This is a genomic window from Acinetobacter sp. P37 (genome assembly GCF_057480965.1).
This window is the reverse complement of the sequence record NZ_JBLIYY010000006.1, coordinates 1-57,671: the sequence shown is the minus strand read 5'-3', so window position 1 is coordinate 57,671 and position 57,671 is coordinate 1. Positions and strand designations below refer to the sequence as shown.

Genomic DNA, 57,671 nt, shown 5'->3' with positions numbered 1-57,671 from the left:
CAGAGCCGAAACCCTGTGAATCAGCAAACTATTAAGCTTGTTCGATGTCTTTCATGGTTAATTTGATACGACCGCGGTTGTCGACATCAGCAACTTGTACTTTGATCTCTTGACCTTCAGATAATACGTCTGAAACGTTCGCAATGCGTTCGTTAGAAATTTGAGAGATGTGAAGTAAGCCATCAGTACCTGGAAGGATGTTTACAAACGCACCAAATTCAACGATACGAATCACTTTACCAGTGTAGATTGTACCTGGTTCGATTTCAGCAGTAAGCGCTTGGATTTTCGCAACAGCAGCAGAAGCAGCCGCTTTAGTTTCACCAAATACGCGAACTGTACCGTTATCTTCGATATCGATTGCTGCTTTAGTTTCTTCAGTGATCGCACGAATCGTTGCGCCGCCTTTACCAATCACATCACGGATCTTATCAGGGTTGATGTTGATCACTTGGAATGTAGGCGCGTGCATAGAGATTTCAGGACGAGCGCGTGAAATCACTTGGTTCATTGCATTTAAGATGTGCATACGACCTGCATACGCTTGGTTCAATGCAACTTCCATGATCTCTTCAGTAATACCTTCGATCTTGATGTCCATTTGAAGTGCAGTAATACCGTTTGCAGAACCTGCTACTTTAAAGTCCATGTCGCCAAGGTGGTCTTCGTCACCCAAGATGTCAGAAAGCACTGCGAAACGCTCGCCTTCTTTGACTAGACCCATTGCGATACCCGCAACTGGCGCTTTAAGTGGAACACCTGCGTCCATAAGTGATAGAGAAGCACCACATACAGAAGCCATTGAAGATGAACCGTTAGATTCAGTGATGTCCGATACGATACGGATCACGTACGGGAAGCGGTCAGCTGCTGGAAGTACAGCTTGTACACCACGACGCGCTAAACGACCGTGACCGATTTCACGACGTTTAGGACCAGATTCACGACCAGTTTCACCTACAGAGTATGCAGGGAAGTTGTAGTGCAACATGAAGTTGTCAGTTTTCGTACCCGCTAATGTATCTACCATTAACGCATCACGTGTATTACCCAAAGTTGTTGTTACCAACGCCTGAGTTTCACCACGTGTGAATAATGCAGAACCGTGAGCACGGTCTAACACGCCAACTTGTACGTCAAGCGCACGAACTGTTTTCGTATCACGGCCATCAATACGTGGTTTACCTGACAAGATGTTGTCACGTACTGTACGGTATTTCAGGTCTTCGAATAATTCAGCTAAGTCGTCAGCGATACCGTCAACGTCTTCTTCTGGAACGAATTGAGCAACAGCTTCAGCTTGAAGCGCATCAAGTGCTGCATAACGATCGTGTTTAACAGCGATTGTGTATGCTTCAGAGATTTTCGCTTCAAACGCTTCTTTTAATTTTGCACGAAGGTCTTCGTTTTTCGCAGGTGCAGTCCAAGTAGACTCTGTTGCACCAGCAGCCGCAGCAAATTCTTTAATCGCTTGGATCGCGATTTGCATTTCGTCATGACCGAACAATACAGCGCCAAGCATTTGGTCTTCAGAAAGTTCTTTCGCTTCTGATTCAACCATCAATACTGCAGATTCTGTACCTGCAACCACAAGGTCAAGGTCAGATTCTTTAAGCTGTTCGTGGTTCGGGTTAAGGATGTATTCACCGTTGATTAAACCAACGCGCGCACCACCGATTGGACCACGGAAAGGCGTACCCGCAATTGCAAGTGCAGCAGATGTACCTAACATTGCAGCAATGTCAGCATCCATCGTTTTGTCAGAAGAAATCACAGTCGCAGTCACTTGGATTTCGTTGTAGTAACCTTCTGGGAACAACGGACGAATTGGACGGTCGATTAAGCGTGAAATAAGAGTTTCAGCTTCAGACGCGCGGCCTTCACGTTTACCGTAACCGCCCGGGATACGACCTGCAGCATATTGTTTTTCTTGGTAGTTAACAGTCAATGGGAAGAAGTCTTGACCTGCTTTAGCTGTTGGTTGAGCAACAACGGCAACAAGAACTTGTACACCCCCCATAGTGATGATCACAGTGTTCGCTTGACGCGCAACACGACCTGTTTCTAGGACAACTTGATGCTGACCATATTGGAATTCTTTACGAATAATATTAAACATCGACATGTTTTATTTTTTCCTGATTTTATTCTAGTGGAGACCCCTAAGGTTTGGCATTCACTCAACGCCCCAAACGCTGCAACATAAATGACAAAGCTTAGAAGCCGACCTCACTAGATATTAAAAACATTAATTAAAAATACTAATTTGAGACACAAAGAAGGAGCGAATCAACGCCCCTTCCCCATTATCCAACCAAGGTTGGATAGACTTTAGTTTTCAGTAATACAGCACTAAGCATGCAATAGTCCGAAAATAAAAGTTTAAATCGAATTAACGACGTAAACCTAAAGCAGCAATCAATGCGCTGTAACGAGTAGCGTCTTTACCTTTAAGGTAGTCAAGAAGCTTACGACGTTGGTTAACCATACGGATAAGACCGCGACGGCTATGGTGGTCGTGTTTGTGCTCTTTGAAGTGACCTTGTAAATCATTGATTTGAGCAGTTAAAAGAGCTACTTGAACTTCTGGTGAACCAGTGTCGTTTTCAGCGCGAGCGAATTTTGCAACGATCTCTGCGCGATCTGCGTTTGTTAAAGCCATTCGATTTCTCCGAGATGCTTATAAAGTTAACTTTTGATACGAATCAACTGATAAATCAGCTGACTGCCGTGCATCACTACAGCAAGTGCATTATATTAAGGGAAAATCGTCCCAATTGCAAAAAGAGATGGCCGACTTCGTCAGGTTTTCATGACGATAATAGCGCCTTTTTTTCACATCGATTCCATTATAAATTTTTTATATGTTTCGATACTTTATGCGACACAAAACCGCATATTTCTAACATATTGAATGCGATGTCATTGAATGAATTTTAAACTGATTTTTTGATATATTTTGCCACTCGATGTTTAGCATGCAAAACTCAAAGTGGAATGACTAAAAAAAAGCCCGAGCTAGGCTCGGGCTTTTTTGCGCTGTAGTTTCTTCTTTTTTAGTTATTGTTTTATTATTTATTGTTTTATGTGGCGCTTTTCCGCGTCCTTATGTCAAACATTCCATGTTTTAACTTGCACTTCCTTATGTGGTAGATTTTGCCACAACGGCTATTAGATAAAAGTCGTATTTTTCGTATCTATATGTAAGCTTTTTCGTACATCAGTTAAGCTCTATTTCTTTTCTGTTACAGCGTATAGGCATTTCTTATTTTCCAGACATAAAAAAGCCCTGTAGTCTCTCCCAAAACTACAAGGCTTAGCGGCTGTAAGTTTCCTATTTCCTTACTTCACTGTAAGTTCGCTGTCTTTTGACGTTATTCTTATACTTTTGCGATTTTACTCAACCATCCGTGTTGAGTTCTTTTTCTGTGAAGTCATCTTCTCAAAAAGCTCTAAAAAGCTCTATGCGCAAATCTCCTGAATCGATGTAAGCCATTTCTTACAAAATACGGTACATTTTGCCCAGGCTTTACAAAGATAGGTGATTGTTAATTTTTTCTAACAAACCACTAACTCGTGCTGTTCTTTTTATAAGCGCTTTTGCCAATGCATCTTTTGCAACAAGTAAACTCACCACTTTTTTTGCACGTGTGATAGCGGTATAAATCAGCTCTTTACTCATCATTTCGGTTGCATGATTTTCCAAAACTACCGCCGTATGGGTAAATTCAGAACCTTGAGACTTATGTATAGTCAATGCGTAGGAAGTTTCTATACTTTTAGGTAACCGTGTTGCCACAACCCATTTATCCAAACTGGGAAAATAAACCTCAAACTGCGACTTTTCCGTCATCGGTCGTTTTAAGCAAATCCCAATATCACCATTTGATAGTCCAAGTTGATAATCGTTATAGGTCATCATGACTGGACGCCCCACGTACCAATCCCCTTGTTTCAACACACCCAAGGCATTTAAGACCCGAAGTTCAATCTGCTGATTGAGCTCATGTAAGCCTAATTTTCCATGTCGAATGGCCGATAGAATCCGATAATCATCAAAATAGCGAATCAATTGGGCTAACCAATCTGCATATTCAGCGGGTTGCTCTGGCCATTGTTTTAACCATGCCACATAGGGCTGAAAACCATACATCAGTTGATCATAATATTTTGCCCAATGTGCCGCACTGTTCGTAGCGTCGGGGAGATATTGCAACTGAATCACATCGCTCATATTCGGTGTCAGTTGAATCGGTTGAAGTTCGGATGCAGACACTACTTGATGTTCGAATTTCGCCAGAACTTCTGTGGTTGCTTGCTGCTGTTCTTGTTGTTGAATAAAATCGGCAAACTCACCAATGGCTGCACCCTGTACAAAACGGCGGCTGGTCTGTAAATGGGTACGGTTGGCTTGTAAGGCATCCACTTCCTGAAGGTTGGCCAAAACTGCGCCAACATCGACCGAAGCCAACTGTTCTGCATCCCCCAATAGAATCAGCTTACTGTGCTGAGGGATTGCCGCGAATAGCATCTGCGCCAAACTTAAATCCAACATGGAGGCTTCATCGACCACAATGACGTCATAGGGTAAGCGTTGGCGCTCATTAAACCGCGGGATAGCGCGCGTCCCTAAACCCAATAGACGATGCAAAGTTACGGGTTTCAAATGTTTGTGAATAATCGAATAATGCTGCAATGCAGGATCTTTAAACGCTGCTTGTAAGGCTTCTTCCATTCGCTGCGCCGCTTTTCCTGTCGGCGCTGCCATCGCAATTCTTAAATTTGGATTTTGCTCATTCAACACGGCAATAATCCGAGCCAAGGTATAAGTTTTACCTGTCCCAGGCCCACCGGTAATGATATTAAAATTGTGCTGACACACCATGTGCAGTGCTTGGATCTGATGGGGATCGGTCAGTAAATCCTTTTCAATATTAAGCATCTGCGTTTGATTAAGATCGTGCTCTGTTTGCTGTTTTAAACGTGCAACTTGCTTGGCTAAAGCATTTTCTAGTGCCCAATAGCGATAGAGATACAGTCGCTGTGAATCAAATACAAAAGGCGCAACCGGCGTTTTTTCAGCTTGCTCAAGCTGAACCATCTGAGCCAAACATTGAATCTGCGCATCTTCGGCCAAAATACAACTGTCGCCTTTTTCCACGGCTTGCATCAATTGTTGAATTAACTGATTTGCAGCAGGATGACTGGCCTGATTGGGTAAATAATGTTGGATTAAATAGTCAATCCAATCCGGTAAAACCGCATCTAAATCAGCAGTTTCTTGGGGATTTTGGGTAACTAAAACCTGCGTTTCCACAGTATTTTCTTGTCCCGCATGCAAAGACTGTGCTGACAAGGCTTTTTGATCATTTTCCACACAGTTATCCTCAAACTTATCCACAATGCAACTTATTGTTTCAGCGTGAATATTTTTATCTTTTTCGTGCTTTTTCACGTTTTAGCCACAACCTTTTCGCTCAATATTGCATCGAGGTTTTGAATGAATGTATCCGCCGGCTTCCAGTGATATACCCCACGATCGGACTGTCCATCCATACCACGAAGATACAGATAACTCGCCCCACCCAAATGCTGCGTCATATCATAGTCTTTCATCACGGCTTTCAAATAACGATGCAGGGCCACCAAATATAATGCAGCCTGCAACCAGTAACTGGAATGACTCATACTTTCTCGAATATAGGCATGATCATAATGTGCGGTCTGATCGCCTAAGAAATTACTTTTATAATCGGCAATGTGATAGCGCTGACCATCAAAATACACCAAGTCAATCGACCCCGTCAGATAGCGTGCTGTAAACACATCATTCAAATCTTGTATTTGTAAATCTGGCTCTTTTAGGCTTTCAAATAGCATGCGTATTTTACGTATCGCCAATGCACGATCTGCCATACTCAAATGAAAATCCATTTCCGAACGATATTCGCCATCGTTTAACTGATGCAAGCTAAAACCATCATGCAATGGTGTATGAATAATTTGACTGTACCATTCCCGCATTTCTTCAATCAGTTCAGCTTCATCTTGCTCAGGGTTTGCCGTTTGCCCGAACTGTTTCATTAAGTTTTGCAACATTTGCGGCGAATCAAACTCAACATCACTATGAAAACGTGATGCGATGGCTTTGGCCAACTTCTCTTCTGGGGTGCTAAATCGAACTTTTTCCATCAATTTATGCAAGAAACTTCCGGGCTTGGTTCCCTTTGGAAAATGCCGTTTAATCCAACTAATTTTCTCTGCAGTTTCTGCTTCAATGATTTCAATTTGTTCCACTTCATCGGCAGCACTGTCTTCTGGCTCGGTCATGACCGCTGCCAGTTGGTCACGTTGTATATGTGCCTTATGCGTCGTGCGCGTGAGCGCGGTAAAACTGGTGGTTTCCCGTGGATAAAAATGGCTGTTGGGAATTTCTTCCGCGTCTAATACAACAGTTTCAACCTGAGTCTGAGTCAAAATTGGTGGTGCTGCACGCAAAACATCAGCATCCACACTTTCTGCATGTTGGAACAGATCAGGTTCGCTTCCACGCCAAAAAGTCAGTCCTGAACGCGCTTCTGCCATTTGTTTCTTTTCTACTTCATGATGACGTAGCACGGCATAGACACGATAACTGGCACGGGTCAACGCCACGTACCACAAGCGATGATGCTCTGCTTCATTGCGCGCATCATTTTGTTGAATATCATCTTCGGGTAAGTCCGAAGACTTCACGGCAATCACACGCTCTAACCCAAGGCTTTTTTGCTGATTGTCTTTAAGGGAAAAATTCAAATTGCCTTTTTCACTTAAGCCTGCATTTGCTCCCAATAAAAATACACAACCAAACTCTAAGCCTTTGGATGCATGAATCGTCATCAGTTGCACCCCCAATTGCCCAGTCAATTTTCGCTCTTGGGTACTTTCATTATTGATGCCTAAATTGATTTGGCGAATAAACCATTGATAAAGCTTATGTGCACCTGTGTAATGTTCACTTTGCTGACTTAATAATTCTGCGATATGGCGTAAATTCACCACTGTGCGTTCATTATCTCGACTTTGCCCAGCCACCAAACGCGTCCACACCTGAAAGACCGTCATGCAGCTATTCCACGCGCTGCGGAATCCTTGCTCATTCCAAATTTGTCGGATCTGTTCGAGTTTTTCAATAATTTCGCTCAGCCCATCTGCCTGCTGTTCGAGTGCGACCAGTTGTTTCAGATCAAAACCCAATAAACGGCTCAGCAGCGCACGTTTCACCTTGGCTTCTTGATAAGGATTTAAAATTGCGGTCAGCAAAGCGGCAACGTCTTGTGCGACGGAACTTTTATAGACGCTGTCCCGTGATGCTTTATAACAAGGAACACCCAGTTGCAATAAACATTGTTGCACTTGCTCTAAGTCGAAATGGTTTTGCCCTAAGACCGCAATATCGTTTGCTGTCAGTGCTCGCTGGGTATTGTTGTCTTGAAAATATAAATGTCCTTGCTGAGCTTGGTTGAGTAATGACTGAATCTGCCAAGCTACTTGTTCAGCTTCATTTAGCGTTTCATCCAAAGCCAACCAACGCAGCGGTTGTGGATTGACTTGATCATGATCAATCAACGGCGGATGCTCACGCTCACCTGCTTGAATCGGGGTGTATTCAACATGCTCACCAAAGTCCGTTTGCCGATGAAACAAGGCATCCACCACTTCAACCAAGTTTTTGACTGAACGATGGTTTTTGTTCAAGGTATAACAACGTCCACCCTTGGTTTGAATATCATGACGCGCTTTACGATAGGTCAGCATGTCACCGCCACGGAACCCATAAATCGCCTGTTTGGGGTCGCCGACCATAATCATACAACCCTGATGTAAGCGCTCCTTGACCCGCCAAATGCTAGACAGCATGTCATCTTGATCTTGGTTGGTGTCTTGAAATTCATCGACTAAAATCAGCGGATATCGTGCCAAAACATGGGCAGCAAAACTGTCTTTCCCTGCTGCTGAACTTTGCTGTAAGGCTTCCGATAAAGTCCGAATTTGTTGTGAAAAGGTGGTTTCCCCTGCGTGAGACAACACTTGAGGCAAACGTTTTTTAGCTTCCTGCGCCAAATAAAAATTCAGGTATTGTTCTGCTTGATTGATATGTTCATAAGCGCTGAGCACCGCTCGGAGTTGTTGAACAAAAGCATGTTGATAAAACGCTATTGAGACATCCGGCTGCTCTTCAACGACTTTGTCTTTAAAGACACGTGGCTTAAATTCAGTTTTATTCGGATCATAAAATAATGAACGGATGGCTTTCATCGTCGGCTGTAACACGTCGGACTGAGTCAAAACCCCTTGGCTACCCGCAGCTTCAAAGTGCTGTAATAACTCGGGAATGCGTGTGTTAAAGGTGACAAAGAATGCCCCTTTATTAAAACGTCGAGCGTCCACCAGGTTTTTATAATGACTTGCGGCATCAAAACACGCTGCAAGCTCTACACGAGCGGCAGGCAGCATTTGCGCAAGCTGATGACACATCGCTTCAAAATGCGCCAAGGCATTTTCGGGTAATTCAGGGACGCGTAAATCCACCGATGGGAAGTTTAGACTTTCCTTTACCACGCCCAGATAATATTCAGGGCCTTTCAACTGATGATTCAACATTAAATATTCAATCAAATGTGCCGGCTGCTGCTGAATCCAATCTCTTAATAAATCATGAATGATCCGTTCAATATGCAGGTCTTCATCATCACTGATTTGCACTTGTTCAATACGACCACTTTCAAAGGCAAATTCACGTAATAACTTTTGACTAAAGCTGTCTAAAGTTCCGACAAAGAGTTCTTCATATTGTTGTAAGACCACGTTCAGACGATTGTAGGCATAATCTAAATGATGCCCATGATCTTTCAGCACTTGCTGATACAAAGGGTCACTCAAACTTTGCTGAAGTTCGGCCAACTCACCTTGAGATGCCGCGAGCAGGCCATAAATAAAGTCACGGGTTTCTTCAATCCGCAGCCGAACCCGCGCTTTGAGTTCCGCTGTGGCTTTACGGGTGAAAGTGGTGGCAATGACCTGATTCGGCATATAGCGATCGAGAAAAATCCGCACCATCAGACTGGAAAGCGTATAGGTTTTTCCTGTACCCGCCGAGGCTTCAATCCAGTGCAGTCCGGTAAAGCTCATGTCTGCAATCGGGTTGGTGGATATTTTCATCGTTTGCTGTGGCATATTCATTTTTTCACCTCAGGCTTGATGACATTGAGTTTTTTTAGGCCGTCATCCGCCTCGGTATCCATCACATGATATAAACGTTCTGCATAATAACGACAGGACAATGCCAGAAGCTCATCTGCCGCTTGTTGCTGTAAAATAAAGCTCCAATCACGATGGTGGCTATTGGCTTCATTCGACTCCAACTCCACTCCACCAAAACTATGATTTTTCAGCCATTCCTCTTGAAGCTTTGCAAAATTATCTGGCATGAGCTGGCCTGTTTCATTCTCCACCCAAGTGCATTTTTCTTGGCGAATTAAGGCAGCAGGCAGCACCACAGGACGTTTTTGTGCATGTTTCCACATCGCCACCCATTCACTGAGCTGCAGCTTGGCTTGTGCAGAGCTTAATCCACAACAGACTATGCTTTTATCATTACAAATCACTTCACGACGATACGTCGCGCCCTCATCGCCTAAGTCTAAATAGCTCAACCACAGCAGATATTCGAGCCAGGTTTGCGTCTGACGCTTAGGCTTTGCCCCAGACGCCATACAGCTTAACCAATGCATACTCTGAGAGTCTTCAGGCACGGTGATACTCAGTATCAAATGCGGTTCAAGCTGTAAGTTTTGTAAGGTGGTCGCGGTTACACGGCGTCCATCTAAACGTGCTAACAATTGTGCCTGCTCTTGTAAACTGAGCTTCCAAGTCGCTATTTGACTATGTCCCACAGGCAGTACATCTTGGAACAAGGCCATATCCGGTTCAGTTGGAGTCGTAGAGTTCTGATCCTCAGCTTTATGGACACGAGAGGCAGGTTGCACATAATGCTTTTGCAATAAGTCACGGACATGATATTGCTGTAAACGGTCGAGCAATAAAGGCTCTTGCTGTGGTAATTGGTCACCGGTATAGACACTGGCCACGCCAAGCGTTTTCAAATATGCACGAGCTGGAAACACCACATCTTTAATCCATTCCTGACCATCCAAAACCCGTACTTCTTGTTCATCATGCACAGGATAATCACGGTTAATCCACGATTGGCGTTGACCAGACTGATCTAAAATATGTTCCGCCACAGCAAACCATTGATCTTTATATCGTAGGTTTTTCGACTGCTGAAAACCCATCGGGTCAAATGGCTGCAAAGGATAAATATGGTATAGCGGCTCGAGCTGCTGTGGAATGCGTAAGCCATCCAAATCCAGCATGGCATCATGTGGTTGGTTCAATTGCTGCGGCTGAATCATCCGTGCGAGGAATTGGCTAAATTCATAAATCACGGATGATGGCTCACGACTTTCACCATCATTGACATCAAAGCCATTATAGAAAATCCACAAGGACTGTCGGGCGAATAACAAGGCATCTAAAAATGCACCTTTATCATCTTCCAAACGTGAGCGATCACCCAATACCGGTTTAAACACATCCATCAAATCAAAAGGCACTTGCTGATCACGACGTGGAAACTTACCACTATCCATGTTCATCAACACCACCAATGAAAATGGGACTTGGCGGATTTTCCCCATGTCCGCAAAGGTCACGGATCCTGTCGGTTCGATCTGATCGGCAGAGCTATCGATGCCTTGTTGTATTTCTTTGAGCAGCAAAGATAATGGCAAATTAAAGCTATTGGGGAGCGACTCAACTTTATCACTTTGAGCATTGTGCAGACGTTGCGTCATCGCACGCATTACACTGCGAATGGTTTCAAATGCACGACCACTGGCCTCCACAAAAGGCTTCAAATCTGCGTCTAATTGTTGCAACCATGCTTTGACCGTCTGTGCGCTGAGATTTGGATTGAGCCAATCTCGACGCGCACTGATATCTCGGTAGATCTGAATTAAAGTTTGCACCAACTCAAAATCACTACTCAACACCCCTGCAAAACTTAACGTGTCCTCAAATACGGCATGTTGTGGAATCGCAATCCCTAAAGCCAAACGGTCTAATGCAAATTTAAAGGTATAACGATAATCTCGGTCTTGCTCGGACAAATAAGCCAACATGTGCTGTTCGTCTAAACCACGACGGAAACCGGCTTGAATCAGCAGTTCCATCATACGTTCCATTTGCACATGGTCGAGCTGATACAGTTCTTGCACCGCATTCAAATTCAGCCAATCATGAAAATCTTCTGCGGTAAAACGACCTTGACTAATTTCAATGCGTCCAACAAAGGCTTGCCATGCATTTTGAATATCTTGACTGACCACCCCTGCAATTTTGACTGGGATATAAGGTAAATCCACAGCACTGCGACCCATGCCTCGAGTCGTCGAAAAGACCGTCCGAATATGCGGTTCCAGTTCTTTTAAGTTTGGCACCAAGACCAAGATATCACTCGGATGGCGTGGCTCTTGTTCCGTGCCATCGGCCAACCAATGCACCAACTGTTCACGTAAAACCTCTAACTGACGCAGGCTAGAATGACAGACATGAAATTGAATCGATTCATCTGAACCCGCGAGTGCATATTGATGCTGCTTGGGTTCTTCTAAGGTCATGATGTCATATTGAATTTGAGCGAGCAGCGTTGTCGGCTCGGTGTCTGGAAAAATATCTTCCCAACCTTCGCCACCAGACATATTCACCAATAATGCAAAGTTATCCCGCGCACGTTTACCTAAACGCGTCAGTAATGAATGCTGAGATTCACGAAATTCGGCATTGGTCGTACTCAGATAGGCCTGAATTTGTGCCGTGCTGACATTGGGATTTCGCTCAATATAACGCTGTTGTAATTTCAAGTTATAACGATCTTTCCATACGGGATCGACCATGTCTGCCCAATACTCACGCGATGGGTTGAAATACAACAGATGCACTTCGGTATACGCTGCCAAGCGATATAAAAATTTCAGTTGTGCAGGGGGTAATTCTAAGGTCGTAAAGACGAAAATCTGTTCAGGCAAACCGTTATAGGTTTGGTGACGCTCATCATCATCGCGCTCATCATCCTCAGCATCCAAATCAAATTGCTGCTGCCGATTTTGCTCAGCATGCGCCAAGGCAAACCAAAATTTATTGTCTATTTCCTGACGGTCATTAAAGTCTTTTTGGAATACTTGATGCCACAGCCAACGCTGCCAATGCTCCAGTTGTCGAGCCTGAGTCGGTAGATATTCATCAGCTTGTTGAGGTTTCAGACCTGTAAGTTGCATAATATTTAACGGCTGGTTATAACTCCACGCTTTTAGCCAGTCAGTATCGCAATGTGGACAAACCCAGTGCTCAACACCTTCATCTGGGGTATGAATACAACTGCCACGAAAGGCCATGTAGTTGGTAAAAAGCCGAGTGACTTGAGCAGCGATCCAGTACAACATTTCTTGGCGCTTTTGCTCACGTTTTTTTCGATCTGAGAGCTGTGCTGTGCTGTCAAAAATACGCTGAACTAAGGGCTGAACATCTGTCGGAATCTGTGCTGCATCAAACTGATCAGCTGCAATAAAAACCGCTAAAGCATTATAAATACGCCATTGCATAATCAACGGCGGCATGTTGATACCTTTAATCCGCTCTCGGTCTTGTTTATTCGGCAAGGCCCAATCGTAGGCTTTCCACTGCAACCCTAAAATTTTACGATGATGCTTAATATTGGCACTAATACTGATTTTTTCAGCAACTTGTTTTTCTAACCATGCTGCAATGGCTTGATCGGGTACCACGATATGCCGTTCTTGCAAGACAGATAATGCATTAGTCGACTGATTTAATTTTAATTTTTTGATTAGACAATCCACCAAAACTTCGATTCTTTGACTCTGAATTACATGTATTGCCATGGATTACCTTTACAGCCTGAGTGACCAACTACTACAAAACAACAATGATTATTTACTATACATCTTGGGCTGTCTATGCGACTTTGACAAGAGAATAGATTGCAAAAAATGCTTTTAAACAAGTATCTTAATGATACTTTATGAGAAAAAAACCAATCCAGTATTAAGGGTATTTGCTTATGAAAATTGATAACATTCCTGATTCCATCGACCCTAACTTAAATCTGGACATTATTCGCGCTGAATGCTTAGAGCTCGTTAAAAAACGTGCTTATTTTTCAGCAGGTGCAGCCATTATTCCTGTGCCATTTTTAGATGTGGTGATTGACGTCGGAATTTTGTCACAGCTCATTCCAGAAATTAATGCGCGTTTTGGTTTAGCGCCAGATCAAATTAGTGTGTATGATCCAAAAACCAAACAAATTCATTGGACAGAACTGCGTAAACGTGGTGTCGAATTTTCTGGTTTAGTGGTTGCACGAACCGCGATGAAAAAATCACTAAATAACATTGCAGCAAAATATATTACCAAACAAGTCACTAAATTTATTCCATTAGGTGGACAATTGGTGGCAGCCAGTTTGGGTTATATTGTGATGAAAAAAGTCGCTGAAACCCATGTAGAAGAAAGCTACCAATTGGCGAAGCGTATTCAACAGAAATTTCCGAACCAACCTGTCCCAACGCCGAACAATGGTTAACGAAACGATGTATAGCGCATCAACAAGATTTAAGAATCAAAGTGATTTAAACCATAGATCTAAAGATTAAGTAAATCTGAAAATGAGCGAGTTTTGAAAATGAAGAAAAAAGCCACGAATTGCGTGGCTTTTTTCATAAAATCAATCTGCTTTCAACTGCGCTAAAATCGTTTTTAGCACTTGTAAACGAGCACTATGCTTATCATTGGTCGCAATCACATGCCACGGCGCATATTCTGTATTCGTGCGTTGCAACATATCTGCAGCAGCTTTGAGATAGTCATCCCAACGGTCACGATTCCTCCAGTCATCTGGAGTAATTTTAAAACGCTTATGTGCGGTTTCTTCTCGAGCTTTAAACCGCGCAGCTTGCTCATCCTTATCTATGGCTAACCAGAACTTGATGACAACCGTTTGACTGTTATATAGATCCTTTTCAAAGCGATTAATTTCATCGTATGCCCTCTGCCATTCAACGGTATTAGCAAATCCTTCAATCCGCTCAACCAAAACACGACCATACCAACTGCGATCAAAAATCGTGATTTTCTCTTCAGGGACAATTTTATTCCAAAAGCGCCATAAGTAAGGACGGCGTAGTTCATATTTTTCAGGTGCTGCTATGGTATGAATTTCATATTCGCGTGGGTCTAACTTTTTAACAATACGTTTAATTGCTCCGCCTTTCCCTGCGGCATCCATCCCTTCAAACACGATCACCACGTTGCGTGAATCAAAACGTAAAGCTTCAGCCACCTTACGGCTTAATTTTTTTAATTCTTTTTTATAATCGGCTTCATCAGCGACGGCTGTACTTGGCTCCAATAAAGCCTGTGGTGTTTTGGCTTGTTTCCAACGCCCTACCGCTTTAGTTTCATGTGTTGGACAATGTTTTAAAGTGCGTAAAATATACTGTGCAAATTGCTGATCACGGACTTGCTCATCTTCACAGTCGATAATGATCCAGTCATGACTAAAACGCTGACGTAAACGTTGCAAGTTGTCATATTGTTTTTTATTGCGCCAATCTAAACCATGCAATTTATGCCAACGCGCTTCACTCGGGTCCATTTCATCCAAACGTTTTTGTAAAGATTTCCAAGATAAATCGAACCAGACCTTAATCACATCGACATGATTATTTTTTAGGTCTCGTTCATAAGCCCGCATGTTCTCGACATATTCATCAAATAAGGTTTCATCCAAAGGCTTCGACACATGCATGGCGGTACTGAGCAAATCACTATACCAGTTTCCAAACATCACCATAATTTGCCCTTCGGCAGGAATAAACCGTGCATAAGACTGCCAAAAGGTTTGTTTTGGATTAAATATGATCGGGGCATCCGCTTTCACCCTTAAGTAACGTGGATCAACCCATTCGCGGAGCTGTTTGACGGCCTCCCCCTTACCCGCAAGCTCTATTCCGCTGACTAAAATCAACACGCTTTTGGCATTAGGCTGACGACTGGTATTTTTCAGTTGATATTGGGCTTCAATTAGCTCAACCGAGAGTTGTTCTTCATCCATCAATTGAAATTCTGTTTCTTTTAAGCTCATGGCGGACCCTTGGTTTTATTCTGTTTTGAGTATAACCATGCCGTTCATCACACAACAATGCTTTCATGTATATGCTGAAATGCAAAATATGACCATTTCTGCAACAAACTGACTCAGATTAACCTATAATTTCGTCACTTTGTCATAGCCCTAAGCTACAACACCCACTAAGATTCAAACATCTAAAAAATAATTGAGACACTCAATGTCCAAACTTGCAGTATTAGATGATTTACTTGAACTGTATTACCAGTTGAACTACCACAAAAAGCCAGAAATTTTACAGCGTTTACAAGATGTCCAGCAGTGGCAAAAACAGCGTATGCAACGCACTCATGCCGTACAATTTGCTGAAAAACACAATGTGCTGATGTCTGAATATTTTATTAATCGTTTATATGGCGGTCCTGATTTTGATGCATTAGCAGCACAAATTGCTCGTCTCACGCGCTATGCACACAAAGCTGAAAAATTGATTCCAGACAATGCTATAAAGACTGGTACTTCGGGCGTACAACTTGCCATTTTAGCCGTACAGCTTGATGAACAAGTGGCCATGCAATTATTAGAAGATTATCCATCCAATCTGCCCCTAACCGATGAAATGATGCGCCAGACTTATCTTAAGCTCGATCAGGGCAAGGACCGTATGTTACAGCTGCAACTATTGGACGATTTAGGTCGTAATTTAGATAAATATATGCGCTCATTTATGGTCTATACCGCCTTTAAGATGTGCAAAGGTGCAGCAATAAAATATAACTTCGAAGTGATGTATGACTTTATGCAAGATGGCTTTCTCGCAATGAAACCACTTAAGTCAGCAGAAAAATTTGTGCGTGAATTTACCACTGTAGAACGTCAAATCATTGACCGTGTACATGCTGGAGACCCGAACCCGTTTCAGCCTGCGGCCTAACAAAATTATCATCCCCATTCAGCCCACATTTGATATAAAACAAACAGGGCGCTCAAAGCTGAATTCAGATTTTTTATAGGGGTTTTGCAAAGCAATTACAGCAGCCCCTTATTTTTTCTGTATATTATTCACAACAAATGCAAATGACTGCTGTATAACAACAGAGAATCTGTCATCATGCTTACAAAGTAACATTAACCCTATTTATAAGTTAGGAGTGACTCTAATGTCTAACGAGAATCAAACGCCTGTCCCTACACCTGAGTCGGCACAAAATACAGACAAAGCGAGTCCATTCTTAACTGAACCTTTACCACAAGGGACAGCGCAAGGTCAGCAACAATCTTTAGAACAACGTCTGACCGACACACCTGTGACAGGTTCAGTACCCAAATATAATCTGCCACGTGGCGCGAACACAGGTAATGTTGGGCCAACTACACACTTTGGTTATCAGACCGTGAGCAGCGAAGACAAAGCACAAAAAGTCGCGGAAGTGTTCCACTCAGTGGCTGCGAAATACGACATCATGAATGATTTAATGTCATTTGGTATTCACCGTCTATGGAAACGTTTTGCCATTAACATGTCAGGTGTTCGTCGCGGTCAGCACGTACTGGATATTGCAGGCGGTACAGGTGACCTTGCTAAAGTGTTCAGTCGTGAAGTTGGTCCGACAGGTCATGTGGTGCTTTCAGACATTAACGAATCGATGCTCAATGTCGGTCGTGACCGCCTCATTGATGCTGGTTGTACCAATGTCGATTTCGTTTTGGCCAATGCTGAAACTTTAGAACCTTTTGCAGACAACAGTTTTGACCTATTAACCATTTCATTTGGTCTACGTAACGTGACTGACAAAGATGCTGCTCTTGCTGCAATGTACCGCGTTCTTAAGCCAGGTGGTCGTTTACTGATTTTAGAATTCTCTAAACCGGTATTTGAACCATTCTCAAAACTGTATGACTTATACTCATTCACTGCATTACCAATTATGGGAAAAATCGTAGCAAATGACTCTGAAAGTTATAAATACCTTGCAGAATCAATTCGTATGCACCCAGACCAACGTACTCTTAAAGGTATGATGGAAAATGCAGGCTTCCAAAACTGTGATTATCACAACTTAACGGGTGGTATCGTAGCCGTACATCGTGGTTTCAAACTTTAATACTGCAGGCTGAACTATGTGGTCGATTCTCGCACTTGGTGCAGTTGAACGCTTAATTCATCATGTCATTGATCTGGATGCTATTACTCGCATCCAACTGAATGAATTGCAAGGCAAAATGCTTCGTGTGGTGATCGATTCACCACAGTTGTCGGTGGATGTGTTTTTTGACGATCAGAAAGTTCGCTTAGAACCGACGCCAACAGGACACTCTGAAACCGCATCCATCTTTGAGCAACGCCCTTACGAGCAGCAGTCAAGTACGACCGAAGCAACGGCGACCCTGCATGTCAAAACGGTCGTCGAGCTCCTGAAACTGCTGTTGGCTGAAGATGTCGGTAATATCCCATTGCAAGGTGATTATCATTTATTGCAGGATATCCAACGCATTATGCAGCAAGCTGAGCCCGATTTAGCTTCGCATTTAAGCCCTTGGATAGGTCCAAGCCTTGCGCATGAAATTGGTAAGTTGCAACTTGCACCCAAATATCTCAAACGTACTTTACAAAGCCATTTATTCTTTGCTGAAGACGCGTTAAAAGAAGATTCTGGCTTGTTTGCCCCACGTTGGCAGATGGATGACCTGAATCAAGACACACGAATTTTGAATCAAAATCTGGACCGTGCAGAAGCAAAAATTCAGCAACTGCATAGCCAAATTGACTCATTACAAGACAACACTTAAGACTAGGTAATTGCACATATGATTCCGCACGTTTCACGTTTACTCGACCTTTGGCGCATCGCTGCGCACTATAGACTCGACACGTTGTTTCCTGCGGAAGAATTACCGGAAAAAGCCCGTCATATTCTTTCTCTCATTCGCATGCACCCTGCGGCATGGTCAAGCCGCGAGCGTAAAAATCCGCTCAAGCTCAAAGAAGCCATGGAAGAGATGGGCCCGCTGGCCATTAAAATGGGGCAATTACTGTCTACCCGTCGTGACTTGATTCCACCTGAAGTTTTACAGCAATTGGTACTACTACAAGACCGTGTAAAACCTTTTTCGAATGACGTTGCCAAAATGCGTATTCAGGAGTCACTCAAAGCGGATGTGAATACCTTATTTGCACGCTTTGACGAGCAGCCTTTAGCAGCAGCATCTATTGCACAAGTGCATACTGCAGCCCTGCATGATGGCCGTGAAGTCGTGGTAAAAGTGACTCGCCCAAATATTCGCAATCAAATTCTGGAAGATTTTGAAATATTAGAGTGGCTTGGTCAGTTCCTTGAAAAACGTCTAGAAGCCGCTCGTGCCCTGCATTTATCTGAAATTATTCAGGACTACCGTCAAATTATTCTCAATGAATTGGATTTGACTTTAGAAGCGGATAACACCCGTCGTATGCGTCATTACTTCACCGGTTCAAGCATGATGTACGTGCCTGAAGTCTACATGGACAGCCGTGATGTCATGGTCGAAGAACGTATTACCGGTGTACCTATTTCAGATATTGCGACTTTTGACTGTTTAGGCATGGATCGTAAAGATTTAGCCGAAAAAGGGCTCACCATTTTCTTTACCCAAGTGTTCCGCGACAACTTCTTCCATGCAGATATGCATCCGGGGAATGTCTTCGTCGAAACCATCAATCCTAGCAATCCACGCTTTATTGCCTTGGACTGCGCGATTATGGGTGAGCTTTCAAAGCACGACCAAATGACCGTAGCACGCATGCTACTTGCGGTTATGAACAGCGACTTTATGCAGCTGATTCAAATCGTGCATCAAGCGGGTTGGATTCCACCGGGTACAGATCAAGATGCCTTAGCACGTGAAATGCGTCGCACAGTTGGCCCAATGGTCTCTAAACCAATGCATGAATTGGACTTCGCCGGCATTCTGATTCAAGTGATGGATATTGCGCGTCGTTTCCATTTAGAGATTCCGCCACAACTGATGTTGCTGCTCAAAACCTTGGTCCATGTCGAAGGTTTAGGAACTGATCTCTATCCTGAATTGGATATTTGGAGTTTGGCAAAACCAATCCTCACCGATTGGATTAAAGCGCAAATGAATCCTCAGAAAAACTTAAAAGAACTCGGACAAAAAATTCCAGACTTACTTTTAGGTGCGCAAGATTTACCAACGCTGATGATCGACAGTCTGAATGGCTTAAAAAATCAGTCGGCTTGGCATGCAAAACAACTCAATGAACTGCAAAGCATGCGCTTGCAAATGGAACATCAGCAAAAGCGTAGTTGGGTCTTTGGCAGTGTTATGGCCATCTTCCTCTCCATAGCGATAATTGCGCCATGGTACGTTTCCATCGTATTAATTGCACTTTCAAGCTTACTTGCCATTTGGCGTGTGTTTAAATAATCTTTGTATTTAAATAATATGTTGTATCCATAGCTCGTTTAAGCCCTTTGACAATAAAGGGCTTAAAGCTATAAAAACAAAAAATTCAAAAAATTAAATAAGGCTGAACGCCATGTCATACAGTTATTTAGGGGTACTGTATGGTCGAAATCCACTCAGAGCGTGCGCCACTGCATTGCTATATAGTTTTTCGACCCTGCTTGATGTGTTGGTTCAATTAAATATACACATGCCGTTTCTAAACTGGCAACCGTCAGCCAACACCATCCTGTATCGGATGCAACATAGCGCTGCATTTTGGTGGATCATTCTCTTTAATGCACTTCCCTGTTTATTCCTACTTTGTTTGCCACAGAAAAAACTGATGGCCGGGTTAAATTATTGGTTATTAGCTGGGGCCGTGGTTTTTATCATTAATCTATTTGCTTGGGCGGTCTTTCCAATGGCGACATGGGCAATCGTCTGCCTCAGTTTGTTTCAATTGCATCGGCATAATGAACAATTATTACAGCATTCCTGAGTGATACCCTGATATGACTGAGAAGTCATTTGTCGGAAGTTTCAGCCATTGGGTCTGTGCAAAAACGCATTAGAATAATTCTACGACTGTATTTTAAGCGACTACCATGACTCAAATTTTGCAAAAAAGACCGCCTGCGCTCAATATCCGTGCTGGCCATTTAGCCCGCCAACTGATTGAACAAGAGGGTTTAAACGCTGCTCAAGTGGATATCCTGCCCGGTGCTGCGGGTGGTCCGAAAGGCATTGGTATTCAAGGTTTAGATCAGGCGATTTTTGCTGACTTTTTGCCACGCGCGCAACAAAAGCGTACTTTAATTGGTTCATCGATTGGCAGTTGGCGCTTTGCCAGTATTGCTGCTTGGGGAGCCATTGAAGGGACGAAACGCCTCTCTGAGCTGTATACCAATCTGAGCTTTCATAAAAAGATGAGCCGTCAAGAAGTCAGCGATGTGTGTCGTGGCATGCTGATCGATTTGATTCAAGGTCAAGAAGCTGCACTGGTTAATCACCCGGATTATCACCTCACTGTGCTTTCAGTCAAAGCTCAGCATATTTTCCAAAGTGATAAAGCCCTGCCGCTGTTAGCCTCTGTCGCAGGGATCGTGGGCACGACAGCGCTCGCACGTAAACACAGTCGTTATTTCATGCAGCGTGTGATTAGTCAGCCTGTGTCAGGTCATCAATTTACTGTGGCAGATGATGGCTTTACCACGCATTATCATGCATTGACTCAAAATAGTGTCATGCCGTGGCTTATGGCATCTGCATCTATTCCTGGTGTTATGGCCGCGATACGTGATATCCCTGATGCGCCACAAGGCAGTTACCGCGATGGCGGCCTGATTGACTATCATATTGACCTACCCTTCCAAAGTCAGGGCATCGTGCTGTATCCGCATTTCACGGATAGCATCACCCCAGGTTGGTTTGATAAATTATTTAAACGCCAAGCCAATCCTGAAAATCAGGCGCGTACCCTGTTGCTGTCACCTTCACAAGAATACCTTGCAAGCTTGCCGCTTGGCCGACTGCCTGATCGTAAAGACTTTACCCTCAAAGGCTTAGACAACCAACAACGGATTAAAATGTGGAACCAATGTGTGGCTGAAAGTCAGCGTATGGGCGATGAGTTTTTGGAAATGGTTGAGAAGCAACACTTTCCAGCAGTCATGCAAGCACTCTAAGCGTTACAGTAATCTCTTGCGAGGGACGCTATAATCCTGTTTCAGAATTTTGAGCTTATTTAGTATAGATTTATGCGGATATTTTTAACTGTTTTGCAGTATGCCTGCATCGCTTTTGCACTTTTCCTTGTTTATCAAGTGTCAACTGCCTTGATCAGCGGCCAATACGATTTAATGGAAGTGGTAGCAGATGTCGGTACCATTTTAATTTGTATCGATTTGGCGGTGTTTTTATTTACCAGTAATGCAAAACAAGGCATTAGCATCGAAGACTATGCGAAACAATTGGAACAAAAGCCGTCAAAATTGGTATATGTCACCCGTAAATTGGGACATTTCGGTATTTTGCTGATCATTACCAGTTGGATTGTACCGATGATTCGCTAATGTATTTTAGTTCAATAAAAAGGATCATCATGTGTTCATGATGATCCTTTTTTATGTCATCGGATTTTATTTATCCGAAGAAATTAACCCGTCCAGTTTTTACATCATACACTGCACCAACAATCGCCACTTTACCTTCTTGCACCAACTGCTGTAGCACTTCACTATTTTGCAAAATGTAGCGGATGTTGTAATGTACATTCATTTGCGTCACTTGCTCTAAAAATGCCGGACTCAGCGTTTGTGGTTGCATCAATTCGGCAACACGCGATACAGACTCATTGAGTGGCCCCAGCACATATTGAATATGCGGCATACGCGTCAGACTCTGAATCGATTGACCAGCTAAATGCAACTGACAAGCACTGCTAACCGCACCACAGTCCGTATGACCAAGCACCACGATCACTTTGGCACCTTTGGCTTCGCAGGCAAATTCCAATGATCCCAAAACTTTTTGCCCTGCGACATTCCCCGCTATACGTAAACTAAATAAATCGCCGATTCCGACATCAAAGATCATTTCAGTCGGCGCACGAGAATCCATACAACCTAACACTGCCGCAATCGGATGCTGCCCTTCTTCAGCGGTCACCCGCAGTTGACGATAGATATCTCGTTGCAAACGCTCATTTTGTACAAACCGCTCATTGCCTGCTTTAAGCAAAGCGAGCACGGCCTCTGGGGTCAAACGTTGCTGTAAAGCTGCGGTACTGATATCAATATCTAATGCCGCCTCCTGCGCATCGGCATAATGTGCCTTGAAACCAATCAACTGTACTTGCACTTTACGTTGCGCCGCCTTTTCCTGTTGGTACTCTTGAATGAGTTGGAAAATATCAGCATCCATATCACTCACATGTGTGGCATCAATCACCACTTGTTCGCCGCGATGGATATGTTCCAATGCCGAGATTAATGCCGAACGGTTGAGAAAACTGACTTGTGAAGGCAATTCAATCCGTGTAATCACCCCATGTAAATGATGCTCTTTATACACCTTCAGTCCCTTATTAAAATTGGCGTATAAAATAAAGGCCGCACTACTGGCTAAACCAATCAAGATCCCGACCAATAAGTCTGTGAATAAAATCGCCAGTAAGGTAATGATAAAAGGAATAAATTGTTTCCAACCTTTTAAATACAGCTGTTTAAACAATTTGGGATGTGTCAGTTTAAAACCTGTGAGGATTAAAATTGCAGCTAATGCTGAAAGCGGAATCATATTCATCAAGGGCACTAAACACAGCACGGCAAACAGGAGCAACACGCCATGAAAGATCGCAGAACATTTACTTTTAGCTCCAGCACTGGCATTGACCGAACTACGAACAATCACTGACGTCAGCGGCATCCCGCCTATAGCGCCCGAAACAACATTACCGATACCTTGCGCCCATAACTCTCGGTTGGGGGGTGACGAACGCTTATGCGGATCTAATTTATCTGCTGCTTCCAAATTCAATAAAGTTTCTAATGACGCCACAACCGCCAAAGTAATTGCACCCGTATAAATCAGAGGATTATTTAAAGCGGTCCAATCCGGAAAGATCATCACATTTTGTGGCTGATCCCAAAGGTTAGGAAGTTGGATGAGATTTGATGGATGAACTGCAAAAGACGAGCCACTAAGCACCAACACGGCATTACATAGTGCAGCGAGGACTACAGCAACCAAGGCTGAAGGCAAAACCCATTTTTTGCATGGGCTCTGCTCCCAAAGCAACATCAGTACAAGGCTACCGATACCGATCACAATGGCACCCACATCCCATTGCAAATTGAGCGGCTGTGACTGCCACAACACTGACCATGAAAATTGGTTCAAGCCAAACAGATAAGGCATTTGACTCCCAATCAAGATCAGCCCGATAGCTGCCAATAAACCCAATATGACATTGTTCGGAATAAAGTTGGCAAAGAAACCGAGCCTAAATATGCCAAATCCAATCTGTAAGATACCGGCAAAAACAATACACAATAAAAAGGCGGCATAGTTGCCGCCGAGTAGTTCAAGCTGTACTAAAATGACTGCTGTTAAACCTGCTGCAGGCCCTGCAACACTGATATGTGAGCCACTCAGTGCCCCAACTAAAATACCACCGACAATGCCGGCAATAATGCCAGAGAGAATCGGTGCGCCAGAAGCCAATGCAATGCCTAGACATAGTGGTAAAGCCACGAGAAATACCACTGTTCCAGATAAAAAGTCGTGAATATGAAATCGATGTCGTTCAATTTTAGATGTCATCATTTTACCGTTTATAATAAATATCAAATAATTAGATGTAAGTATGTAAAGCCTAAAGTTTGTGACCACTTTATGGCGTGACTTATATTGTCTGACAATCGAACGATTCTATAGTGTGTTTTGATACGTGATTTGTGTGATTTTTACACTTTATTGCGAAGTTTAAGATTCAGCTCATTTATCTTTGATAGGCCGTAAAAGAAAATAAAAAACCTCCCAAATGGGAGGTTTTTTTTAACAGTTCAAGATTACTTCGAACCTTTAATCCCTGCTTGTAATAACAACGCACCTAAACCACCAATTTTATTTTCTTGTGGTTTCGCTGCTTGAGGTTTTTTATGACCTTGTGGGCGGTCGCCTTGCGGACGAGCATGCTGTGGTCGTTTCGCATGTGGCTTACGCTCACCACGTTGTTCTTGCTGGGCATTGTCACGACGTGGTTGACGTTGTGGCTTAGCTGAAGCAGCACCTTCTGCACGCATGGATAAGTTCACGCGGTTACGTTCAACATCGACATTCAAGACACGAACTTGAACAATTTGACCTGGTTTCACCACTTTATGTGGATCTGCCACAAATTCATTTGCAAGCTCTGAAATATGAACTAAACCGTCTTGGTGAACACCTACATCAACAAATGCACCGAAGTTGGTTACATTCGTAACCACACCTTCAAGCTGTAAACCTTCAGTCAACTGCGCCACTTCAGTGATGTCTTCACGGAATTTAGCCGTGCGGAACTCTGGACGTGGGTCACGGCCTGGTTTTTCAAGTTCAGATAAAACGTCTTGAATTGTCGGTAGACCAAATTGGTCATTCACAAATTCTTCGGCGTTTACTTGGCGAATAATTTCAGTATTACCAATAATATCTTTGACTGTGGTTGCTTTCGCTGCCACAATTTTTTCTACTAAACCATAAGATTCAGGGTGAACTGCAGATGCATCCAATGGTTCAGAACCATCTTGAATACGTAAGAAACCTGCTGCTTGTTCAAAGGTACGTTCGCCTAAACGAGGAACTTTTTTCAAACTTTGGCGGTTGTCAAAACGACCATTTTCTTTACGGAAATCCACAATTTGCTGTGCAATTGATTTATTCAAACCCGCGATATAACCCAAAATTGCAGATGATGCTGTGTTGACATCGACACCTACTGAGTTCACACAGTCTTCAACTACTGCTTCTAGTGTTTTTGCTAAACCGGTTTGGTTCACGTCATGTTGGTATTGACCTACACCAATCGATTTCGGATCAATTTTCACAAGCTCCGCCAATGGATCTTGTAAACGACGAGCAATCGACACTGCACCGCGAATAGATACATCTAGCTCTGGCAATTCTTGAGATGCCAATTCAGATGCTGAATAAACAGATGCACCCGCTTCAGAGACAGACACACGAATCAAATTCAAATCCGTATTCGCAGCCATCATTTCAGCCACAACCGCTTCAGTTTCACGGCTTGCAGTACCATTACCAATCGCAATTAATTCAACATTGAATTCGCGGCAAAGGCGCGCAAGCTCTGCAATTGAACCAGCTTTATCTTCTTTCGGGGCAAACGGGTAAATAGTGCTGTGTGCAAGTACATCACCTGATGCATTCACAACGGCCAATTTCACACCCGTACGGATACCAGGGTCAACACCCAGAGTGGTACGCGCGCCTGCTGGTGCAGAAAGTAATAAATGACGTAGGTTTTCAGCAAATACATCCATCGCTTCAGCTTCGGCAGCCAAACGTTTTTCAGTCAATAATGAATGCTCAATAGCAGGACGTACTTTGCCCAACCAGAACAGTTTTGCTGTTTGTTTTAAAAAATCTGCACGCGCTTGTGGCTGAGCTGTTTCTATATTGTATTCAGTTTCAATACGAACCAATGGTGCTTCATCTTCACCATCGACTTTTAAGCCTAGGACATTTTCTTGACGGCCACGTAGCATCGCCAATAAACGATGTGACGGCACTTTATTTAAGCTTTCAGAGAAATCAAAGTAATCACGGAATTTTTTACCGACTTCCTTTTTCTCATCACTTGCAACTAAACTTTTCAACACTGCAGTTTTCGCAAATGTCGCTTTTAGCTCAGTGGTTAATGCAATATTTTGTGCCCAGTCATCAATTAAAATGTGTTGAATCGCATCTAATTGGCTTTCAACATCAGCATAATCTTCATGACTAAAACCAGCTAAAGCTTCGGTTGGATCAACCGCTTCATTAAAGATTTTTTCAGCGATTGGGCCTAAACCCGCTTCTTTGGCTTTAAATGATTTACTTGTACGTTTTGGACGGTACGGCGCGTAAATCTCTTCTAAAGCATTTTTCGTTTCTGCTGCATTCACACGAGCAAGTAAGTCATCAGATAACTTGTTTTGTTCTTTTAGAGATTCGATTACCTTTTCACGGCGCTCAAATAAATCACGCAGGTAAGTCAGACGTGTATCGAGCTGACGTAATTGAGTATCGTCCAGACCTTGCGTCACTTCTTTACGGTAACGTGCGATAAATGGAACACTGGCACCTTCATCAATGAGCTTGATGGCAGCTTCAATTTGATTTGGACGTACGGCAATTTCTTTTGCCAACTGCTGAACTAAGTCAGTCATCGTATTAGATCCCTGCAAGGATAAGTTCTAAAAGCCATGATTATAAAGACCAAGACCATAAAATCCACAATTGTTTTTATAAATTTATTCGTGGTTTTTAATGCCAATTCATCTCAAATACACATTTTTTTACGAAACTGACTATGAAACAGCAAATTAGCGAGACTTAGGCAAGCAAACTGATTCGAACAACATGTATACATTTGGTATCTATGTCTTGATTTTAACTGCAATATTTGTTGCTTTAGAGCATAGTAAATTTATATAAATGAATCGTATACTCAAGTGAAATCGACTTTTTGTTTACGATGACAATAAAGAATAAGGAGCACGTCATGAGTTTAGTTGTACCTGCTGAAAAAACAGATGCCGTACAAGCCGAAACCGACCGAGTCGAACGCATTCTGGTTGTCGATGATGATGTGCGTCTACGCACCCTCTTACAACGCTTCCTAGAAGATAAAGGTTTTGTGGTCAAAACCGCACATGATGCGACTCAGATGGATCGTCTGTTGCAGCGGGAACTCTTTTCCCTGATTGTGCTCGACTTTATGTTGCCTGTTGAAGATGGCTTGAGTATTTGCCGCCGTCTGCGCCAATCTAGCATCGATACCCCGATCATTATGCTGACCGCTCGTGGTAGCGATTCAGACCGTATTGCAGGACTTGAAGCCGGTGCAGATGACTATTTACCAAAACCATTCAACCCGAATGAGCTTTTGGCACGTATTCGTGCCGTATTACGTCGTCAAGTGCGTGAAGTTCCGGGCGCACCAAGCCAACAAATGGAAGTGGTGTCTTTTGGTCCGTGGTCACTCGACCTGTCTACTCGTACATTAACCCGTGAAGGTCAAGTCGTCACATTAACAACGGGTGAATTTGCCGTACTCAAAGCATTAGTTCAACATCCTCGTGAACCACTGACACGCGACAAGTTAATGAATCTTGCTCGTGGTCGTGAATGGGGTGCTATGGAGCGTTCAATTGACGTTCAGGTTTCTCGCCTGCGTCGTTTGGTTGAAGAAAACCCAGCACGTGCGCGCTATATTCAAACCGTTTGGGGCGTAGGTTATGTCTTTGTTCCAGATGGTGCTGAATAAGCCATAAAATAAGACCTGAGAATCGAGTCACCGTACCTCATGTCCGGAAATACCATTCGCTGCTGTCTGAGCCACTTGAAATTGATTGAATAAAAGTAATGTGCGCGAGTTCAGCGAATGGCAAAAATTTTGGTTACTTTTTTAAAAAGTAACATAACGAACTCCTCCCGAAGAACGTTCCAGCAGTAAGATTCCATCGCAAAGAATAAAAACTGCCTTTCAAAAAATTTGCTTAAAGGATTCTGCGTGAAACTCGAACCCATCGCCCCACAGGAATTTACCGACTACGTTACCTACTCCGAAAAAAAACGGACACCTTGGGAACGCTTCCTCGATAAAATCAAACCCCGCTCTGCAGCCATGCGGACCACCGTATTGGTCTTATTTGTGGTGTTTTTTAGCCTGTTTATGTCCTTATGGTTCTTTTGGCGCACACTCTATTTACCCGAAATTCAACAACATGCTCGTTACCTCGCGGTCGAACTTGAAATCATTAACAATCCTGATTTACGGATTTTTCATAACAATGCCGAAGTGGATGTCGACGACTGGATGCGCAACCGTGTCGGGATCGAATATGTGACCGATCCGAAAGAATTCCCCAACGTGAAAGACAAAGTGATTGCAGAGTTCTTTACCAATCAAATTGAAAAGAAACTGGCCAAAGAAATGCGCATTGATAATGCGACCGTGTATTTCCAATTTAAACCTGACCCACGCATTTGGATTCAAACTCCAGAAATGAATGGCAACTGGGTTCGCGAGCCTTTAAAAACCTATGCCAACTATAGCGCAGAGCTGATTTTAGGTTGGTTATTGGGTATTCCGCTGATTGCTGGCATCATTATCTTAACCTTGGTTCGTCAGCTCAACCGTCCACTAAAACGTTTACAAGATGCGGCAAACAACTATAGTAAACAAGGCACTGCTCCTTATTTAGAAACCAACCATGGGCCACAAGAAATCCGTGAAGTAAACCAAGCCTTTAACCACATGGTCTACACGCTGGAACAAACTGAACGTGATCGTCGCATCATGTTGGCCGGTATTTCCCACGATTTGCGTACTCCGCTGACCCGTATTCGACTCAGCGCAGAAATGATGCCTGATGATGACTTCCTAAAAGAAGGCCTGATTTACGATGTTGAAGATATGGATGCGATTCTGAATCAGTTCATTTCGTATATGCGAGATGGCTCTGATGAAGTTCCGCAAGATACTGATTTAAATGCGCTATTGCAGGAATTAGTGATTCAATTTAAACCTTTAGATATTCGCTTTGAACCTCAAGACTTACCGATTATTCAAGCACGTAGCCTGTCCTTAAAACGACTAATAGGCAACTTAATCAATAACTCAAAACGCTATGGTGCCGAGCCGATTGAACTGTCTACCGAATATGAAGGTGACCATATTCAAATTCGCGTTGCCGATAATGGCGAAGGGATTCCTGAAGACCAAATTGAAGACCTGATGCAACCTTTTGTACGTGGTAATGATGCACGTACCATTCAAGGCAGTGGACTCGGTTTAGCCATTGTAAAACGTATTGTGGATATTCACGAAGGTCAACTTTCAATTCACAATCGAGCAGAAGGTGGACTCGAAGCGATCATTTCTTTACCACTGCAAAAACTCGAAAATGATGAAATATTAAACAACAGCCCATTGGAAAAAATTAAGCAAAGTTTAACTGAACGCTTTTAACAAGCGTTCAAAAAAGCAACGAACAGTTTTGTTCAATCCTTAATCATTGGTATTTTTAACTCTATTATTCATCAACTTAGAAATCATAATAAAATCTTATACCCACATTTTTTCAAAAAATTAGACCTTAGCCTAACAGGGATGCAAAATGGCTTTTTTGATCGGTACAATCCGTATCAGTTTTGAGAATTTCACGAGAGTATATGATGTCTTTAGATCGCATCCGTTTAGCTGCCCTTCACGACAAAGTTATCAGCGCAGAAAAAGCTGCTGAATTCATTCAGGATGGTATGACGGTAGGTATGAGTGGTTTCACACGCGCAGGTGAAGCGAAAGCTGTACCTTTAGCGTTGGTTCAACAGGCTCATGCTAATCCTCTTAAAATCACCCTAATTACTGGCGCGAGCTTGGGTAACGATTTGGACAAAAAATTGACTGAAGCAGGTGTTCTTGCTCGTCGTTTACCGTTCCAAGTAGACAATACATTACGTAAAGCGATCAACAAAGGCGAAGTAATGTTCATCGATCAGCATTTGTCTGAAACAGTTGAACAAATGCGTAACCTTCAGCTTAAAAAGCCTGATGTAGCAATCATTGAAGCTGTTGCGATCACTGAAGATGGTGGCATCATCCCTACAACTTCTGTAGGTAACTCTGCAAGCTTCGCAATTTTTGCTGAAAAAGTAATTGTTGAAATCAACACCAACTTAAGCCCAGCATTTGAAGGCTTACACGATATTTATATCCCAACATATCGTCCAACACGTCAAGCTATTCCATTGACTCATGTTGACGAACGTATTGGTACACATGCAATCAACATCGATCCTTCAAAAATCGTAGGTATCGTATTTAACAACGAATTGCATGACTCTCCATCTACAGTTACTGCCCCTGATGATGAAACTCAAGGTATTGCAAACCACCTTATCGCTTTCTTTGAAAAAGAAGTCGCTGAAGGTCGTTTACCGAAAAACCTAGGTCCATTACAAGCAGGTATTGGTTCAATTGCAAACGCAGTATTGACTGGTCTTAAAGATTCAAACTTTGAAGACTTGATCATGTACTCTGAAGTACTTCAAGACTGTACATTTGAATTGATCGACGCAGGCAAAATGAAATTTGCTTCAGGTTCCTCTATTACGCTTTCTGCGAAATATGGCGAAAAAGTATTTAATAACCTTGAACAATACAAAGACAAACTTGTATTACGTCCACAAGAAATTTCTAACCACCCAGAACTTGTACGTCGTTTAGGTATTATCGGTATCAACACAGCACTTGAGTTTGATATCTACGGTAACGTGAACTCGACTCACGTTTGCGGTACAAAAATGATGAACGGTATTGGTGGTTCAGGTGACTTCGCACGTAATGCGCACTTGGCGATCTTCGTGACTAAATCAATTGCAAAAGGTGGCGACATTTCTTCTGTTGTTCCATTTGCTTCTCACGTTGACCATGCAGAACACGACGTTGACATCTTGGTTACTGAACAAGGTCTTGCTGACTTACGTGGTCTTGCTCCACGTGAACGTGCTCGTGCTGTAATCGACAACTGTGCACACCCAAGCTACCGTGCAGCATTAAATGATTACTTCGACCGTGCTTGTGCGAAAGGTGGTCAAACACCTCACCTTCTACGTGAAGCATTGTCTTGGCACATCAACTTCGAAGAGAACGGCCATATGTTAGCTGCTCAGCCTGAAGTGAAAACTGCTTAATTGACAGTGAACTAAAAAAACGCTCTTCGGAGCGTTTTTTTATGGCTTTTATTTTTCAATATGACTTATCAAGTCTGCAAAACTCGACTAATCTAAATTGGTCAAAATACATGCTAAAACAAAAATTATGTTTATTATCCGCCCCTATCTCGAAACTGATTTAGACGATGTGATTGCACTTTGGGAACTGTGTGATCTGACCCGCCCATGGAATAACCCTGAAATTGATATATTTCGAAAATTGGCTCAACGTGATCAATTATTCTTGTTGGCGGTCAAAGATGATCAACTGATTGCAACTGTGATGGGTGGCTATGATGGACACCGAGGCTGGGTCAATTATCTTGCCGTACATCCACATTTTCAGCGTAATGGCGTCGCTACTGCCCTCATTCAGCAATTAGAAAAACGCTTAATTGCTCTAGGCTGTCCAAAACTTCAATTACTGATTCGCCAAGACAACATTGATGTACAAAATTTTTATGAACAATTGGGCTATGAAGAGGTTGAAGTAATATGTTTGGGTAAACGTTTAATCACGGATTAATCGTTCGACAAATCTTCATTCAATCCTTGTAACAAAATCAAAAAAAAACCGACATTGCGCCATCGAGACAAAAATGGATTGCATTGCTTGGCTTTAAATTTTAGGATTTGCCCCCATCATTTTCCCAGAACATAGAAAAGAGATTTCCCATGCGTGTAGATATCTGGTCAGACGTGGTTTGCCCATTTTGTTATATTGCGAAAAAACGCCTTGAAGCTGCTGCCGAAGAATCGGGTGTAGAGCTTGAAGTGTTTTGGCATAGCTATCAACTTGATGCAGATGCGCCCGCTCGTCTAGAAATTTCTAATACTGAACGTCTAGCTCAAAAATATGGCCGCACTATTGAAGAAGTTGAAGAAATGCAGCGCAATATTGCCGAAATGGCGAAAGCTGAAGGTATTGAATTTAACTGGCAAAAAGCCAATTCAGGCAATACTTTCAACGCGCACCGCTTGATTCATCTTGCACAAAGCAAAGGTCTCGGCAGTGAAGCCAAAGAAGCGTTCTTCTATAGCTATATGACGCAAGGCTTGGCCATTGGTGAACGTGAAACCTTAGAAGATGTTGCATCTCGTATTGGTCTAAACCCTGTTGAAGTCGATGACTTATTAGACTCAGATGAATTTGCTGATTTCGTCAAATACGACGAAGAAGTAGCACGCGATCAACTTAAAGTTACGGGTGTACCGTTCTTTGTATTTGAGCAACGCATTGCTTTAGCAGGCGCTCAACCGAAAGATGTATTTAAAAAAGTGATGGACAAAGCTGCGGAACTTCCTGAGCTTGCTCCTACACCTGTGTGTAATGATGAAAGCTGTGAAACGCCTGAAAAATAATTCAGCGTGTTCAAACAAAAATCCCCGAACTTCGGGGATTTTTTTTGATCAGTTTTTAACTTCAATAAAACTAAACTTATTCAACCAAGAAGCTGATTTTTAAGTTCACTCGATATTCCGCAATTTTATTGTCTTTCACCACAACTTTTTGTTCATTAATCCATGCACCCTGAACGTTCTTTACGGTTTCAGTGACTTTATTAATTCCCGTTTGGATCGCATCTTCAAAACTTTTTGTGCTACTTGCATTTACTTCAACGACTTTAGCAACAGACATTGTATTTATCCTCATTGTTATGATTTTGAATCTTCATCATATGATTAAGTCACTTATTTTGGTTATTTTTTAAACATCAAAACAGCAAAATATTACATGTCTTACACAGGAGTGAATTCCACTTCGAGGGATTACAAACTGACCATCATTTATTACATGCTTTCTGTTTAAGCCAAGGCCACTACCGATTAGGCTAAAAGCTTCATTCTTCTAACGATCATGCTCGGGAGTAATGTCATGACTATTGAACCTCAAGCAACTTCTGCTGAAACCGAACTATCTACCAATACAACCCCTCAAACAACCACCAACGAGTCCCAAACAAGGAAGAATAGCTTTCTCTCACGTTTTTCTCCGACCGTCAAAGGTGCTGCGATCGGAGCTGTTGCAGGCAGTATTTTGCCTGTTTTTGGTACGATTAGCGGTGCCATTATTGGGGGTATCGCAGGCAAAGTCTATGAAAAGAAATGTGCCAAACATTCATAGATTTTTCATCTATATCTGAGTGATACGCCGCTGTCACTCAGCCCCTAAAAGCTCTAGAGCAATAACTCTAATAGACTGTTTTATATAAATAAAAATTCATACCGTTTATCTTGCGTTGCCGAATCGATCATTTTTAATTGATTATTTTTTGATATTATTTTCACATAAATTCAAGTGATTAATTTTCTCCCTGACTCAATTTTGAGTCACTAATGATTGATAGGAATACACAAATGAACGCAATCAAATATGCTATGGCTGTTGCTGTGATGGCGCTTTCTGCAACTGTTTCTGCACAAATCGTTTATGTACCAGATTTTCCAGTAAAAAAAGCTGTGACTGCTGAAACTGCCAATGCAGAGAGCCAAGCTCCAGCTGCTGATACAACTGAAGTTATAACAAACACAGAAAAAAAAGCTTAATTTTTAGCTGATTTTTCCATAAAAAAACCGATGGCTCCCACCATCGGTTTTTTATTTTATGTGCCTTTACTTTGGGCTTTATTCTTTACTTAACATTAAAAATGAACATCTAAAAGCGCTCGATCGCTGATGATGACTTCAAAAAAAATGATCAAACCATACCGCTATATCTTTTGCAAAACCTATCTTTAAGCTAATGATTTGGTATTATTTTTAAACAAAATGCGCATTAATTGTCATATTCAACACTTAATTTGTAGAAGCTGACATTTATTTCCATGTTTTTTTTAATGAAATCTCTATAATCAAATGAACTAATCGACTTCTTTATTTTTAAATTTACATTGTCCTATGCAAGAACTTCAGGCACTGATACAAGGAAAAATTTCACCGCAGGTCATCGATATTGAACGCCTGATTGAATTGGCCAATACATATCGAAACCCAAACTCGGCTGAATATAAATTAGTAGAACTTGCAACCAATATTGTATTGGCTAAATATTTAGAAAAAGCACAAAAAGTCCTTTAGGAAGCGGACAAATGAATCTACAAGAGAAAGTACAATTAATAAAAGAAATCCATGTACTCACCCATCAACTTGAACACCGTGCTTTGAGTTTTTATGAAACTGCGCTTTCCAAACGTCGGATTCATGAAATTTTTGCCTTATGTGACGAACCGATTTTTCAAAAGCAAATATTAAGTTATCGCGCATTAACTGAACCACAGATGGCTGCCACTGAATTTGCCAAACAAACGCCATATTCATGGTTATTTCGTGGCTATTTTAACCATGACGCTGCACTCGAAAGTGCTTTATATCAATATCCAGAGATGGGTTGGGCCTTGCTGCATGACCATGAGTTAGGTTGGCAAGTTTGGATGATTCCAGCCAAACAGCGCACGGCGTTACTCAGTGAATGGGGCAATTTCAGTGAATGCTATGATTGGTTAATTGAGCAACAACAGCTATATAAATGTTTAATCAGTGATATCGATCTACGTCTACATGCCGTACGCCTAAAGGACGAAGTCAGCACAGTACCAAGCACTGTTGCAACAAGTGTGGATGTCCTACTGCCAATTGAAGCGATAAATAAAGACGGATCTGTCGATCTAGATCATTGCGATAAGCAAATCAATGAAGCAGATACGTTGCTTGATAACTCAAATACAAATAAACCAGAGCTTTCTGCACCTGATACCGTTCCTCTTGTTCTAATTGAGCAGCCAACACATGCCCCATCGGAGGAACATCTCAACTCGACAATGGCAGGCGTTGAACTTCCTGAACAGGTTCAAATCGCTCAATATACCGCTCGCGTTCAAACGCTGCAAAACATCGATGCGCAATTGGCCTTGTATGAATTGCAGTTTATGGATCAGCCTGAACTCACAACACAGCTTGATGTTCTATTGCATACGACAGATGGTACAGATTGGAAAAACCAGCCGCTGTATTTAGCAGAGCAAATCAATACCGAGGGCCGCTTCATCAAATATCTCTTGTTGTTTGGTGCGCAAACGCAGATGGAAGCCATTCGACTCTCTCAGCTGTTTTGCCAACAACATCAACATGAACTTGCTGCGATTAAAGTCATATCATGGGACAATCTAGAGCAACTCTGTGCTGCACCTGATCAGCTCTATCAACAGTCTCAGCATGCTGAAATGATTTGGTCGCAAAACGACTATTATCCATTTATTCCGGCACAATTAATTCATACGCAAAAATTAATTCATTTTGATGAACCTGAACCGACGCTACATACCCCGCTGTTATTATTACAAGAACGTCAAAAAATACGTTTAATCCACGGTCAAAAACGCCTGACTCTATCGCGTACTGAACAAGCCCTTCCCTATTTGATCCTCCATCGACAGCAAGGTTTAAATTGGCAAAGCATCCAAAATGTGATCCAAAAATTGCCTCAACCCATTGATGTGATTTCGCTTTATCAAGCACTTAAGCAAATGACCGAAGATTAATTGCATTTATTTTGTAGTTTGGCTTGCATTTATCCGACAAAAATAACAAAACTACAGATGCAGGATACTCAGATGATAATTAAATAGAGCCAAAACATATGCATAAAAAACAACAGTACTTTATTCGGACTTTGCTTTTTTCCGCATCAATGAGCTTGATGTATCAAGTTGCTTGGGCCAATGAAACTGAGGGTGAATATTCGCAGGATGTGCCTGCAACCGAGCAAAGTTCACCGTATATCACGCCAAAAACCTATGATTTTTTAGATCAAATTCCACGTTGGATTGATGCAACACCGACCTTCTTACCTGAACAATCAGATCACCCCATTGTTCCGACAACAGAACAAACGGAAAATAATAGCTGGACCGATCGACAACAGAAGAAAGTCCGGAATTGGGCAGATCGAACGGCCGTTCGCATGGATAACTGGTTTGGGCAAAGTGAGCCTGATAAACCAGCCAATGCTACCCTTAGGGTGATTTTAGACAACAGTTGGAATAAGCACGATGAATACGAAATTAAGCCACGTATTCGCGGTAAAATTAAGCTTCCTACTTTAGAAAAAAAATTGAGTGTGGTCTTTGGTGATGACTCACTTGATAATGAATTAGAAAATAATGCTGCAATTACCAATGAAAACCCTGCGGGGCGTAGTGATAAAAATTATGACAATAAGCAAACCCGTGAAGATAACAGTTCGCTCGCGTTACGTTGGTCAGAAATTTCAGATCGACTGCCCTTCGAAACTGACGTTGATCTAGGTTTACGTTCTGGTGATGACCTATATATCCGCTTAAAAGCAGCTAAAAAATGGCAACTCGACAACGACTTTAGCTTTTTAGCCGAACAAATTTATCGTTATGGTATCGATAGTGAAAATTATCTAAGAACCAATTTAGAATTAACCCATGCCCGTCCAGGCCAACCCTTTATCTCAAACCAATTCAACCTAACCTATGCAGATGCACAGGATGATGATCTGAAATGGGATAACTTCAGTTACCGCCAACACCAATTTTTTAAAGGTAACCGATTCAACTACGGCCTATATACAGGTGGTTTTTACAATAACGATCAACTGCGTTTAAACAGTTGGGGACCCTATGTATCATGGCGACAGCCCTTTCTGCGCGAATGGTTTTATATCCAAGGTGATCTCAACTACCTCAACAACCATCGTGACGATAAAAGCCACTTTGTGGGCGCTTTAGTGCGCCTTGAAGCCTTGTTCTAGAACCCGCTATTTCACAGCGAATAAAAAGCCCATCTCAACAGGATGGGCTTTTTTTAAATAACTCAGCTTCAATTTTTCTTAATCACACGTACACGATCATTACGTACAATACTTGGCTGTTTTTCAGCGACTTTTTTCACTTTAGGAAAACTATACTGAACACGATCATTTCGCATCACACGGCGACTATCTACAAAAGGATTAATATCGTATTGTGCGATCTGCTTTGAAACCTGCACACGGTCATTACGCACCATTTTTTTGCTTAGCGCTGTCTGCCTGAGCAGATTGCATGAGGCCCATAGAGAGCAGCGAGCCCATTACAGCGATCACTAAAATTTTCATCTTAAGATTCCCAATACTTAACGATCGCTATTATAGATTAATTATTTATTTTTAATTTATTTTAAAGATTAAAACATGGACGTTTTTATTCATGTGCTCTATCGAAAAACCAAATAAAAAAACCTCCCGAAGGAGGTTCATTTCATATCTACCGTTACTTCAGCAATAAGCTGTTAATCCGTTTGATGTATTGGGCAGGATCTTCGGGTAAACCGCCTTCAGCAATCAACGCTTGATCGAAGATCACATTCGCCAAATCATCAAATTGCGCTGAACCTTCTAATTTTTGTACCAACGGATGGGATGGATTGATTTCCAAGACTGGTTTTGACTCGGGAACCGCTTGTCCTGCTTGTTTTAGCATACGGACCAGTTGCGGTGATAACTCACCCTCAGCCACCACCAAACACGCAGGAGAGTCCACTAAACGTGTTGTTACACGCACTTCAGAGGTCTTATCTTTTAACGCATCCGACAGTTTTTCAACAACAGGTTTAAACTGCTCAGCAGCTTCCTCAAGTGCTTTCTTCTCTTCAGCATCTTGTAGATCACCCAAATCAACTGCACCTTTCGATACATTCTGTAATGGTGTTCCATCAAACTCAAAAACAAATTCCATCGCCCACTCATCCACTCGTTCAGTCATGAGCAGCACTTCGATACCTTTTTTCTTGAACAATTCAAGTTGTGGTGAGTTTTTCGCAGCATTTAAACTATCAGCAGTCACATAGTAAATTGCCTTTTGGCCTTCTTTCATATTGGCTTTATAGTCTGCAAATGATGTTTTCACTTCATCATTATTTGACGAAGCAAAGCGTAATAATTTTAGAATACGCTCACGATTCGCCATGTCTTCGCCTAAGCCTTCTTTTAAGACTGAACCAAACTCAGCGTAGAATTTTGCAAACTTCTCTTGATCAGCAACATCTTCAGATTTCGCCAAACCATCTAGCACCGTTAAAATACGGCGGGCGTTACCTTCACGAATCGTTTTAACGTCGCGACTTTCTTGTAATAATTCACGGCTTACATTAAGTGGTAAGTCTGCACTATCCACCACACCTTGAACAAAACGTAAATAATTTGGAATCAAATTATCCGCATCATCCATGATAAATACACGTTTCACATACAGCTTAATTCCTGCTTTAGCTTCACGTGTGAAAATATTGCTTGGTGCGCGAGATGGAATATAAAGTAACTGTGTATATTCCGTACTTCCCTCTACACGGTTGTGTGTCCACGCAAGCGGGGCTTCAAAATCATGGCTCAGGTTTTTATAAAACTCAGTATATTGTTCTTCACTGATCTCATTTTTATTACGCGTCCATAATGCACTTGCTGAGTTAATCGCTTCCCATTCATCCGTCAGTACATATTGACCAGGTTTTGCGTCTTCGCCTTCGGCAGCTTCCTCTTGTTGCCAAACTTCTTTCTGCATCTCAATTGGCAAACTAATATGATCAGAGTATTTATTAATAATCTGCTTAACTTTGTTACGATCTAAATAATCCAAAGCATCTTCACGTAAATGCAAAATGATGTCGGTTCCACGTGAAGCCTTTTCAATTTGCTCTACATCAAACTCGCCTGTACCATTGCTGACCCAGCGCACACCTTCAGCGGTACTAACCCCAGCACGGCGTGATTCCACCGTAATTTTTTCAGCAACAATAAAACCTGAATAGAAGCCCACACCAAATTGACCAATCAATTGTGCATCTGACTTTTGATCACCCGTAAGCTTCGACATAAAATCTTTAGTGCCAGACTTAGCAATCGTACCCAAATGATCAATCGCTTCTTGTTGTGTCATACCAATACCATTATCCGAAATGGTAATTGTCTTCTGCTCTTTATTTAAATGAATACGCACATGTAAATCTGGATCATTTTCATAATATTCAGGATGGTTAATCCCTTCAAAACGCAATTTATCACAGGCATCAGATGCGTTTGATACTAACTCACGAAGGAAAATTTCAGGATTTGAATATAAAGAATGTGTTACTAAATGCAGTAACTGAGCCACTTCCGCTTGGAAGCTGTGTTTTTGAGATTGTTGTTCGCTCATCAGTCTCTCCGTTCATACTGAGTAAAATTATCAATTGCCTATATGAATGGAGGGACTTCACTATTTTTCAATAGTGTGAATGGAAAATTTTTATTCTATCGCACTAAATTTTAAGGTTTAAAAAGGTCCTTGTTTATAAACGCGGTCCATGTAGAGATCCAGTTTTTGCTGCCGCATTTTATATACATCACTTAAACAACTGACATTGTCACGGCACTGATCGCGTAGTTGTAGCCATTTTATTTGTTGATCTTGAATTGCACCACGTGTCCCCATGGGAACCAAATGACGAATAATCGTATAGGTTGTTGCCATTTTGACATCGGCATCATTAATACTACGGTTATCACAAACCGCATGTTCGGTAATGGTTTTCGCCTTTTTACAATCAAAACTTGCGGCATAACTTGTCGAAATAAAATAAGCACTGCCCAAGACCAGCATACCCTGAATAATTTTTTTCATCGTCTTTTCTCTTCATCCAACTTGCTGATTTATCTCGACTCTAACAGTTCTACCTAAATTTTCTATTGCCTATTTGTTCAATTCGATCAACTGATGGATGGAATATGCTGCATAAAAAAACCCTGCCATTCGACAGGGTTTTAAAATTAGCTACAGCTTAGAATTTGTAGCTATAACCAATTGTATACACCATTGGATCGATATCTAAATCAAAAGTTGTAACATCTTTAATTTCAACTTCTGGGCTGATCTGTGCATAACGCGCATCAAAGAAAACACCCCAGTTTTTTGCATCAGCTGGCTGGTAGTTAAAACCGACTTGACCTGCAAAACCAAAGTCTTCTTTTACTTTTACTTTAGCACCAGCTAAATCACCACTTGCTTTTTCATCCCACGCAACAAATGCTGTACCACCTACACCAATATACGGTGTGAAACGTGTTGAATTTTTAAAGTTATATTTTGCAGTAATTGTAGGTGGCAAATGTTTGACCTTCACACCAGCATCTACAGCACCTGTAACATTTACATCATGACTTATTGGCGTTGCCAAAAGTAATTCAGCTGAAATGTTGTCATTAAAGAAATATTCAATTGATGGTGTAAATGCATATTCATGATCTGCTTCAACATTTACTGCGCCGTTTAAAATACTTGTGTCAGAAGTAGGGGCTACCACAGAACCACCAACTTTCACTTGCCATTGACCAGCCATAGCTGATGCAGACATACCCAATAATGCAATAAGAGCAGCTTGTTTTAACATTTTTAAACAACCTTCTAGAATGAATAATTAATATTAAACATTAGTATTAAAATTATGCAATAACATTATTTAATAATTTATTACATTATTATATAAGTTATTATTAATTAAATATATTTATTTTAATCATAGTGCAATGCTTGGTTTTATATTTTCACCGTTATAATTAATTTATTATTCATAATATACCAACCTTTTTAATCAGAATTAATAAAATGAATTATTTTAATCCAACCAAAATCCTCAGAATTAAATAACAAAAAAGGCGATTATATAATCGCCTTTTTATTTATCTTTGAAAATTTTTTAGAGTACCATTGCGGCAATCCAACCAAAGATCATTAATGGAATATTGTAGTGAATAAAAGTTGGTACCACACTGTCTTTCATATGATCATGTTGACCATCCATATTTAAGCCAGATGTTGGACCCAATGTCGAGTCCGAGGCCGGAGAACCCGCATCACCTAATGCCGCTGCTGTACCAATCAACGCAATAGTCGCCATTGGACTAAAACCAAATTGAATACAAAGTGGTACATAAATAATGGCCAAAATTGGGATTGTTGAGAATGAAGAACCAATACCTAAGGTAATTAATAACCCAATTAATAACATCCAAAATGCCGCTAAACCTTGACTGTTTCCAATCCATTCAACTGAAGCTTGTACCAGTGTTGGTACTTGATTCGTAGCCTCAATCACAGATGCAAAGCCTTGCGCAGAAATCATAATGAAACCCACCAGTGCCATCATGCGCATACCACTGATAATGACATCGTCGGCTTCTTTCCACTTAAAGATACCTGCACAGCTTAAGATCGCAACACCAACGAGACCGGCCAAAATCATCGACTCAGATATGACTTGAACAGAAAGCGTAGCAACCACTGCAACCGCAGCCATAATCAAAGTAAATTTAGCGACTTGTGGTTTACCATTTTCATCTGCTTTTACATCAGAGGAGATGGTGTGCTGTGATTCCTTAACCTGAACGTCAGCATACTCTCGTGGTTTACGGTAGCTATAAAAAACAGCAATTAATAAGCCAACAAACATCCCAAATACTGGAATTGCCATAGCAGTTGGAATTTGATCATAGCTGATGTTGAAACCGTATGGCTTACCAAAGGTATTGATGTTTTGACCTAAAATATCATTAAGGAAAATAGCACCAAAACCAAAAGGTACCAGCATATAAGTCGCCACAAGACCAAAAGTCAGAACACAAGCAATCAAACGACGGTCAAGTTTTAAATGATTAAATACGCTGAGTAATGGTGGAATTAATACTGGAATAAACGCAATGTGCACTGGAATCACGTTTTGTGAACATACGGCGGCTAAAGCGATAGTAGCGAAAATTACGTATTTCACGCGATTCTGGGCTTTCACATTACTGTTACCTTTGAGTTTAGTAATGAGTTGATAAGCCAGTAAATCTGGCAAACCTGAACGCGCAAGTGCCAAAGCAAATGCCCCCAACACGCCATAAGCAAGTGCGATTTGAGCACCGTTGCCTAAGCCACTATTAAACGCTTCGATGGTGCCATGAATACCAAGACCAGCTAACAAGCCACCTGTTACTGCACCAATGATCAGCGCAAATACAACAGGCACGCGTGCCAGCGACAGTCCAAACATGACTGTAATTGCGGCAAGAATAGCAAACATAAGAAAAAAGGGAGTCTGACAAAAAACCGTATTTTATCAGAATTTGCTCGCTATTTAGCCCCCTATCGATGAAACTGCCACTGTTGAACGATTTACTTAAAGCTGCTGTGATTGCGCAAATTGAGCGATGTAACTTGCAATTTTTTCGGGTTGGCTCAGCACGGCCCAATGATTGGCATTGACTTCAACTACAGATAAATCTTCAACCCAATTAGGTAATTCTTTAATGTAATCTGGACTGACAAAATTATCATGTTTCAACACAATCGCTTGTACAGGACAGACCGCATGACGTTGTCTAGGCTGAGTTAAGCGGGGAATAAAATTAGCACGGTAAAGCGCAATACCGTGTTTACCATCATGCTGAATATTATGATTCAAAGGCAATTCTTGAGTACGTTCTAAATCATTCACAATTTTTCCCCAACGTTCAGCATTCAAAAAATGCCACGCGGTCGGTGCCAAAAATGGTAATTGGAATACCCCGATGTACCATGACTTACTTAATAATTTGAGTAATTTTTTCTGCTGATGCTTGAAGCTATTTCTGAGCAAAAATGCCGCATGATCCAAACATGGCCCAGAAATAGTTGAATAAGACAAAATACGTGAGCGAAATTTTGGCTCAGTCACCGATTCCCAAGATTGGATAGAGCCCCAATCATGCGCGGCCAAATGAAAACTACGTTCGCCTAATACCGCTTGCGTTACACTATCCAAATCAAGTGATAATTGCTCCAAACGATAATCTCGTACTTTACGGGGCACAGATGACTGCCCTGCACCTCGCACGTCATAGCTCACAATATAAAATTTAGAACCAAGATGTTCAATAACCGGTTCCCATACTTCCTGATTATCAGGATAACCATGAACCAAAACCAATGCTGGCTTTGTTTCATCACCCCATGTCTTCACATAGAGCCGTTGTTGATCTGTGGTATTCACCCATTGCGTATTTAGTGGTTGCATTCTTCTTGTCCTTTTATCGATTCCATCGAATTGACGTTTTATTTGTGAACATGGGCAATGTGATCAATGCCACAGTTTGGAAACTCATTTAGTATGCAAAGTTCAGCATAAAAAAAAATTGACCCAGTATGAGCATAATCCAGAAAATAATGACAATGCCTATTGTCTCTAAATTCTTACTCAATCATTATGCCCCTTATAAAGGTGCTGGCATTTCGATTGATAAAATTGATCTCGCCAATTATCACATTCGCGTCAAAATGCCATTAACTCGTAAAAATCAAAATATCGTCGGTGTACATTTTGGCGGTAGTCTTTATTCAATGGTTGACCCATTTTATATGTTGATTTTGATGCATCACCTTGGCTCACGTTATATCGTGTGGGACAAAGCTGCAAATATCCAATTTTTATCCCCCGGGCGTGGAACGGTATACGCTGACATCCAGCTCGACCCAAATGAAATCAATCATATTAAAAACTTAGCAGATAACCACGCACCTGTACTACGGAACTATAGCTTAAATATTTTTGATGAAGCAGGCTTACGTATCGCTGAAGTTCAAAAAACCCTATACATTCGTCGCAAGCAACCCCGTCCACGCAAATAAAAAAGGCGCTTATCTTTAAGCGCCTTTTCATTCAAATTTATCGGATTGGATTAGCGATTTTGCTCAATTGCAGCACCTGCACCACCACCGATTGCACCACCAATCGCAGCACCGGTGTTACCACCAAAGATACTTTTACCGACTGCAGAACCAATCGCACCACCTACACCACTATATGTGGCATTTCGGTTTGAACCGTTTTGAGTTTTACTACCGACAGCTGCACCAGCACCACCACCAACGGCTGCACCTACACCACCACCGACATTATTACCCACACCACCACCTATAGCACCACCTAAAGCTGCAGCACCAATACGTTGTTCATTTGGCGACATGCTTTCACAACCAGCAAGCATTAGGGTCGACATCATCGCGACTGCGCATACGCTCATTACTTTTTTCATTGTGATGTTCCTTGTCTTCTTCAATACCTATGATTCTAAAACCATTGTATGAAACAATTAAATATAGCTTGTTACGGCTTGGAGCATAAATGCTGCATTTTGTAAAAACCATGCCTAATCGCTCACGAATCACTCAGGGTTTTCATCCAAAATCATCAAATCTTTTGTGGTTTCACCATTTTCAGTCAGCACAGCATGAGAGAGTTTGGCTTTGCTTTCTGGATCTGTTGCCTGATCTAGTTTTAGCGTGCGTTTAATCGGGTCTTGCCCTTTCTTAAACTCTACACCTTCTGCATCAATATTGGTGTTTTGACGAATAATCTGACCGTCCTGCTTCACCGTAGTCTTGGTTTCAATTTTAGAGGTCGGGACGATGACGCCACCACGTTGAAGTACTGGAATCGATAATTTCTTTTCAGAAAAATCACTTTGATGGTCTGAAAGTTCAATTTCACGTGCCACGATATCCTGACCTTTATTGGTCATTTCTAACACTGTTGCAGTCACTTGGCGTACAGGTTCTTGACCTGCAACACGGCGAATCACTTCTGTTTTTAGTACTGGAACTACAGCTTTATCTTCTACCACAATCGAATTGGGCATAGGTGCAGCAATCGCTGTCAATGAGCTGAATAATGCAGAAACTGCGAATAATTGTTGTGCGAATTTCATCAAAAGACCCCGTTATGTTTAAGTTTAAAAATCAAGAGATTTGTTATGTTCTATTTTTACTATAGGAAATAAATCAACATTAGGAAAGCTTTAATTTTCAATTCATCCGCATAAAAAAAGCCACCCAAAGGTGGCTTTTTTGAATGATTTAAGGGCTAATTAAAGACCGTTAAATTCATCGCTAAACGCTTGGCTTAATGCTTGATCTACATCAGAGAAATCATTGTGAAGCTCAAGCTCTGCAGCTTCAGACTCTTGACGACGACGTTCTAAGTGGTAAGCCAAACCTGTACCCGCTGGGATCAGACGACCTACAACTACGTTTTCTTTCAGACCACGTAATTCATCTTCTTTACCTGTTACAGCAGCTTCAGTTAACACACGAGTTGTTTCCTGGAACGATGCAGCAGAAATGAACGAGTCAGTAGAAAGCGACGCTTTGGTAATACCCATCAATTGACGTTCAAACTTCGCTGGGAACTTGTTCTGAGCTGCCACAGCTTGGTTTTCTTGAACAACGCGGATGTATTCCACTTGCTCGCCTTTGATGAAGCTTGTATCACCACCGTCAGTGATTTCAACTTTACGAAGCATTTGACGTACGATCACTTCAATGTGCTTGTCGTTGATTTTTACACCTTGCAGACGGTATACGTCCTGAACTTCGTTCACGATGTAGTTTGTCAGTGCAACTTCGCCTTTCAAACGTAAGATGTCGTGTGGGTTTTGCGGACCATCAGAAATGGTTTCACCACGGTTCACATGCTCGCCTTCGAACACGTTAATCGTACGCCATTTCGGAATTAGCTCTTCGTAAATCTCAGAGCCATCATCCGGAGTAATCACAAGACGGTTCTTACCTTTGGTCTCTTTACCGAAGCTTACGATACCTGAAATTTCAGCAAGGATCGCATGTTCTTTCGGTTTACGTGCTTCGAACAAGTCAGCTACACGCGGTAGACCACCGGTAATATCACGTGTACGTGAAGATTCTTGTGGCACACGACCAATAACATCACCGACACCAATTGTTTCGCCATCGCGCACAGTCAGAATCGTGTTTTGTGGTAGGAAGTAGAACTGTTCGCCGCCATCTGTTGTATCCAATACAACAGCTGGACGCATATCTTTACCAGATGCTGGACGTGAAGTTACTGGAAGTACCTCAATAGTCGTCATACCTGTTGCATCATCAGTTTTCGATGTTACAGTTACGCCATCAGCGATTTGGCTGAAACGCACTTTACCTGCAACTTCGGTAACTAGTGGATGTGTATGCGGATCCCAAGTCGCTACGATACCGCCAGCTTCCACAGCTTCGCCATCTTTAATGATGATTGAAGCACCGTATGGAATTTTGTAACGTTCGCGTTCACGACCAATGTCATCCGCGATACCGATTTCACCTGAACGTGAAGTTGATACCAAGTGACCTTTAGCGTGTTGTACTGTTTTCACATTGTGGAAACGTACTGTACCTTTGTTACGAACTTGTACGCTGTTAGCAGCAGAAGTTCGGCTCGCAGCACCACCTACGTGGAACGTACGCATTGTTAACTGTGTACCTGGCTCACCAATTGATTGAGCAGCCATTACACCCACAGATTCACCTGGATTCACCAAGTGACCGCGAGCAAGGTCACGACCGTAACATTTCGCACATACACCGAAAGTAGATTCACAGTTTACAACTGAACGTACTTTCACTTCATCGACACCTTGCTCTTCTAAGTAGTTTGCAAGTTTTTCGTCGATTAAAGTATTACGTGGAAGAATCACATCATCCGAACCTGGTTTCTTCGCATCTTCAGCAAGTACACGACCCAATACTCGAGTACCTAAGTTCTCGATGACATCGCCACCTTGAATGAACGGAGTCATTACAAGACCGTCGAAAGTACCACAATCTGGCTCAGTAATTACCAAGTCTTGTGCAACGTCAACCAAACGACGAGTCAAGTAACCTGAGTTCGCAGTTTTCAATGCAGTATCGGCCAAACCTTTACGTGCACCGTGTGTTGAAATGAAGTACTGAAGTACGGTCAAACCTTCACGGAAGTTCGCTTTAATTGGTGTTTCAATGATCGAACCATCTGGTTTCGCCATCAAACCACGCATACCCGCTAACTGACGAATCTGAGCTGCCGAACCACGGGCACCTGAGTCAGACATCATGTAGATCGAGTTGAATGATTTTTGTTTCTCGTCTTCACCCTGTTTGTTTTTAACAGTTGTGAAAGACAAGTTGTCCATCATCGCTTTCGCTACTTGGTCGTTTGTACGCGCCCAAATATCGACAACTTTGTTATAACGTTCGCCGGCAGTTACGAAACCTTGCTCGAATTGTTGTTCAATTTCACGAACTTCAACTTCAGCTTTTTCGATAATTGCTTGTTTTTGTGGCGGAATCAACATGTCTTCCATACCAACAGACACACCTGAGTGAGTCGCTTGACGGAAGCCCAAGTACATCAATTGGTCAGCGAAGATAACAGTATCTTTAAGACCTAATTTACGGTAGCAAGAGTTGATCAATTTAGAGATGTTCTTTTTAGTCATCTCAACGTTGATTTGTTGGAAATCCATACCTTCAGGTACAACTTCCCAAAGTAAACAACGACCTGGAGTTGTGTCTACAACAATGGTTTGTTGTTCACGGTTACCATTTTCGTCAATGACAGTTTGGTGTACACGTGCTTTTACGCGAGCATGTAAATCAACTTGACCTGTTGCAAGTGCACGGTTTACTTCGTCAGTATCCGCAAACACCATGCCTTCACCTTTGGCATTGATCGCATCACGAGTGATGTAGTACAAGCCTAAGACAACGTCCTGAGAAGGTACGATGATTGGCTCACCGTTCGCAGGAGAAAGAATGTTGTTTGTTGACATCATTAACGCACGAGCTTCTAACTGAGCTTCAAGTGTTAATGGTACGTGTACCGCCATTTGGTCACCGTCGAAGTCGGCGTTAAATGCCGCACAAACTAACGGGTGAAGACGGATCGCTTTACCTTCAATCAGGGTTGGTTCAAATGCTTGAAGACCCAAACGGTGAAGTGTAGGCGCACGGTTCAACATCACTGGATGTTGACGAATTACGTGAGCAAGTACGTCCCAAACTTCTGGAGTTTCACGCTCAACCATTTTCTTCGCAGCTTTAATGGTTGTCGCTTGGCCAGATGCTTGTAGTTTCGCAAAAATGAATGGTTTGAATAATTCAAGCGCCATTTTTTTCGGAAGACCACATTGGTGAAGACGTAAAGTCGGACCTACGGTAATTACCGAACGACCAGAGTAATCGACACGTTTACCCAATAAGTTTTGACGGAAACGACCTTGTTTACCTTTGATCATGTCTGCCAAAGATTTAAGAGGACGTTTATTCGAACCAGTAATTGCACGACCACGACGACCGTTATCAAGCAATGCATCAACAGACTCTTGTAACATACGTTTTTCGTTACGTACGATAATGTCTGGTGCTGCAAGGTCTAGTAGACGTTTTAAACGGTTGTTACGGTTAATTACACGACGGTAAAGATCGTTTAAGTCAGAAGTCGCAAAACGACCACCTTCTAGAGGAACCAACGGACGAAGATCAGGTGGAAGTACTGGAAGTACATTCATCACCATCCATTCTGGTTTATTGTTCGACTCTTTGAACGCTTCCATCAATTTCAGACGTTTAGAAGCTTTTTTAAGCTTCGTTTCTGAAGTTGTATTTGGAATTTCTTCACGAAGACGTGAAATTTCAGCTTCAAGATCGATGTCTTTCAACAAATCTTGAACTGCTTCTGCACCCATTTTCGCAGTGAATTCATCACCGTGTTCTTCTAAAGCAGTGAAGTATTCTTCATCGTTTAGAAGTTGGTATTTCTCAAGTGGAGTCATACCTGGGTCAGTTACAACGTATGATTCGAAATACAATACACGTTCGATATCACGTAAAGTCATGTCTAAAAGCAGACCGATACGGCTAGGAAGTGATTTTAAGAACCAAATATGAGCAACTGGCGAAGCAAGGTCAATATGACCCATACGTTCACGACGTACTTTTGCAGTTGTTACTTCAACGCCACATTTTTCACAAATGACGCCTTTGTATTTCATACGCTTGTATTTACCACACAAGCATTCGTAATCTTTTACTGGACCAAAGATTTTGGCACAGAATAAACCATCACGTTCAGGTTTGAACGTACGGTAGTTAATGGTTTCAGGCTTTTTAACTTCACCATGAGACCACGACTTAATCATTTCTGGTGACGCAAGACCAATACGGATGCGATCAAACTCTACAGGAGCATGACCGTCTGAATCCGTCTTTTTGCGCATGATATCGAGCAAGTCTTTCAATTTTTTTCTCCGTGTGTTGTGGAGATTTTCACTTCACAACTGGGTCACAAATATTGTTTTTTAACTGAATTTTAATCCCCCTTAATCCCCCTTTTTCAAAGGGGGAAAAGTCCCTCTTTTACAAAGAGGGATTTAGGGAGATTTAATGGAGATTCTTAGTCACCATTTTTCAGTTCAATGTTGATACCTAAAGAACGGATCTCTTTGGTCAATACGTTGAACGATTCAGGCATACCTGGGTCCATGTAATGGTTACCATCTACAATGTTCTTATAGATACGGGTACGACCTTCAACGTCATCCGACTTCACAGTAAGCATTTCTTGAAGTGTATATGCTGCACCGTAAGCTTCGAGTGCCCATACTTCCATCTCACCGAAACGCTGACCACCGAATTGTGCTTTACCACCAAGCGGCTGTTGAGTTACTAGAGAGTAAGAACCAGTAGAACGCGCATGCATCTTGTCGTCAACCAAGTGGTTCAATTTCAACATGTACATGTAACCTACAGTTACTGGACGGTCAAAACGCTCACCTGTACGACCATCATACAATACTGTTTGACCAGTACGTGAAATGCCACCAAGTTCTAACAATTCTTTGATTTGTGATTCTTCAGCACCATCAAATACTGGTGTTGCTAAAGGAACACCTTTACGCAAGTTACCTGAAAGCACCAAGATTTCTTCATCAGTTAAGCTATCAAGATCTTCTTGTTCGCCACCAACTTTGTTGTAAATCTTGTCTAAGAATTCACGAAGCTCAAGTACAGTACGTTGCTCTTTCATCATCTTGTCGATTTGATCGCCAAGACCTTTAGCCGCCATACCTAAGTGAGTTTCAAGAATCTGACCCACGTTCATACGTGATGGTACACCCAGTGGGTTAAGTACAACATCAACTGGAACACCGTTTGCATCGTGTGGCATGTCTTCTACAGGTAGGATGTTTGATACAACACCTTTGTTACCGTGACGACCCGCCATTTTATCACCCGGTTGGATGCGACGTTTTACAGCCAAGTAAACTTTAACAACTTTCAATACGCCAGTTGTCAGTTCATCGCCTGTAGACAATTTACGTTTTTTCTCTGCAAATTTCTCGTCAATTTCAAGGCTCTTCTCTTTCAAGAACACTTGAATTTGAGTTAAACGTTCAGCAATCGCTTCGTCGACTGGTTGGATTTCAATAAGATCAACCAACTCAAGACCAGACAATAACTCTTCAGTTAATTTGTCACCGCGTTTAGTTGTACCGCCACCATTCGATTCTTGACCTTTCAACAAACGAACAATACGTTCACGAGCTGCTTCTTCAAAGATTTTGAATTCTTCTTTCAAATCTTTACGGTAAGCATCTAATTGAGCTTTTTCAATTGCTTGAGCACGTTCGTCTTTTTCAAGACCATCACGTGTAAACACTTGAACGTCAATAACAGTACCTTTAACACCAGAAGATACACGTAAAGATGAATCTTTAACGTCAGCCGCTTTTTCGCCGAAGATTGCACGAAGAAGTTTTTCTTCCGGAGTAAGTTGGGTTTCACCCTTAGGTGTTACTTTACCTACAAGGATATCGCCCGCTGTTACTTCTGCACCGATGTAAACAATACCTGACTCATCAAGTTTAGAAAGTGCTGCTTCACCCACGTTCGGGATATCGGCAGTAATTTCTTCCGCACCCAATTTAGTATCACGTGCTACACATGACAATTCTTGAATGTGGATTGATGTTAAACGATCTTCTTGAAGCACACGCTCAGATAATAAGATCGAGTCTTCATAGTTGTAACCGTTCCAAGTCATGAATGCTACGCGCATGTTTTGACCCAATGCCAATTCACCACCATCTGTAGATGGACCATCAGCTAATACGTCACCACGACCCACTTGATCACCAAGGCTTACAAGCACTTTTTGGTTAATACAAGTGTTTTGGTTAGAACGTGTATATTTGATCAGGTTGTAGATATCTACACCTGCTTCACCCGCGACCATTTCGTCTTCGTTTACACGAATAACAACACGAGACGCGTCGACGAATTCAATACGGCCACCACGTTTCGCAAGAACACATACACCTGAGTCGTGCGCTACGTTTGCTTCCATACCTGTACCAACAAGCGGCTTGTCAGCGATCAACGTAGGTACTGCCTGACGTTGCATGTTTGAACCCATCAATGCACGGTTGGCATCATCGTGTTCAAGGAATGGAATAAGTGATGCAGCAACAGATACAACCTGCTGTGCAGATACGTCCATATGCGTCACTTTTTCAGGAGGCATACGTACGAAATCACCTTGGTGACGTACAGAAACAAATTCTTCTGTTAAATTACCGTCTTTATCTACACCTGAATCGGCCTGTGCAATCACAGTACCTACTTCTTCAATCGCAGAAAGGTATTCAACGTCATCCGTTACACGACCATCAACAACTTTACGGTAAGGCGTTTCTAAGAAACCAAAATCATTCGCTTTCGCATAAACAGAAAGTGAGTTGATCAAACCAATGTTTGGACCTTCAGGAGTCTCAATTGGACATACACGACCGTAGTGAGTTTGATGTACGTCACGTACTTCGAAGCCCGCACGTTCACGAGTCAAACCACCTGGGCCCAATGCTGATACACGACGTTTGTGTGTAATTTCAGACAACGGGTTGTTTTGGTCCATGAACTGAGACAACTGGCTTGAACCAAAGAATTCTTTGATTGCAGCAGCAACTGGTTTCGCATTGATTAAATCTTGCGGAGACAAGTTATCAGTTTCAGCTTGAGATAAACGTTCTTTAACAGCACGTTCAACACGAACTAGACCAACACGGAATTGGTTTTCTGTCATTTCACCAACAGAACGAACACGACGGTTACCCAAGTGATCGATATCGTCGACTTCACCTTTACCGTTACGGATTTCAACTAATGTTTTCAATACATCAGTGATGTCTTCGTTCGAAAGAATACCTTCAACTTCACGAGACTTCTGATCCGTACCCACTTCGTAAGGACGACCCAAACGACGGTTGAACTTCATACGACCTACTGGTGATAAGTCATAACGTTCAGAAGAGAAGAACAAGTTGTTGAATAAGTTTTCAGCAGCTTCTTTTGTTGGTGGCTCACCCGGACGCATCACTTTGTAGATTTCTACAAGTGCTTCTTCACGACCAGTTGTAGTATCTGCACGTAAAGAGTCCGCAATGAATGGGCCACGGTCGATGTCATTGGTATAAAGTACGTTGAATTGTTTAACGCCGCCTTCAGCCAATTTCACCATAATTTCATGGCTTAGTACTGTATTTGCAGCAATTACTTCGCCATCACGTAACGTTACATCTTCAGCAACAATACGTTCATATAGGTATTCATCAGGAACAGAAAGTTTTTCAAGACCTGCTGCTTCCATTTGACGAACATGGCGCGCGTTAATACGTTTACCTTGTTCAACAATTGTTTTACCGTCTGTACCCACGATATCAAACTGAGCCATTTCGCCACGTAGACGTTCTGGAACCAAGTCAATTTGATAGCTACCCATATCAAGATATACAGGTACTTTTTCGTAGAACATGTCTAGGATTTGTTCGTTGTTATAACCCAAGGCACGAAGCACAACAGTCGCAAGTAATTTACGACGACGGTCAATACGAACATATACAAGATCTTTTGCATCGAATTCAAAGTCTAACCATGAACCACGGTAAGGAATGATACGAGCAGAGTAAAGAACTTTACCGCTAGAGTGAGTTTTGCCTTTATCGTGGTCAAAGAATACACCTGGTGAACGGTGTAATTGAGATACGATTACACGCTCAGTACCATTGATCACAAAGGTACCGTTGTCTGTCATAAGTGGCATTTCACCCATGTAGACTTCTTGCTCACGCACATCTTTGATTGTTTTAGTTTCGCGATCTTTAATGATCAGACGAATTTTTACACGCATTGGCGCCGCATAAGTTGAGCCACGAAGAATACATTCGCGCACATCAAATTCAGGCTTACCAAGACTATACTCAACAAATTCTAAAGCAGCATTGCCAGAATAACTTTCAATAGGAAAAACTGAACGAAATGCGGCTTGGAGACCGATATCTTCGCGGTTTTTTGGAGTTTTGCCGTCTTGAAGGAAAGTTCGGTACGAGTCGACTTGAATCGCGAGCAAGTACGGAACATCCATTACCTTGGGCAATTTACCAAAATTCTTACGGATCCGTTTCTTTTCGGTATATGAGTATGCCATCTGGAGTCCTCGGAAAGTAAACTAAGTCCGCCTGCAGAACGAACTTAGAAGGAATTACGCAGGCCGATATGGCCACCACTTTCACAAATGCTGCAATTTTTAGTGGTATTAAAACGCTTAACAATATTTTTTACTGAAAAATATTGGTAAGCGTTTGGTTTTATAAATTATTTTTAATTTGTATGATTTTTATATCATGCAAACAAAAATCGAGCCGATTATTGTAACGCAAAAAGGCTGATGACCCAAGGGCCACCAGCCATTTTTTGGAGCCGATTATAAAAAAATCGACTCCCCTTAAGATTACTTAAGTGTAACTGTAGCACCAGCTTCTTCAAGTTTTTTCTTAAGTTCTTCGCCTTCTTCTTTAGAAACGCCTTCTTTAAGAACTGAAGGAGCGCTTTCAACAAGATCTTTAGCTTCTTTAAGACCAAGGCCAGTAGCTTCACGAACTGCTTTAATTACAGCAACTTTGTTAGCACCGAAAGAAGTCAACTCAACGTTGAATTCTGATTGTTCTTCAGCAGCAGCACCAGCAGCGCCAGGAGCAGCAGCAACTGCTACAGCAGCAGCAGATACGTTGAATTTTTCTTCGAAAGCAGAAATAAGTTCAACAAGTTCAAGAACAGTTTTTTCAGCAACTGCGTTTAAGATTTCTTCGTTTGTTAAAGCCATGAGAGTAACTCCAAATGGGTATTGAATGGTGTGTAAATTGATTTAAGCTTAAGCAGCTTCTGACTCGTTTTTCTCTTTGAGCGCAGTAATAAGGCGACCCAATTTCGAAATAGGAGCTTGAAGAACGTTTGCAAGCATAGTAAGCGCTTTCTCTTGGTTTGGAAGGTTCGCGATAACGCTAACTTCAGCACCTTGATAAACCTTACCGTCAAATGCAGCAGCTTTAAGTTCAAATGCTTTATTAGTTTTAGCAAATTCTTCGAACAAACGAGCAGCTGCGCCCATATCGTCTTCAGAAGTTGAGAAAGCTAAGATTGTTGGGCCAACAAGGTTGTCGCTCAAGATATTGAATTGAGTATCTTGAAGAGCACGTTTAGCCAAAGTGTTACGAACTACACGAGTAGCAACACCTAGTTTACGAGCTTCAACACGTAGAGCAGTTAATTGCTCAACAGTTAAACCTTGATAGTCAGCAACAACAGCAGCATACGCAGTAGAAGCAACTTCAGTTACTTCAGCTACGATCTGTTTTTTGCCTTCGATAAGAAGAGCCATTGTAAAACCTCCTAACGGTGATTTATGCACCTATACAGATGCACTCCCAATTCGTTAGCTCATCACTGAACCAACACGCGGAGGAGGAACAAATCACACCACCGCGTCTACTCAGGCTGGGCTATTAAGAAGAAAGCATACAACTCCCCTCGCCTGAGGTCTTTGACGCTGATAAATCTAAATTTATCAATTCAAAGTTTGCCTGAATCACGCAATATACGACGAAGCGTTTCTTGCGTAATATTTAAAGCAGTGCTTCAAATATTACTCAGGGCTTTAAAATTCTGTAATAAGTCGAAACTTATTTAGAAACGTTTGCTACATCAACAACAAGACCAGGACCCATAGTTGAGCTTAAAGTGATCTTTTGGATGTAAACACCTTTAGAAGTAGCAGGTTTTGCTTTCTTAAGGTCAGCTACAAGAGCTTCAACGTTTGAACGAACAGCTTCAGCAGTGAAACCTACTTGACCGATCGCAGCGTGGATAATACCCGCTTTGTCTACACGGTAACGTGCTTGACCAGCTTTCGCGTTTTTAACAGCAGAAGCTACGTCAGGAGTTACAGTACCCACTTTAGGGTTTGGCATTAAGCCACGTGGACCAAGAATCGTACCTAACTTACCAACAACGCGCATTGCATCCGGAGCTGCAATTACTACGTCAAAGTCAAGGTTACCCGCTTGGATGCTTTCAGCAAGATCATCAAAACCAACAACGTCCGCGCCTTCAGCTTTAGCAGCTTCAGCAGCAGCGCCTTGAGCAAACACAGCTACACGTACAGTTTTACCAGTACCTGCAGGAAGTGTAGTCGCGCCACGAACAACTTGGTCAGATTTACGAGGATCAACACCTAGGTTTACAGCAACATCCAAAGATTCTTTGAATTTTACTGCTGGAAGGCCGTTAAGAACTGCAACTGCTTCTTCCAAAGTGTAAACTTTGTTAGCTTCAACAGCAGCAACAATGGCTTTTTGACGTTTAGTTAATTTAGCCATGTCTTATAGCTCCACTTCCAAGCCCATAGAACGCGCAGAACCAGCAATGGTACGTACACGTGCGTCTAAATCAGCACCAGTAAGATCTGGTTCTTTAGTAGTCGCAATTTCTTCTAATTGAGCGCGAGTCAACTTACCAACTTTAGTTTTGTTAGGTACAGCTGAACCCTTTTGGATGCCCGCAGCTTTCTTAAGAAGAATCGCAGCAGGAGGAGTTTTCATGATGAATGTGAACGACTTGTCGTTGTACACAGTGATCACTACTGGAATTGGAAGACCAGCTTCAACTTTTTGTGTCGCAGCATTGAATTCTTTACAGAATGCCATGATGTTAACACCACGTTGACCTAGTGCAGGACCAATCGGTGGAGATGGATTTGCTTTACCAGCTGGAACTTGCAGCTTGATATAGCCGTCAATCTTCTTAGCCATTTCAATTACCTCTGGGTACTAACGCCGCTAGGCTCCCCATACATATAAGTAACGATACCGTTACAACAACAATGCCCGACTCATAACAAATCGGGCGTTTATCAACCAAGTTAAATTAAACCGATTTTTCGACTTGGCGAAATTCCAGCTCAACCTGAGTTGGTCGATTAAATACATTAATCGTCAACGTCAAACGTGACTTATCGTATAGAACTTCTTCCACCACGCCTTTAAAATCGGTGAATGGACCGTCAATTACGAGTAATTCTTCACCTGGTTCAAACATCGTCTTAGGACGAGGTGCTTCGCCAGTATTGCGTACACGTGCAAGAATCGCATCAGCTTCTTTTTGCGTAATTGGTGCAGGCTTTTCTGCAGTACCACCGATGAAACCTAATACTTTTGGACATTCTTTAACAATGTGCCAAGTTTCATCATTCATTTCCATCTCGACTAACACATAGCCGGGAAAGAATTTACGCTCAGATTTACGTTTCTTACCATCCTTCATTTCCACTACTTCTTCAGTAGGGACAAGGACTTCACCAAAGCTATCGGCTACAGCGCTACGCTGGATTCGATCATTAAGTGAGCGTAACACTTGTTTTTCATAACCAGAATAGGCATGAATAATGTACCAACGTTTCATAGCTCTCTTACCCGATAATAAACTTCATTAACCAGCTCAAAGCATAGTCAAAGCACCATAATAAAATAGATGCCACTAAGACTACCGCAAGTACCTGCCAAGATGTGGTCATGGTCTCTTGCTTGGTTGGCCAAGTCACTCGACGTAACTCAATTCGAGCATCTTTCAACAATCGAACAAAGCCTTTGCCTTGATGGGTGGCGTATAATAAACCTAAAGCCACGATGATACAAGCCAAAATTACCCCAACACGGACCCAAACATCATTCGCTGGTGCCCAGTATGCTGGCAAATGTTGATTCACCATCATAGAACTACCGAGTAAAATCAACGCGATAACCCACAGAACATAGTCTAAAGGGGAACCAGAATTAACAACTTCAGCAGGATTATTTCTTTGAGGAATTGGCGCGTCGCTTAATGCGTCACGCGATTTATCATTCGACATTTTTGTACTCGTCGTAGGATTCGCGACTTATTATATGACCAGTTGAGCCAGCATCAAGCTTCTTTTTAAAAAAATTTGGCAGGCCAGGAGGGACTCGAACCCCCAACATTCGGTTTTGGAGACCGACGCTCTACCAATTGAACTACTGACCTGCAGAGCAAATCGAGAGTCGAAACTCTCGATCTGTACAAAGATAACTGTATTATATTATGCAGTTACTTTAGAAACAACACCCGCACCAACTGTACGTCCACCTTCACGGATCGCAAAGCGTAAGCCAGCGTCCATTGCGATTGGGTGGATTAATTCTACTGACATTTCTACGTTGTCACCAGGCATAACCATTTCAACGCCTTCTTTAAGCGAG

At 42.1% G+C, this 57,671-nt stretch carries 45 protein-coding genes and 1 tRNA gene; 19 read left to right on the top strand and 27 right to left on the bottom strand.

Annotation, left to right across the window (positions count from 1 at the left end; genetic code table 11):
* Positions 1 to 31: 31 nt before the first annotated feature.
* From pnp to AC25JC_RS07040, 5 genes are all read right to left on the bottom strand, one after another.
* The gene (pnp, locus tag AC25JC_RS07060; RefSeq protein ID WP_171262611.1) at positions 32 to 2,119 is read right to left on the bottom strand and encodes a polyribonucleotide nucleotidyltransferase; all 2,088 of its coding nucleotides are present in this window, start codon (positions 2,117 to 2,119) and stop codon (positions 32 to 34) included.
* A 273-nt stretch (positions 2,120 to 2,392) separates the two neighbouring features.
* Entirely contained in the window at positions 2,393 to 2,662 is a 270-nt protein-coding gene (gene rpsO, locus AC25JC_RS07055; RefSeq protein ID WP_005007057.1) for a 30S ribosomal protein S15, read from the bottom strand.
* 867 nt (positions 2,663 to 3,529) lie between these two features.
* Entirely contained in the window at positions 3,530 to 5,317 is a 1,788-nt protein-coding gene (recD, locus tag AC25JC_RS07050; RefSeq protein ID WP_486923806.1) for an exodeoxyribonuclease V subunit alpha, read from the bottom strand.
* 134 nt (positions 5,318 to 5,451) lie between these two features.
* Entirely contained in the window at positions 5,452 to 9,222 is a 3,771-nt protein-coding gene (locus AC25JC_RS07045) for a UvrD-helicase domain-containing protein (protein ID WP_486923764.1), read from the bottom strand.
* Positions 9,219 to 13,004 carry an exodeoxyribonuclease V subunit gamma gene (locus AC25JC_RS07040; RefSeq protein ID WP_486923763.1) on the bottom strand — a complete coding sequence of 1,262 codons (3,786 nt, stop codon included), beginning with the start codon at positions 13,002 to 13,004 and terminating at the stop codon, positions 9,219 to 9,221. Before AC25JC_RS07040 ends, AC25JC_RS07045 begins: the two co-directional genes overlap by 4 nt.
* Before the next feature lie 179 nt (positions 13,005 to 13,183).
* Here AC25JC_RS07040 and AC25JC_RS07035 point away from each other — a divergent pair, with 179 nt between their 5' ends.
* On the top strand, positions 13,184 to 13,705 hold the full coding sequence (locus AC25JC_RS07035; protein WP_180024754.1) for a hypothetical protein: 522 nt from the start codon (positions 13,184 to 13,186) through the stop codon (positions 13,703 to 13,705).
* 141 nt (positions 13,706 to 13,846) lie between these two features.
* Here AC25JC_RS07035 and pap read toward each other — a convergent pair whose 3' ends face one another.
* Positions 13,847 to 15,265 carry a polyphosphate:AMP phosphotransferase gene (gene pap, locus AC25JC_RS07030; RefSeq protein ID WP_111885629.1) on the bottom strand — a complete coding sequence of 473 codons (1,419 nt, stop codon included), beginning with the start codon at positions 15,263 to 15,265 and terminating at the stop codon, positions 13,847 to 13,849.
* 205 nt (positions 15,266 to 15,470) lie between these two features.
* Here pap and AC25JC_RS07025 point away from each other — a divergent pair, with 205 nt between their 5' ends.
* The 7 genes from AC25JC_RS07025 to AC25JC_RS06995 all read left to right on the top strand — a co-directional run bounded on the left by AC25JC_RS07025 (position 15,471) and on the right by AC25JC_RS06995 (position 21,771).
* Positions 15,471 to 16,184, top strand: a complete 714-nt coding sequence (locus tag AC25JC_RS07025) for a DUF8198 family protein (RefSeq protein ID WP_078192822.1) — start codon at positions 15,471 to 15,473, stop codon at positions 16,182 to 16,184.
* 226 nt (positions 16,185 to 16,410) lie between these two features.
* Positions 16,411 to 17,355 (top strand): bifunctional demethylmenaquinone methyltransferase/2-methoxy-6-polyprenyl-1,4-benzoquinol methylase UbiE, encoded by a 945-nt coding sequence (gene ubiE, locus AC25JC_RS07020; protein ID WP_078192823.1) that lies wholly within the window; start codon positions 16,411 to 16,413, stop codon positions 17,353 to 17,355.
* A gap of 16 nt (positions 17,356 to 17,371) precedes the next feature.
* Entirely contained in the window at positions 17,372 to 18,040 is a 669-nt protein-coding gene (locus AC25JC_RS07015) for a ubiquinone biosynthesis accessory factor UbiJ (RefSeq protein WP_486923762.1), read from the top strand.
* A gap of 18 nt (positions 18,041 to 18,058) precedes the next feature.
* Positions 18,059 to 19,678 carry an ABC1 kinase family protein gene (locus AC25JC_RS07010; protein WP_486923761.1) on the top strand — a complete coding sequence of 540 codons (1,620 nt, stop codon included), beginning with the start codon at positions 18,059 to 18,061 and terminating at the stop codon, positions 19,676 to 19,678.
* Between the two features lie 112 nt (positions 19,679 to 19,790).
* On the top strand, positions 19,791 to 20,198 hold the full coding sequence (locus AC25JC_RS07005) for a hypothetical protein (RefSeq protein WP_486923760.1): 408 nt from the start codon (positions 19,791 to 19,793) through the stop codon (positions 20,196 to 20,198).
* A gap of 106 nt (positions 20,199 to 20,304) precedes the next feature.
* Entirely contained in the window at positions 20,305 to 21,384 is a 1,080-nt protein-coding gene (locus AC25JC_RS07000; protein ID WP_486923759.1) for a patatin-like phospholipase domain-containing protein, read from the top strand.
* A gap of 72 nt (positions 21,385 to 21,456) precedes the next feature.
* The gene (locus AC25JC_RS06995) at positions 21,457 to 21,771 is read left to right on the top strand and encodes a hypothetical protein (protein ID WP_078189807.1); all 315 of its coding nucleotides are present in this window, start codon (positions 21,457 to 21,459) and stop codon (positions 21,769 to 21,771) included.
* A gap of 70 nt (positions 21,772 to 21,841) precedes the next feature.
* On the opposite strand, the gene AC25JC_RS06990 is transcribed toward AC25JC_RS06995, so the two are convergent.
* Positions 21,842 to 24,022, bottom strand: a complete 2,181-nt coding sequence (locus AC25JC_RS06990; protein ID WP_486923758.1) for a SulP family inorganic anion transporter — start codon at positions 24,020 to 24,022, stop codon at positions 21,842 to 21,844.
* Positions 24,023 to 24,270: 248 nt separating this feature from the next.
* Positions 24,271 to 26,631 (bottom strand): Tex family protein, encoded by a 2,361-nt coding sequence (locus AC25JC_RS06985; protein ID WP_486923757.1) that lies wholly within the window; start codon positions 26,629 to 26,631, stop codon positions 24,271 to 24,273.
* A 335-nt stretch (positions 26,632 to 26,966) separates the two neighbouring features.
* Between AC25JC_RS06985 and ompR the strand changes: the two genes are divergently transcribed.
* The 5 genes from ompR to AC25JC_RS06960 all read left to right on the top strand — a co-directional run bounded on the left by ompR (position 26,967) and on the right by AC25JC_RS06960 (position 32,545).
* Positions 26,967 to 27,731: an osmolarity response regulator transcription factor OmpR gene (gene ompR / locus AC25JC_RS06980; RefSeq protein WP_078189809.1), complete on the top strand. Its 765-nt coding sequence runs from the start codon at positions 26,967 to 26,969 to the stop codon at positions 27,729 to 27,731.
* Positions 27,732 to 27,977: 246 nt separating this feature from the next.
* Positions 27,978 to 29,438: an ATP-binding protein gene (locus AC25JC_RS06975; protein WP_486923756.1), complete on the top strand. Its 1,461-nt coding sequence runs from the start codon at positions 27,978 to 27,980 to the stop codon at positions 29,436 to 29,438.
* Between the two features lie 206 nt (positions 29,439 to 29,644).
* Entirely contained in the window at positions 29,645 to 31,162 is a 1,518-nt protein-coding gene (scpC, locus tag AC25JC_RS06970; RefSeq protein WP_078192882.1) for a succinyl-CoA:acetate CoA-transferase ScpC, read from the top strand.
* Between the two features lie 127 nt (positions 31,163 to 31,289).
* Entirely contained in the window at positions 31,290 to 31,709 is a 420-nt protein-coding gene (locus AC25JC_RS06965) for a GNAT family acetyltransferase (protein WP_180084369.1), read from the top strand.
* Positions 31,710 to 31,858: 149 nt separating this feature from the next.
* Positions 31,859 to 32,545 carry a DsbA family oxidoreductase gene (locus tag AC25JC_RS06960; RefSeq protein ID WP_180078042.1) on the top strand — a complete coding sequence of 229 codons (687 nt, stop codon included), beginning with the start codon at positions 31,859 to 31,861 and terminating at the stop codon, positions 32,543 to 32,545.
* A 76-nt stretch (positions 32,546 to 32,621) separates the two neighbouring features.
* Here AC25JC_RS06960 and AC25JC_RS06955 read toward each other — a convergent pair whose 3' ends face one another.
* Positions 32,622 to 32,822: a dodecin family protein gene (locus AC25JC_RS06955; protein WP_067761311.1), complete on the bottom strand. Its 201-nt coding sequence runs from the start codon at positions 32,820 to 32,822 to the stop codon at positions 32,622 to 32,624.
* 237 nt (positions 32,823 to 33,059) lie between these two features.
* On the opposite strand from AC25JC_RS06955, the gene AC25JC_RS06950 reads away from it, so the two are divergent.
* From AC25JC_RS06950 to AC25JC_RS06930, 5 genes are all read left to right on the top strand, one after another.
* Positions 33,060 to 33,308 (top strand): glycine zipper domain-containing protein, encoded by a 249-nt coding sequence (locus tag AC25JC_RS06950; RefSeq protein ID WP_218950286.1) that lies wholly within the window; start codon positions 33,060 to 33,062, stop codon positions 33,306 to 33,308.
* A gap of 233 nt (positions 33,309 to 33,541) precedes the next feature.
* Positions 33,542 to 33,730 carry a hypothetical protein gene (locus AC25JC_RS06945; RefSeq protein WP_111885834.1) on the top strand — a complete coding sequence of 63 codons (189 nt, stop codon included), beginning with the start codon at positions 33,542 to 33,544 and terminating at the stop codon, positions 33,728 to 33,730.
* 351 nt (positions 33,731 to 34,081) lie between these two features.
* The gene (locus tag AC25JC_RS06940) at positions 34,082 to 34,261 is read left to right on the top strand and encodes a hypothetical protein (RefSeq protein WP_078189814.1); all 180 of its coding nucleotides are present in this window, start codon (positions 34,082 to 34,084) and stop codon (positions 34,259 to 34,261) included.
* An 11-nt stretch (positions 34,262 to 34,272) separates the two neighbouring features.
* Positions 34,273 to 35,721, top strand: a complete 1,449-nt coding sequence (locus AC25JC_RS06935; RefSeq protein ID WP_486923755.1) for a hypothetical protein — start codon at positions 34,273 to 34,275, stop codon at positions 35,719 to 35,721.
* 98 nt (positions 35,722 to 35,819) lie between these two features.
* Positions 35,820 to 36,959: a hypothetical protein gene (locus AC25JC_RS06930; RefSeq protein WP_486923754.1), complete on the top strand. Its 1,140-nt coding sequence runs from the start codon at positions 35,820 to 35,822 to the stop codon at positions 36,957 to 36,959.
* Positions 36,960 to 37,027: 68 nt separating this feature from the next.
* On the opposite strand, the gene AC25JC_RS06925 is transcribed toward AC25JC_RS06930, so the two are convergent.
* The 6 genes from AC25JC_RS06925 to AC25JC_RS06900 form a co-directional block, all read right to left on the bottom strand.
* Entirely contained in the window at positions 37,028 to 37,216 is a 189-nt protein-coding gene (locus tag AC25JC_RS06925) for a hypothetical protein (protein ID WP_486923753.1), read from the bottom strand.
* 242 nt (positions 37,217 to 37,458) lie between these two features.
* Complete coding sequence (htpG, locus tag AC25JC_RS06920; protein ID WP_486923752.1) at positions 37,459 to 39,378, bottom strand: molecular chaperone HtpG; 1,920 nt, start codon at positions 39,376 to 39,378, stop codon at positions 37,459 to 37,461.
* A gap of 117 nt (positions 39,379 to 39,495) precedes the next feature.
* Positions 39,496 to 39,843 (bottom strand): lysozyme inhibitor LprI family protein, encoded by a 348-nt coding sequence (locus AC25JC_RS06915; RefSeq protein WP_078189819.1) that lies wholly within the window; start codon positions 39,841 to 39,843, stop codon positions 39,496 to 39,498.
* Between the two features lie 157 nt (positions 39,844 to 40,000).
* Positions 40,001 to 40,609 carry an OmpW/AlkL family protein gene (locus tag AC25JC_RS06910; RefSeq protein WP_180035020.1) on the bottom strand — a complete coding sequence of 203 codons (609 nt, stop codon included), beginning with the start codon at positions 40,607 to 40,609 and terminating at the stop codon, positions 40,001 to 40,003.
* Between the two features lie 306 nt (positions 40,610 to 40,915).
* A complete protein-coding gene (locus AC25JC_RS06905; protein ID WP_486923751.1) occupies positions 40,916 to 42,283 on the bottom strand; it encodes a Na+/H+ antiporter family protein in 1,368 nt (455 codons plus the stop codon).
* 96 nt (positions 42,284 to 42,379) lie between these two features.
* Positions 42,380 to 43,255, bottom strand: coding sequence for an alpha/beta fold hydrolase (locus tag AC25JC_RS06900; RefSeq protein ID WP_180041291.1), 876 nt, complete (start codon positions 43,253 to 43,255; stop codon positions 42,380 to 42,382).
* Positions 43,256 to 43,383: 128 nt separating this feature from the next.
* On the opposite strand from AC25JC_RS06900, the gene AC25JC_RS06895 reads away from it, so the two are divergent.
* Positions 43,384 to 43,866, top strand: coding sequence for a DUF4442 domain-containing protein (locus AC25JC_RS06895; protein ID WP_078189823.1), 483 nt, complete (start codon positions 43,384 to 43,386; stop codon positions 43,864 to 43,866).
* A 50-nt stretch (positions 43,867 to 43,916) separates the two neighbouring features.
* Here AC25JC_RS06895 and AC25JC_RS06890 read toward each other — a convergent pair whose 3' ends face one another.
* From AC25JC_RS06890 to AC25JC_RS06835, 12 genes are all read right to left on the bottom strand, one after another.
* Positions 43,917 to 44,273 carry a DNA transfer protein p32 gene (locus tag AC25JC_RS06890; protein WP_078192840.1) on the bottom strand — a complete coding sequence of 119 codons (357 nt, stop codon included), beginning with the start codon at positions 44,271 to 44,273 and terminating at the stop codon, positions 43,917 to 43,919.
* 129 nt (positions 44,274 to 44,402) lie between these two features.
* Entirely contained in the window at positions 44,403 to 44,945 is a 543-nt protein-coding gene (locus tag AC25JC_RS06885) for a hypothetical protein (RefSeq protein ID WP_111885842.1), read from the bottom strand.
* A 159-nt stretch (positions 44,946 to 45,104) separates the two neighbouring features.
* On the bottom strand, positions 45,105 to 49,304 hold the full coding sequence (gene rpoC / locus AC25JC_RS06880) for a DNA-directed RNA polymerase subunit beta' (RefSeq protein ID WP_078192842.1): 4,200 nt from the start codon (positions 49,302 to 49,304) through the stop codon (positions 45,105 to 45,107).
* 155 nt (positions 49,305 to 49,459) lie between these two features.
* A complete protein-coding gene (rpoB, locus tag AC25JC_RS06875; RefSeq protein ID WP_486923750.1) occupies positions 49,460 to 53,548 on the bottom strand; it encodes a DNA-directed RNA polymerase subunit beta in 4,089 nt (1,362 codons plus the stop codon).
* A gap of 303 nt (positions 53,549 to 53,851) precedes the next feature.
* On the bottom strand, positions 53,852 to 54,223 hold the full coding sequence (gene rplL / locus AC25JC_RS06870) for a 50S ribosomal protein L7/L12 (protein WP_078189828.1): 372 nt from the start codon (positions 54,221 to 54,223) through the stop codon (positions 53,852 to 53,854).
* Positions 54,224 to 54,271: 48 nt separating this feature from the next.
* Positions 54,272 to 54,778 carry a 50S ribosomal protein L10 gene (gene rplJ / locus AC25JC_RS06865; protein ID WP_111885844.1) on the bottom strand — a complete coding sequence of 169 codons (507 nt, stop codon included), beginning with the start codon at positions 54,776 to 54,778 and terminating at the stop codon, positions 54,272 to 54,274.
* Between the two features lie 301 nt (positions 54,779 to 55,079).
* Positions 55,080 to 55,775, bottom strand: coding sequence for a 50S ribosomal protein L1 (gene rplA, locus AC25JC_RS06860; RefSeq protein ID WP_078189830.1), 696 nt, complete (start codon positions 55,773 to 55,775; stop codon positions 55,080 to 55,082).
* Between the two features lie 3 nt (positions 55,776 to 55,778).
* Positions 55,779 to 56,207, bottom strand: a complete 429-nt coding sequence (gene rplK, locus AC25JC_RS06855) for a 50S ribosomal protein L11 (RefSeq protein WP_004868049.1) — start codon at positions 56,205 to 56,207, stop codon at positions 55,779 to 55,781.
* A 115-nt stretch (positions 56,208 to 56,322) separates the two neighbouring features.
* The gene (nusG, locus tag AC25JC_RS06850) at positions 56,323 to 56,856 is read right to left on the bottom strand and encodes a transcription termination/antitermination protein NusG (protein WP_078189831.1); all 534 of its coding nucleotides are present in this window, start codon (positions 56,854 to 56,856) and stop codon (positions 56,323 to 56,325) included.
* Positions 56,857 to 56,863: 7 nt separating this feature from the next.
* The gene (gene secE / locus AC25JC_RS06845) at positions 56,864 to 57,304 is read right to left on the bottom strand and encodes a preprotein translocase subunit SecE (RefSeq protein WP_078189832.1); all 441 of its coding nucleotides are present in this window, start codon (positions 57,302 to 57,304) and stop codon (positions 56,864 to 56,866) included.
* A 76-nt stretch (positions 57,305 to 57,380) separates the two neighbouring features.
* A tRNA-Trp gene (locus AC25JC_RS06840) sits at positions 57,381 to 57,456 on the bottom strand.
* 55 nt (positions 57,457 to 57,511) lie between these two features.
* The coding region (locus AC25JC_RS06835; protein WP_486923805.1) for an EF-Tu C-terminal domain-related protein at positions 57,512 to 57,671 on the bottom strand (160 nt) is incomplete at its 5' end.

What these genes read in the sequence shown, in the direction of transcription:
- AC25JC_RS06985 (WP_486923757.1), bottom strand. Translation starts at nt 26,631, where the DNA reads ATGACTGACTTAGTTCAGCAGTTGGCAAAAGAAATTGCCGTACGTCCA.
- secE (WP_078189832.1), bottom strand. Translation starts at nt 57,304, where the DNA reads ATGTCGAATGATAAATCGCGTGACGCATTAAGCGACGCGCCAATTCCT.
- AC25JC_RS06965 (WP_180084369.1), top strand. Translation starts at nt 31,290, where the DNA reads ATGTTTATTATCCGCCCCTATCTCGAAACTGATTTAGACGATGTGATT.
- rplK (WP_004868049.1), bottom strand. Translation starts at nt 56,207, where the DNA reads ATGGCTAAGAAGATTGACGGCTATATCAAGCTGCAAGTTCCAGCTGGT.
- AC25JC_RS06905 (WP_486923751.1), bottom strand. Translation starts at nt 42,283, where the DNA reads ATGTTTGCTATTCTTGCCGCAATTACAGTCATGTTTGGACTGTCGCTG.
- AC25JC_RS06955 (WP_067761311.1), bottom strand. Translation starts at nt 32,822, where the DNA reads ATGTCTGTTGCTAAAGTCGTTGAAGTAAATGCAAGTAGCACAAAAAGT.
- AC25JC_RS06915 (WP_078189819.1), bottom strand. Translation starts at nt 39,843, where the DNA reads ATGAAAAAAATTATTCAGGGTATGCTGGTCTTGGGCAGTGCTTATTTT.
- pap (WP_111885629.1), bottom strand. Translation starts at nt 15,265, where the DNA reads ATGAGCTTAAAAGAAACAGAATTTCAATTGATGGATGAAGAACAACTC.
- AC25JC_RS06910 (WP_180035020.1), bottom strand. Translation starts at nt 40,609, where the DNA reads ATGTTAAAACAAGCTGCTCTTATTGCATTATTGGGTATGTCTGCATCA.
- AC25JC_RS07015 (WP_486923762.1), top strand. Translation starts at nt 17,372, where the DNA reads ATGTGGTCGATTCTCGCACTTGGTGCAGTTGAACGCTTAATTCATCAT.
- AC25JC_RS07035 (WP_180024754.1), top strand. Translation starts at nt 13,184, where the DNA reads ATGAAAATTGATAACATTCCTGATTCCATCGACCCTAACTTAAATCTG.
- AC25JC_RS07040 (WP_486923763.1), bottom strand. Translation starts at nt 13,004, where the DNA reads ATGGCAATACATGTAATTCAGAGTCAAAGAATCGAAGTTTTGGTGGAT.
- ubiE (WP_078192823.1), top strand. Translation starts at nt 16,411, where the DNA reads ATGTCTAACGAGAATCAAACGCCTGTCCCTACACCTGAGTCGGCACAA.
- AC25JC_RS06885 (WP_111885842.1), bottom strand. Translation starts at nt 44,945, where the DNA reads ATGAAATTCGCACAACAATTATTCGCAGTTTCTGCATTATTCAGCTCA.
- AC25JC_RS07000 (WP_486923759.1), top strand. Translation starts at nt 20,305, where the DNA reads ATGACTCAAATTTTGCAAAAAAGACCGCCTGCGCTCAATATCCGTGCT.
- htpG (WP_486923752.1), bottom strand. Translation starts at nt 39,378, where the DNA reads ATGAGCGAACAACAATCTCAAAAACACAGCTTCCAAGCGGAAGTGGCT.
- nusG (WP_078189831.1), bottom strand. Translation starts at nt 56,856, where the DNA reads ATGAAACGTTGGTACATTATTCATGCCTATTCTGGTTATGAAAAACAA.
- AC25JC_RS06950 (WP_218950286.1), top strand. Translation starts at nt 33,060, where the DNA reads ATGACTATTGAACCTCAAGCAACTTCTGCTGAAACCGAACTATCTACC.
- AC25JC_RS06890 (WP_078192840.1), bottom strand. Translation starts at nt 44,273, where the DNA reads ATGAAAAAAGTAATGAGCGTATGCGCAGTCGCGATGATGTCGACCCTA.
- AC25JC_RS07045 (WP_486923764.1), bottom strand. Translation starts at nt 9,222, where the DNA reads ATGAATATGCCACAGCAAACGATGAAAATATCCACCAACCCGATTGCA.
- AC25JC_RS06935 (WP_486923755.1), top strand. Translation starts at nt 34,273, where the DNA reads ATGAATCTACAAGAGAAAGTACAATTAATAAAAGAAATCCATGTACTC.
- rpoB (WP_486923750.1), bottom strand. Translation starts at nt 53,548, where the DNA reads ATGGCATACTCATATACCGAAAAGAAACGGATCCGTAAGAATTTTGGT.
- AC25JC_RS06930 (WP_486923754.1), top strand. Translation starts at nt 35,820, where the DNA reads ATGCATAAAAAACAACAGTACTTTATTCGGACTTTGCTTTTTTCCGCA.
- AC25JC_RS06895 (WP_078189823.1), top strand. Translation starts at nt 43,384, where the DNA reads ATGAGCATAATCCAGAAAATAATGACAATGCCTATTGTCTCTAAATTC.
- AC25JC_RS06990 (WP_486923758.1), bottom strand. Translation starts at nt 24,022, where the DNA reads ATGACATCTAAAATTGAACGACATCGATTTCATATTCACGACTTTTTA.
- scpC (WP_078192882.1), top strand. Translation starts at nt 29,645, where the DNA reads ATGTCTTTAGATCGCATCCGTTTAGCTGCCCTTCACGACAAAGTTATC.
- AC25JC_RS06900 (WP_180041291.1), bottom strand. Translation starts at nt 43,255, where the DNA reads ATGCAACCACTAAATACGCAATGGGTGAATACCACAGATCAACAACGG.
- AC25JC_RS06925 (WP_486923753.1), bottom strand. Translation starts at nt 37,216, where the DNA reads ATGGTGCGTAATGACCGTGTGCAGGTTTCAAAGCAGATCGCACAATAC.
- AC25JC_RS06995 (WP_078189807.1), top strand. Translation starts at nt 21,457, where the DNA reads ATGCGGATATTTTTAACTGTTTTGCAGTATGCCTGCATCGCTTTTGCA.
- ompR (WP_078189809.1), top strand. Translation starts at nt 26,967, where the DNA reads ATGAGTTTAGTTGTACCTGCTGAAAAAACAGATGCCGTACAAGCCGAA.
- AC25JC_RS07025 (WP_078192822.1), top strand. Translation starts at nt 15,471, where the DNA reads ATGTCCAAACTTGCAGTATTAGATGATTTACTTGAACTGTATTACCAG.
- AC25JC_RS06945 (WP_111885834.1), top strand. Translation starts at nt 33,542, where the DNA reads ATGAACGCAATCAAATATGCTATGGCTGTTGCTGTGATGGCGCTTTCT.
- rpsO (WP_005007057.1), bottom strand. Translation starts at nt 2,662, where the DNA reads ATGGCTTTAACAAACGCAGATCGCGCAGAGATCGTTGCAAAATTCGCT.
- AC25JC_RS06940 (WP_078189814.1), top strand. Translation starts at nt 34,082, where the DNA reads ATGCAAGAACTTCAGGCACTGATACAAGGAAAAATTTCACCGCAGGTC.
- AC25JC_RS07005 (WP_486923760.1), top strand. Translation starts at nt 19,791, where the DNA reads ATGTCATACAGTTATTTAGGGGTACTGTATGGTCGAAATCCACTCAGA.
- rplJ (WP_111885844.1), bottom strand. Translation starts at nt 54,778, where the DNA reads ATGGCTCTTCTTATCGAAGGCAAAAAACAGATCGTAGCTGAAGTAACT.
- rplA (WP_078189830.1), bottom strand. Translation starts at nt 55,775, where the DNA reads ATGGCTAAATTAACTAAACGTCAAAAAGCCATTGTTGCTGCTGTTGAA.
- rplL (WP_078189828.1), bottom strand. Translation starts at nt 54,223, where the DNA reads ATGGCTTTAACAAACGAAGAAATCTTAAACGCAGTTGCTGAAAAAACT.
- pnp (WP_171262611.1), bottom strand. Translation starts at nt 2,119, where the DNA reads ATGTTTAATATTATTCGTAAAGAATTCCAATATGGTCAGCATCAAGTT.
- AC25JC_RS06960 (WP_180078042.1), top strand. Translation starts at nt 31,859, where the DNA reads ATGCGTGTAGATATCTGGTCAGACGTGGTTTGCCCATTTTGTTATATT.
- AC25JC_RS07010 (WP_486923761.1), top strand. Translation starts at nt 18,059, where the DNA reads ATGATTCCGCACGTTTCACGTTTACTCGACCTTTGGCGCATCGCTGCG.